This window comes from Parabacteroides hominis (assembly GCF_014287585.1).
Taxonomy (GTDB): Bacteria; Bacteroidota; Bacteroidia; order Bacteroidales; family Tannerellaceae; genus Parabacteroides; species Parabacteroides hominis.
Genome location: NZ_JACOOJ010000032.1, coordinates 1 through 55,799, shown reverse-complemented (window position 1 = coordinate 55,799; position 55,799 = coordinate 1). Strand labels below are relative to the sequence as shown.

At 50.5% G+C, this 55,799-nt stretch carries 61 protein-coding genes and 2 tRNA genes; 34 read left to right on the top strand and 29 right to left on the bottom strand.

Annotated elements, in window-relative coordinates; all coding sequences use genetic code 11:
* Positions 1–109 precede the first annotated feature (109 nt).
* Complete coding sequence (locus tag H8S65_RS21410; RefSeq protein WP_032595732.1) at positions 110–331, bottom strand: hypothetical protein; 222 nt, start codon at positions 329–331, stop codon at positions 110–112.
* A 146-nt stretch (positions 332–477) separates the two neighbouring features.
* Between H8S65_RS21410 and H8S65_RS15715 the strand changes: the two genes are divergently transcribed.
* The 19 genes from H8S65_RS15715 to H8S65_RS21330 all read left to right on the top strand — a co-directional run bounded on the left by H8S65_RS15715 (position 478) and on the right by H8S65_RS21330 (position 14,540).
* A complete protein-coding gene (locus H8S65_RS15715; protein WP_005643916.1) occupies positions 478–1,233 on the top strand; it encodes a ParA family protein in 756 nt (251 codons plus the stop codon).
* A gap of 5 nt (positions 1,234–1,238) precedes the next feature.
* Positions 1,239–1,688, top strand: coding sequence for a DUF3408 domain-containing protein (locus H8S65_RS15710; protein ID WP_004311202.1), 450 nt, complete (start codon positions 1,239–1,241; stop codon positions 1,686–1,688).
* Positions 1,685–2,074, top strand: a complete 390-nt coding sequence (locus H8S65_RS15705) for a DUF3408 domain-containing protein (RefSeq protein WP_299338276.1) — start codon at positions 1,685–1,687, stop codon at positions 2,072–2,074. Before H8S65_RS15710 ends, H8S65_RS15705 begins: the two co-directional genes overlap by 4 nt.
* The gene (locus tag H8S65_RS15700; RefSeq protein WP_032595736.1) at positions 2,071–2,811 is read left to right on the top strand and encodes a hypothetical protein; all 741 of its coding nucleotides are present in this window, start codon (positions 2,071–2,073) and stop codon (positions 2,809–2,811) included. The genes H8S65_RS15705 and H8S65_RS15700 overlap by 4 nt, the downstream gene beginning before the upstream one ends.
* A gap of 201 nt (positions 2,812–3,012) precedes the next feature.
* Positions 3,013–3,324: a DUF4134 domain-containing protein gene (locus H8S65_RS15695; protein ID WP_004311205.1), complete on the top strand. Its 312-nt coding sequence runs from the start codon at positions 3,013–3,015 to the stop codon at positions 3,322–3,324.
* A 10-nt stretch (positions 3,325–3,334) separates the two neighbouring features.
* Entirely contained in the window at positions 3,335–3,667 is a 333-nt protein-coding gene (locus tag H8S65_RS15690) for a DUF4133 domain-containing protein (protein WP_004311206.1), read from the top strand.
* Positions 3,664–6,168 (top strand): TraG family conjugative transposon ATPase, encoded by a 2,505-nt coding sequence (locus H8S65_RS15685; protein WP_186930820.1) that lies wholly within the window; start codon positions 3,664–3,666, stop codon positions 6,166–6,168. The genes H8S65_RS15690 and H8S65_RS15685 overlap by 4 nt, the downstream gene beginning before the upstream one ends.
* A 40-nt stretch (positions 6,169–6,208) precedes the next feature.
* Entirely contained in the window at positions 6,209–6,589 is a 381-nt protein-coding gene (locus H8S65_RS15680) for a DUF3876 domain-containing protein (protein WP_004291516.1), read from the top strand.
* 23 nt (positions 6,590–6,612) lie between these two features.
* The gene (locus H8S65_RS15675; protein ID WP_004304283.1) at positions 6,613–7,242 is read left to right on the top strand and encodes a DUF4141 domain-containing protein; all 630 of its coding nucleotides are present in this window, start codon (positions 6,613–6,615) and stop codon (positions 7,240–7,242) included.
* A gap of 3 nt (positions 7,243–7,245) precedes the next feature.
* Positions 7,246–8,250, top strand: a complete 1,005-nt coding sequence (traJ, locus tag H8S65_RS15670) for a conjugative transposon protein TraJ (RefSeq protein WP_004291518.1) — start codon at positions 7,246–7,248, stop codon at positions 8,248–8,250.
* A gap of 31 nt (positions 8,251–8,281) precedes the next feature.
* Positions 8,282–8,905 carry a conjugative transposon protein TraK gene (gene traK, locus H8S65_RS15665; RefSeq protein ID WP_004291519.1) on the top strand — a complete coding sequence of 208 codons (624 nt, stop codon included), beginning with the start codon at positions 8,282–8,284 and terminating at the stop codon, positions 8,903–8,905.
* Positions 8,906–8,932: 27 nt separating this feature from the next.
* Positions 8,933–9,220 carry a TraL conjugative transposon family protein gene (locus tag H8S65_RS15660; protein WP_018697145.1) on the top strand — a complete coding sequence of 96 codons (288 nt, stop codon included), beginning with the start codon at positions 8,933–8,935 and terminating at the stop codon, positions 9,218–9,220.
* Positions 9,201–10,553, top strand: a complete 1,353-nt coding sequence (gene traM, locus H8S65_RS15655; RefSeq protein ID WP_004291521.1) for a conjugative transposon protein TraM — start codon at positions 9,201–9,203, stop codon at positions 10,551–10,553. Before H8S65_RS15660 ends, traM begins: the two co-directional genes overlap by 20 nt.
* A 34-nt stretch (positions 10,554–10,587) precedes the next feature.
* Complete coding sequence (gene traN / locus H8S65_RS15650) at positions 10,588–11,574, top strand: conjugative transposon protein TraN (RefSeq protein ID WP_004291522.1); 987 nt, start codon at positions 10,588–10,590, stop codon at positions 11,572–11,574.
* A 2-nt stretch (positions 11,575–11,576) separates the two neighbouring features.
* Entirely contained in the window at positions 11,577–12,152 is a 576-nt protein-coding gene (locus tag H8S65_RS15645) for a conjugal transfer protein TraO (RefSeq protein ID WP_004291523.1), read from the top strand.
* 7 nt (positions 12,153–12,159) lie between these two features.
* On the top strand, positions 12,160–13,062 hold the full coding sequence (locus tag H8S65_RS15640) for a DUF8464 domain-containing protein (RefSeq protein ID WP_004291524.1): 903 nt from the start codon (positions 12,160–12,162) through the stop codon (positions 13,060–13,062).
* The gene (locus tag H8S65_RS15635; protein ID WP_004291525.1) at positions 13,059–13,562 is read left to right on the top strand and encodes a DUF3872 domain-containing protein; all 504 of its coding nucleotides are present in this window, start codon (positions 13,059–13,061) and stop codon (positions 13,560–13,562) included. The genes H8S65_RS15640 and H8S65_RS15635 overlap by 4 nt, the downstream gene beginning before the upstream one ends.
* Complete coding sequence (locus tag H8S65_RS15630; protein WP_004291526.1) at positions 13,559–14,086, top strand: glycoside hydrolase family protein; 528 nt, start codon at positions 13,559–13,561, stop codon at positions 14,084–14,086. Before H8S65_RS15635 ends, H8S65_RS15630 begins: the two co-directional genes overlap by 4 nt.
* 64 nt (positions 14,087–14,150) lie before the next feature.
* Positions 14,151–14,540 carry a hypothetical protein gene (locus H8S65_RS21330; RefSeq protein WP_004291527.1) on the top strand — a complete coding sequence of 130 codons (390 nt, stop codon included), beginning with the start codon at positions 14,151–14,153 and terminating at the stop codon, positions 14,538–14,540.
* 33 nt (positions 14,541–14,573) lie between these two features.
* Here the strand turns inward: H8S65_RS21330 and H8S65_RS15615 are convergent, their stop codons facing one another.
* From H8S65_RS15615 to H8S65_RS15575, 9 genes are all read right to left on the bottom strand, one after another.
* Complete coding sequence (locus H8S65_RS15615; protein WP_004304290.1) at positions 14,574–14,882, bottom strand: hypothetical protein; 309 nt, start codon at positions 14,880–14,882, stop codon at positions 14,574–14,576.
* A gap of 53 nt (positions 14,883–14,935) precedes the next feature.
* Positions 14,936–15,181: a DUF6956 domain-containing protein gene (locus H8S65_RS15610; RefSeq protein ID WP_004291529.1), complete on the bottom strand. Its 246-nt coding sequence runs from the start codon at positions 15,179–15,181 to the stop codon at positions 14,936–14,938.
* A complete protein-coding gene (locus tag H8S65_RS15605; RefSeq protein ID WP_004304291.1) occupies positions 15,178–15,411 on the bottom strand; it encodes a DUF3873 domain-containing protein in 234 nt (77 codons plus the stop codon). Before H8S65_RS15605 ends, H8S65_RS15610 begins: the two co-directional genes overlap by 4 nt.
* 19 nt (positions 15,412–15,430) lie before the next feature.
* A complete protein-coding gene (locus H8S65_RS15600) occupies positions 15,431–15,688 on the bottom strand; it encodes a DUF8466 domain-containing protein (protein ID WP_004291531.1) in 258 nt (85 codons plus the stop codon).
* A gap of 24 nt (positions 15,689–15,712) precedes the next feature.
* The gene (locus H8S65_RS15595) at positions 15,713–17,044 is read right to left on the bottom strand and encodes a PcfJ domain-containing protein (protein WP_004291532.1); all 1,332 of its coding nucleotides are present in this window, start codon (positions 17,042–17,044) and stop codon (positions 15,713–15,715) included.
* Positions 17,041–17,457 (bottom strand): PcfK-like family protein, encoded by a 417-nt coding sequence (locus tag H8S65_RS15590; protein ID WP_004291533.1) that lies wholly within the window; start codon positions 17,455–17,457, stop codon positions 17,041–17,043. The genes H8S65_RS15595 and H8S65_RS15590 overlap by 4 nt, the downstream gene beginning before the upstream one ends.
* 13 nt (positions 17,458–17,470) lie before the next feature.
* Positions 17,471–17,692: a hypothetical protein gene (locus tag H8S65_RS15585; RefSeq protein WP_004291534.1), complete on the bottom strand. Its 222-nt coding sequence runs from the start codon at positions 17,690–17,692 to the stop codon at positions 17,471–17,473.
* Between the two features lie 11 nt (positions 17,693–17,703).
* Positions 17,704–17,919: a hypothetical protein gene (locus H8S65_RS15580; protein WP_004291535.1), complete on the bottom strand. Its 216-nt coding sequence runs from the start codon at positions 17,917–17,919 to the stop codon at positions 17,704–17,706.
* Between the two features lie 161 nt (positions 17,920–18,080).
* Positions 18,081–18,467, bottom strand: a complete 387-nt coding sequence (locus H8S65_RS15575; RefSeq protein ID WP_009126113.1) for a hypothetical protein — start codon at positions 18,465–18,467, stop codon at positions 18,081–18,083.
* Between the two features lie 491 nt (positions 18,468–18,958).
* On the opposite strand from H8S65_RS15575, the gene H8S65_RS15570 reads away from it, so the two are divergent.
* From H8S65_RS15570 to H8S65_RS15560, 3 genes are all read left to right on the top strand, one after another.
* Entirely contained in the window at positions 18,959–19,123 is a 165-nt protein-coding gene (locus H8S65_RS15570; protein WP_186930819.1) for a hypothetical protein, read from the top strand.
* Positions 19,124–19,363: 240 nt separating this feature from the next.
* Complete coding sequence (locus tag H8S65_RS15565; RefSeq protein WP_186930818.1) at positions 19,364–20,170, top strand: DUF4469 domain-containing protein; 807 nt, start codon at positions 19,364–19,366, stop codon at positions 20,168–20,170.
* A gap of 200 nt (positions 20,171–20,370) precedes the next feature.
* Complete coding sequence (locus H8S65_RS15560; RefSeq protein ID WP_186930817.1) at positions 20,371–20,580, top strand: hypothetical protein; 210 nt, start codon at positions 20,371–20,373, stop codon at positions 20,578–20,580.
* A 217-nt stretch (positions 20,581–20,797) separates the two neighbouring features.
* Here H8S65_RS15560 and H8S65_RS15555 read toward each other — a convergent pair whose 3' ends face one another.
* The 4 genes from H8S65_RS15555 to H8S65_RS15540 all read right to left on the bottom strand — a co-directional run bounded on the left by H8S65_RS15555 (position 20,798) and on the right by H8S65_RS15540 (position 25,841).
* On the bottom strand, positions 20,798–22,252 hold the full coding sequence (locus H8S65_RS15555) for a TrkH family potassium uptake protein (protein ID WP_186930816.1): 1,455 nt from the start codon (positions 22,250–22,252) through the stop codon (positions 20,798–20,800).
* A 21-nt stretch (positions 22,253–22,273) separates the two neighbouring features.
* A complete protein-coding gene (gene trkA, locus H8S65_RS15550) occupies positions 22,274–23,611 on the bottom strand; it encodes a Trk system potassium transporter TrkA (RefSeq protein WP_186930815.1) in 1,338 nt (445 codons plus the stop codon).
* A gap of 29 nt (positions 23,612–23,640) precedes the next feature.
* Positions 23,641–25,548, bottom strand: coding sequence for a 1-deoxy-D-xylulose-5-phosphate synthase (gene dxs, locus H8S65_RS15545; RefSeq protein WP_186930814.1), 1,908 nt, complete (start codon positions 25,546–25,548; stop codon positions 23,641–23,643).
* A gap of 220 nt (positions 25,549–25,768) precedes the next feature.
* A tRNA-Phe gene (locus H8S65_RS15540) sits at positions 25,769–25,841 on the bottom strand.
* A gap of 186 nt (positions 25,842–26,027) precedes the next feature.
* Here H8S65_RS15540 and H8S65_RS15535 point away from each other — a divergent pair.
* Positions 26,028–26,101: transfer RNA gene (locus H8S65_RS15535), tRNA-Pro, on the top strand.
* 93 nt (positions 26,102–26,194) lie between these two features.
* Positions 26,195–26,842: a pentapeptide repeat-containing protein gene (locus tag H8S65_RS15530; protein ID WP_186930813.1), complete on the top strand. Its 648-nt coding sequence runs from the start codon at positions 26,195–26,197 to the stop codon at positions 26,840–26,842.
* 8 nt (positions 26,843–26,850) lie between these two features.
* On the opposite strand, the gene H8S65_RS15525 is transcribed toward H8S65_RS15530, so the two are convergent.
* The 4 genes from H8S65_RS15525 to H8S65_RS15510 all read right to left on the bottom strand — a co-directional run bounded on the left by H8S65_RS15525 (position 26,851) and on the right by H8S65_RS15510 (position 32,387).
* A complete protein-coding gene (locus tag H8S65_RS15525; protein ID WP_186930812.1) occupies positions 26,851–27,117 on the bottom strand; it encodes a GNAT family N-acetyltransferase in 267 nt (88 codons plus the stop codon).
* Between the two features lie 12 nt (positions 27,118–27,129).
* Positions 27,130–30,663 (bottom strand): hypothetical protein, encoded by a 3,534-nt coding sequence (locus H8S65_RS15520; RefSeq protein ID WP_186930811.1) that lies wholly within the window; start codon positions 30,661–30,663, stop codon positions 27,130–27,132.
* 183 nt (positions 30,664–30,846) lie between these two features.
* Entirely contained in the window at positions 30,847–31,692 is an 846-nt protein-coding gene (locus H8S65_RS15515; RefSeq protein ID WP_186930810.1) for a hypothetical protein, read from the bottom strand.
* 35 nt (positions 31,693–31,727) lie between these two features.
* Positions 31,728–32,387: an NAD(P)-dependent oxidoreductase gene (locus tag H8S65_RS15510; RefSeq protein WP_186930809.1), complete on the bottom strand. Its 660-nt coding sequence runs from the start codon at positions 32,385–32,387 to the stop codon at positions 31,728–31,730.
* A gap of 242 nt (positions 32,388–32,629) precedes the next feature.
* Between H8S65_RS15510 and H8S65_RS15505 the strand changes: the two genes are divergently transcribed.
* The 3 genes from H8S65_RS15505 (at position 32,630) to H8S65_RS15495 (ending at position 34,335) form a co-directional block, all read left to right on the top strand.
* Positions 32,630–32,998: a winged helix-turn-helix transcriptional regulator gene (locus H8S65_RS15505; RefSeq protein ID WP_186930808.1), complete on the top strand. Its 369-nt coding sequence runs from the start codon at positions 32,630–32,632 to the stop codon at positions 32,996–32,998.
* A 229-nt stretch (positions 32,999–33,227) separates the two neighbouring features.
* A complete protein-coding gene (locus H8S65_RS15500) occupies positions 33,228–33,692 on the top strand; it encodes a MaoC family dehydratase (protein ID WP_186930807.1) in 465 nt (154 codons plus the stop codon).
* 10 nt (positions 33,693–33,702) lie between these two features.
* Entirely contained in the window at positions 33,703–34,335 is a 633-nt protein-coding gene (locus H8S65_RS15495; RefSeq protein ID WP_186930806.1) for a hypothetical protein, read from the top strand.
* A gap of 40 nt (positions 34,336–34,375) precedes the next feature.
* Here the strand turns inward: H8S65_RS15495 and H8S65_RS15490 are convergent, their stop codons facing one another.
* Positions 34,376–34,975 (bottom strand): HU family DNA-binding protein, encoded by a 600-nt coding sequence (locus H8S65_RS15490; RefSeq protein ID WP_186930805.1) that lies wholly within the window; start codon positions 34,973–34,975, stop codon positions 34,376–34,378.
* Positions 34,976–35,271: 296 nt separating this feature from the next.
* On the opposite strand from H8S65_RS15490, the gene H8S65_RS15485 reads away from it, so the two are divergent.
* Positions 35,272–36,525, top strand: coding sequence for a S41 family peptidase (locus H8S65_RS15485; protein ID WP_186930804.1), 1,254 nt, complete (start codon positions 35,272–35,274; stop codon positions 36,523–36,525).
* Here H8S65_RS15485 and H8S65_RS15480 read toward each other — a convergent pair.
* The 7 genes from H8S65_RS15480 to H8S65_RS15450 form a co-directional block, all read right to left on the bottom strand.
* Complete coding sequence (locus tag H8S65_RS15480) at positions 36,520–37,284, bottom strand: TIGR03915 family putative DNA repair protein (RefSeq protein ID WP_186930803.1); 765 nt, start codon at positions 37,282–37,284, stop codon at positions 36,520–36,522. The two genes, H8S65_RS15485 and H8S65_RS15480, sit on opposite strands and share 6 nt — an antisense overlap.
* The gene (locus tag H8S65_RS15475) at positions 37,281–38,549 is read right to left on the bottom strand and encodes a putative DNA modification/repair radical SAM protein (RefSeq protein WP_186930802.1); all 1,269 of its coding nucleotides are present in this window, start codon (positions 38,547–38,549) and stop codon (positions 37,281–37,283) included. The genes H8S65_RS15480 and H8S65_RS15475 overlap by 4 nt, the downstream gene beginning before the upstream one ends.
* 56 nt (positions 38,550–38,605) lie before the next feature.
* The gene (fumC, locus tag H8S65_RS15470) at positions 38,606–40,018 is read right to left on the bottom strand and encodes a class II fumarate hydratase (RefSeq protein ID WP_186930801.1); all 1,413 of its coding nucleotides are present in this window, start codon (positions 40,016–40,018) and stop codon (positions 38,606–38,608) included.
* A 153-nt stretch (positions 40,019–40,171) separates the two neighbouring features.
* On the bottom strand, positions 40,172–40,441 hold the full coding sequence (locus tag H8S65_RS15465; RefSeq protein WP_186930800.1) for a hypothetical protein: 270 nt from the start codon (positions 40,439–40,441) through the stop codon (positions 40,172–40,174).
* A 242-nt stretch (positions 40,442–40,683) separates the two neighbouring features.
* Positions 40,684–41,541, bottom strand: a complete 858-nt coding sequence (locus H8S65_RS15460) for an AraC family transcriptional regulator (RefSeq protein ID WP_186930799.1) — start codon at positions 41,539–41,541, stop codon at positions 40,684–40,686.
* Between the two features lie 137 nt (positions 41,542–41,678).
* Entirely contained in the window at positions 41,679–42,710 is a 1,032-nt protein-coding gene (locus H8S65_RS15455; RefSeq protein WP_186930798.1) for an aminotransferase class I/II-fold pyridoxal phosphate-dependent enzyme, read from the bottom strand.
* 30 nt (positions 42,711–42,740) lie between these two features.
* Entirely contained in the window at positions 42,741–45,728 is a 2,988-nt protein-coding gene (locus tag H8S65_RS15450; protein ID WP_186930797.1) for a serine hydrolase domain-containing protein, read from the bottom strand.
* 193 nt (positions 45,729–45,921) lie between these two features.
* Here H8S65_RS15450 and H8S65_RS15445 point away from each other — a divergent pair, with 193 nt between their 5' ends.
* From H8S65_RS15445 to H8S65_RS15430, 4 genes are all read left to right on the top strand, one after another.
* Complete coding sequence (locus tag H8S65_RS15445; protein WP_255489246.1) at positions 45,922–46,677, top strand: NIPSNAP family protein; 756 nt, start codon at positions 45,922–45,924, stop codon at positions 46,675–46,677.
* A gap of 35 nt (positions 46,678–46,712) precedes the next feature.
* The gene (locus H8S65_RS15440; protein WP_186930795.1) at positions 46,713–47,948 is read left to right on the top strand and encodes a glucuronyl esterase domain-containing protein; all 1,236 of its coding nucleotides are present in this window, start codon (positions 46,713–46,715) and stop codon (positions 47,946–47,948) included.
* 136 nt (positions 47,949–48,084) lie between these two features.
* Positions 48,085–48,432: a 50S ribosomal protein L19 gene (gene rplS, locus H8S65_RS15435; protein ID WP_186930794.1), complete on the top strand. Its 348-nt coding sequence runs from the start codon at positions 48,085–48,087 to the stop codon at positions 48,430–48,432.
* 172 nt (positions 48,433–48,604) lie between these two features.
* Positions 48,605–49,654, top strand: coding sequence for a DUF2776 domain-containing protein (locus H8S65_RS15430; RefSeq protein ID WP_186930793.1), 1,050 nt, complete (start codon positions 48,605–48,607; stop codon positions 49,652–49,654).
* Positions 49,655–49,889: 235 nt separating this feature from the next.
* Here H8S65_RS15430 and bamG read toward each other — a convergent pair whose 3' ends face one another.
* Positions 49,890–51,101, bottom strand: coding sequence for a BamG family beta-barrel-assembly machinery protein (gene bamG, locus H8S65_RS15425; RefSeq protein WP_186930792.1), 1,212 nt, complete (start codon positions 51,099–51,101; stop codon positions 49,890–49,892).
* Complete coding sequence (locus H8S65_RS15420) at positions 51,088–52,404, bottom strand: DUF4270 family protein (RefSeq protein ID WP_186930791.1); 1,317 nt, start codon at positions 52,402–52,404, stop codon at positions 51,088–51,090. Before H8S65_RS15420 ends, bamG begins: the two co-directional genes overlap by 14 nt.
* A gap of 254 nt (positions 52,405–52,658) precedes the next feature.
* On the opposite strand from H8S65_RS15420, the gene H8S65_RS15415 reads away from it, so the two are divergent.
* Positions 52,659–53,660, top strand: a complete 1,002-nt coding sequence (locus tag H8S65_RS15415; protein ID WP_186930790.1) for a Kelch repeat-containing protein — start codon at positions 52,659–52,661, stop codon at positions 53,658–53,660.
* An 11-nt stretch (positions 53,661–53,671) separates the two neighbouring features.
* Positions 53,672–54,007 (top strand): DUF4907 domain-containing protein, encoded by a 336-nt coding sequence (locus H8S65_RS15410; RefSeq protein ID WP_255489245.1) that lies wholly within the window; start codon positions 53,672–53,674, stop codon positions 54,005–54,007.
* Between the two features lie 206 nt (positions 54,008–54,213).
* On the opposite strand, the gene eno is transcribed toward H8S65_RS15410, so the two are convergent.
* Positions 54,214–55,497: a phosphopyruvate hydratase gene (gene eno / locus H8S65_RS15405; protein ID WP_186930788.1), complete on the bottom strand. Its 1,284-nt coding sequence runs from the start codon at positions 55,495–55,497 to the stop codon at positions 54,214–54,216.
* Between the last annotated feature and the right edge of the window lie 302 nt (positions 55,498–55,799).

Below are 55,799 nucleotides of genomic sequence, written 5' to 3'. Positions count from 1 at the left end.
GGGATGATTCCTTTCAAACTCCGGGCTGCGCTACCTGCGGCGTACCCTGCCGTTCGGGTGCAAAGTTACGCCCTTAAGGCGATGTCCGACAGAGGCTTGACCCGGACAATCAGTGCCAACCGGCGCAACGTGCTGCCACTTGCCGGAGAAGTGATACAAGTTCCAAAATATCCTTGTTTATTTGCAGTGTGATTCGGATGTGGGACTGAAAATACACTCCTTCCGCCGGATGTTCGGACAGCAATCCGGGCATCAATCCAAACGGTTGAAAACAGGTGTATGTATTCAGATAGTTTTCCAAGCACACGTCCGTGCGGACGGATAAAAGCATGGACGGTTGGACAAACCGATGAATACCCGCAGGCACAGCCGGATTAAGGAGTGAATAAATAAATGAATGGGAGTGCGTGCGTACGTACTAATGACAATACGCTACCGCCACCGGACAGATGTATAACCAAATAAATTATCAAAAAAATGAAAGAAGCAACTTATGTGGCAATCTCCACGCAGAAAGGTGGAGCGGGTAAGACAACCCTGACAGTGCTTGTAGCAAGCTATCTGCACTATGTGAAAGGCTACAACGTAGCCGTGGTGGACTGCGATTTCCCGCAGTACAGTATCCATGACATGCGCAAGCGTGACATGAAAGCCGTCATGGAGGACGGGCATTACAAGGTGCTGGCGTATGAGCAGCTCAAACGACTGAAGAAGAACCCGTACACCATCAGATGCAGCCGTGCGGAAGATGCGGTAAAGACCGCCGAAAATCTGGTGGCAGCGCAGCCCGACCTCGATTTCGTGTTCTTCGACCTGCCGGGAACAATCAACAATGCCGATGTGGTGCAGACCATTTCCCAAATGGACTATATCTTCACGCCCATCATCGCCGACCGTGTGGTGATGGAGAGTTCCATCAAGTTCGCCACTGTCATCAACGAACAGATGATAAGCACGGGCAAGTCCGGCATCAAAGGGATTTACCTCGTGTGGAACATGGTGGACGGACGCGAAAAGACTGAACTTTACAAGGCATACGACAAGGTCTGTGCCGAGTTCGCCCTGCCCATTCTGGAAACACATCTACCGGACAGTAAGCGCTTCCGCAAGGAGACGGCGGCAGAACGCAAGGCGGTATTCCGCTCCACGGCGTTTCCGGCGGACAAAATACTGGTACGCGGCAGCAACCTCGACAAACTCGTCGATGAGATTCTCGGCATCATCAAAAACTGAACGGCATGGCAAAGAAAACAAGAATCGAGGACATCGACAGCGAAGCCGTAATCAACTCATTTCGACTGGACGATACAAGCATTCCGCCGGAAGCGAGAAGCACGGACGGGAACGCTCCTGTCCCACCTCCGAAAGAAGCGATACAAGAAGCCGTTTCTCCACCCGCCTCGCACTCCAAAGAGGAGCCGGAACGCAGGCGCAGGAACAGCAAGCCGGAAAAATTGGATTATGACACAGTATTCATATGCGGTTCCAATATCACGGCAAGGCTCGGCAAGCAGGTCTATATCCGCAAGGAGTACCACGACCGCATACAGAAGATGCTTCATGTAATCGGAGGCAACGAAGTGACTATCGCGGCATTTCTTGACAACGTGCTGACACACCATTTCACGCTGTTCCAAGACGAGATAGCCGAATCGTTCAAACGGCACATGGAATCCTATAATTTATAAACACTCAAAAACAACAAAGAAGTATGAAAAGAACAAATAAGAACCGTCAGGCTGAGTATCTGCAAACAGGAAAGAGTGAAAGAACCGCTGTCCGTGCAGCAAAGTGTGTAACCGACTACGGGCATGAAAATACCGACGTTGACTTCCGCAAGGATAAAGGCAGAGACAAACCGCTCTCGACTTTCCTGCAAGCATCGGAAATCAAAACGCGGCAATGTATATACATCAGCCGAGAAATTCATGAGAAAGTCGCTATCGTTACCAGTCGGATGGGAAACGGTTTGAGCATCGGCAAGTTTGTGGATAACATCCTCCGCGACCATTTCCGACAATACGGGCAGCAGTACATGGAACAGATTGAAAACGCCCAAAAAGTAAGATTATGACAAAGGCGTTTTTAATCGTATCGGTTGCTTGCAACGTGTGGTTTCTGTTTCTGCTGTTCTATGACCGCATCATGGACATGAAGCTCATCCGTTTCTTCAGACATATTGCCGGGCTGTGGCGGTCATTGGACAGTACGGTGGCAGAGCAAGGAAAGGATAAGGAAATACCTCACGCAGACACCTCGGACATCATTGGCAAGAGCCGTTTCAAGATGGCATCGACCCGGACAACCGCTGCCATACCGACGCAAGAAGCCGCCACTTCGGAAAAAGGCATTGAGCTGTCGGAGGAAGAGGCTACTTTTGACGACGGAAACACGGAAACCGTCTCACGCCCGACACAAGTACCGGAGGACAAACTCGATGAAACCTTCACGAGCATCCCGCCCTCGGAACTGGAGTACGGAGAAGATGAACCGGAGGATGAAGAACCAGACAAAAAGCAGGCTTCGGGAAGTAGCTTCGAGGATATTGACATGGCAGTACACACCATACGGAAGGAATCACCATCCGATGAGGAAATGCGACACGCCGGAAAGGTCATGACGGAACTGGACGGGACAGAGCTTTTCACAAGAATAACGGAACGCCTGACCGATGAAGCAATGAGCGAGAGGATTGCAAAGGCGATGGCAGTTTTCGTGGACACGGTGAACATGACCGTGACACAACAAAAGGAAAAGGTGTTCGTGATTCCCGACAACATCGAGGAGTTCGACTTCCGAAACTATGTATAACAACTAAAAAAGAATGGAAATGAAAACGTAAAATGACGACACCCACGCGCACGGCGGTACAAGGTACAGCCAACCCGCAACGGACAGCCCCAAGTCCGTAGAAACAAACGGGCAACCACTAAAACCAAAGTAAAGTAATCAAGTATCAACCGCCCGAAAAAGGACTATCCACCCTTTGGACGGCACAAAAAAGAACAGTTTATGAACAAGAACATCAGACAAAAGTTAATCATCGCTGCGGCACTTATGATTGCCGCAACCGCCTCCGCTTTCGCACAGGGAAACGGTCTGGCTGGCATCAACGAAGCCACCTCTATGGTGAGTTCGTATTTCGACCCCGGCACGAAATTAATCTACGCCATCGGCGCGGTAGTCGGGCTTATCGGTGGCGTGAAAGTGTACGGAAAATTCTCGTCCGGAGACCCGGACACCTCGAAGACCGCCGCCTCGTGGTTCGGGGCTTGTATCTTCTTGATTGTCGCCGCCACTATCCTGCGCTCATTCTTCCTTTAATAAACAATGTATGGCTGAATACCCGATAAACAAGGGTATCGGCCGTCCGGTCGAGTTCAAGGGTTTGAAGGCTCAGTACCTCTTCATCTTCTGCGGAGGTCTGCTGGCTCTCTTCGTCCTGTTCGTCATCCTCTATATGGTCGGCATCGACCAGTGGATATGTATCGGCTTCGGCGCGGCATCGTCTTCCGTCCTCGTATGGCAGACCTTCGCGCTGAACGCCCGGTACGGCGAACACGGGCTGATGAAATTGGGAGCGGCAAGGAGCCATCCCCGATACCTTATCAACCGACGGCGGATCACCCGATTACTCAAACGGCAACGAAAGGAAGAAACGACATGAGAAATACATCCAAAATGACAACACTGGAAAACAAGTTCCCCCTGCTGGCGGTGGAGCATGGCTGCATCATCTCCAAAGACGCCGACATCACGGTGGCTTTTGAGGTGGAACTGCCGGAGCTTTACACCGTGACGGGCGCAGAGTACGAGGCGATACACGGCTGCTGGTGCAAGGCTATCAAGGTGCTGCCGTACTTCTGCGTCGTGCATAAGCAGGATTGGTTCATCAAGGAGAAATATATGCCGGAGTTACAGAAGGACGACATGAGTTTCTTGAGCCGTTCCTTTGAACGCCACTTCAACGAGCGTCCGTACCTGAAACACTCCTGCTATCTCTACTTGACCAAGACGACGAAAGAACGTAACCGTATGCAGAGCAACTTCAGTACGCTGTGCCGGGGACATATCATCCCGAAGGAGCTGGACAAGGAAACCGCCGGGAAGTTCATGGAGGCCGCCGAACAGTTCGAGCGCATCATGAACGACAGCGGCTTTGTGAGGCTGCGCCGCCTCTCCACCGACGAGATTGTCGGGACGGAGAAGTCCGCCGGGCTGATAGAGCGTTACTTCTCGCTCATGCCCGAAGGCGACACGACCTTGCAGGACATCGACCTCTCGGCAAAAGAAATGCGTATCGGTGACAACCGCCTGTGCCTGCACACCCTCTCCGACGCGGAGGATATGCCAGGAAAGGTGGCTACCGACATCCGCTACGAGAAACTCTCCACCGACCGCTCGGACTGTCGCCTCTCCTTCGCCTCCCCCGTGGGGCTGCTGCTTTCCTGCAACCACATCTATAACCAGTATGTGATTATCGACAACAGCGAGGAAAATTTGCAGAAGTTCGAGAAGTCCGCAAGGAATATGCAGTCGCTATCCCGATACAGCCGGAGCAACAGCATCAACCGCGAGTGGATAGACCAGTACCTGAACGAAGCCCATTCCTACGGGCTGACCTCGGTACGGGCGCACTTCAACGTCATGGCGTGGAGCGATGACGCGGAGGAACTGAAGCATATCAAGAACGATGTGGGCAGCCAGCTGGCAAGCATGGAGTGCGTGCCGCACCACAATACCATCGACTGCCCGACGCTCTACTGGGCGGCGATGCCCGGCAACGCGGCGGACTTCCCGGCGGAAGAGAGTTTCCATACATTCATCGAGCAGGCGGTGTGCCTCTTCACGGAGGAAACCAACTACCGCAGTTCGCTCTCGCCCTTCGGCATCAAGATGGTGGACAGGCTTACGGGAAAACCGTTGCACCTCGACATCAGCGACCTGCCGATGAAGCGGGGTATCACGACCAACCGCAACAAGTTCGTGTTGGGTCCTTCGGGCAGCGGCAAATCCTTTTTTATGAACCACCTCGTGAGGCAATACTACGAGCAGGGTACGCACGTGGTGCTGGTGGACACGGGAAACTCCTATCAGGGCTTGTGCGAGATGATCCGGTGCAAGACAAACGGGGCGGACGGCGTGTACTTCACCTACACGGAGGAGAAACCGATTTCGTTCAACCCGTTCTACACCGATGATTACGTGTTCGACGTGGAGAAAAAGGACAGCATCAAGACATTGCTGCTGACGCTCTGGAAGTCGGAGGACGACAAAGTGACGAAGACGGAGAGCGGCGAACTGGGCAGTGCGGTGAACGCCTATATCGAGCGTATCAGGGCTGACCGGAGCATCGTCCCCTCGTTCAACACCTTCTACGAGTATATGCGCGACGACTACCGCCGCGAACTGGCGGAACGTGAGATAAAGGTGGAGAAGTCCGACTTCAACATCGACAATATGCTCACCACCATGCGGCAGTATTACCGGGACGGACGCTACGACTTCCTGCTCAACTCCACGGAGAACATCGACCTGCTCGGCAAGCGGTTCATCGTCTTCGAGATTGACAGTATAAAGGAAAATCGCGAGCTTTTCCCTGTGGTGACCATCATCATCATGGAAGCCTTCATCAACAAGATGCGGCGGCTGAAAGGCGTGCGGAAACAGCTTATCGTGGAAGAGGCTTGGAAGGCCCTCTCATCGGCGAACATGGCTGAATATCTGCGCTATATGTATAAGACGGTCAGAAAATATTACGGCGAGGCAATCGTGGTGACGCAGGAGGTGGACGACATTATCAGTTCTCCGGTGGTCAAAGAGAGCATTATCAACAACTCGGATTGTAAAATCCTGCTTGACCAAAGGAAATATATGAACAAGTTCGACCAGATACAGGCGTTGCTCGGACTGACGGAAAAGGAGAAGTCGCAGATACTCTCCATCAACATGGCGAACAACCCTTCACGGCTCTACAAGGAGGTGTGGATAGGCTTGGGCGGCACGCAGTCGGCGGTCTATGCCACGGAGGTCAGCGCGGAAGAGTATCTGGCGTACACCACCGAGGAAACGGAAAAAGTGGAGGTTTACCGTCTGGCGGAGAAGCTGGGCGACGACATCGAAGCCGCCATCCGGCAGCTTGCCGAAAGGCGGAGAAACAAGGAATAACTAAAAAACAGAATGTATCAACCAAAAAAGAAAAACGCGTATGAATTTACCAAAAGTGAAAATGCTGCAAGTCAGCAAGTGCCTTATCGGATTGGCGGTCATGATGCTGCAATCCTGCGACGTGGCCGACAACCGCCGCGACATGCTGTGCGGGAACTGGGAGAGCGTGGAGGGAAAACCTGACGTGCTTATCTACAAGGAGGGCGAAGCCTACAAAGTGACGGTGTTCCGTCGTAGCGGTCTGCGCCGCAAGCTCAAGCCGGAAACCTATCTCTTGCAGGAGGAGAACGGCAACCTGTTCATGAACACCGGCTTCCGCATCGACGTGTCCTACAACGAGGCCACGGATGTGCTGACTTTCTCGCCAAACGGGGACTATGTGCGGGTGAAGCCGCAGCCGGGACATCCGACCGAAGAATAACAACCACTAAAATCCAAAGTAACATGAGAACAAGAATAACAATGATTATCTGCCTGTGCCTGCTTTTCGCGGGCAGGGCAAGCGCACAGTGGGTCGTAAGCGATCCGGGCAATCTAGCGCAGGGCATCATCAATGCCTCCAAAAACATCATCCATACCTCCAAGACCGCCACGAACATGGTGAGCAACTTTCAGGAGACGGTGAAAATCTATCAGCAGGGCAAGAAGTATTACGATGCCCTCAAATCGGTGAACAATCTGGTCAAGGACGCCCGCAAGGTGCAGCAGACCATCCTGATGGTGGGCGACATCACAGACATCTATGTGAACAGTTTCCAACGGATGCTCCGTGACGGGAATTTCAGACCCGAAGAGCTTTCCGCAATCGCTTTCGGCTACACGAAACTGCTGGAGGAAAGCAACGAAGTGTTGACGGAACTCAGGAACGTGGTGAACATCACCACGCTCTCCATGACCGACAAGGAGCGCATGGACGTGGTGGAACGCTGCCACTCGAAGATGAAGCGTTACCGCAACCTCGTGAGCTACTACACGAACAAGAACATCTCCGTGAGTTACCTGCGTGCGAAAAAGAAGAACGACCTCGACCGCATCATGGGGCTGTACGGGAACATGAACGAAAGATACTGGTAGCCTATGAAGTTCGACAACCTTCATCAGATTTTACGTTCACTTTATGAGCAGATGATGCCGCTGTGTGGGGACATGGCTGGTGTGGCGAAAGGCATCGCCGGGCTGGGTGCGCTGTTCTACGTCGCCTACCGGGTATGGCAGTCGCTGGCGAGAGCTGAACCGATAGACGTATTCCCGATGCTCCGTCCTTTTGCCATCGGTCTGTGCATCATGTTCTTCCCGACTGTGGTGCTGGGCACGATAAACAGCATCCTCTCACCCGTCGTACAGGGCACGGCAAAGATGCTGGAGGCGGAAACGCTGGACATGAACCGATACCGGGAGCAGAAGGACAAACTGGAATACGAGGCGATGGTACGCAACCCCGAAACCGCCTACCTCGTGTCCAACGAGGAATTTGACAAGCAACTGGAGGAACTCGGCTGGTCGCCCTCCGACATGGTGACGATGGCGGGAATGTATATCGACCGGGGAATGTACAACATGAAGAAGAGCATCCGCGACTTCTTCCGCGAGATACTCGAACTGCTGTTCCAAGCCGCCGCCCTCGTGATAGACACCGTCCGCACCTTCTTTCTCGTGGTGCTGGCGATTCTCGGTCCGATAGCCTTCGCCCTGTCGGTATGGGACGGTTTCCAAAACACGCTCACGCAGTGGATATGCCGCTATATACAGGTCTATCTGTGGCTACCGGTATCGGACATGTTCAGCACCATACTGGCGAAGATACAGGTTCTGATGCTGCAAAACGACATCGAGCGGATGCAGGCAGACCCGAACTTCTCGCTGGATTCGAGCGACGGGGTGTATATCGTATTCCTCTGCATCGGCATCATCGGCTACTTTACCATTCCCACCGTTGCGGGCTGGATTATCCAAGCCGGAGGCATGGGCGGTTACGGTCGCAACGTGAACCAGATGGCGGGACGAGCCGGAAGCATGGCGGGCAGCGTGGCGGGTGCAGCCGCAGGAAACGCAGTCGGACGTGTCGGCAAATTGCTGAAATAATCAATGTGCAATCATAAATTGGAAAATATAAATGGAATTCAAATCACTTAGAAACATCGAATCGTCGTTCAGGCAGATACGCCTGTTCGGTATCGTCTTCCTCTCGCTGTGCGCCGTGGTGACGGTGTGGAGCGTGTGGAACTCCTACCGTTTCGCAGAGAAGCAACGGGAGAAAATCTATGTGCTGGACAACGGCAAGAGCCTGATGCTCGCCTTGTCTCAGGATTTGTCGCAGAACCGCCCGGCGGAGGCACGGGAACATGTGCGCCGTTTCCACGAGATGTTCTTCACGCTATCACCTGAAAAAAGCGCGATTGAACACAACGTGAAACGTGCCTTGCTGCTGGCGGACAAGAGCGTGTACCACTATTATTCGGACTTCGCGGAGAAGGGGTACTACAACCGCATCATCGCCGGGAACATCAACCAAGTGCTGAAGGTGGACAGCGTGGTGTGCGACTTCAACGCCTATCCCTACCGTGCCGTGACCTACGCCACACAGAAAATCATCCGGCAGAGCAACGTCACCGAGCGCAGCCTCGTGACCACCTGCCGCCTGCTGAACGCATCGCGGTCGGATGACAACCCGAACGGTTTTACCATCGAGGGTTTCACCATCATTGAGAACAAGGATTTACAGACTATCAAACGGTAACAGGACATGAAAAGTATCAGAAAATCAATGTGGGGCATGTATTGGAAACTCCACGACAAACGGAAACGCTTGGCGGCAAGTCTCAAAGGGTATCTGGACGGCTTGCCGCCGGAAACACGCCGCCGCATCGTGCTGGGGATGTTCGCCGCCTTCGCGGTGCTTGCCCTTTACACCTTCGGCAGAGCCGTCTATGACATCGGCAGGAACGACGGCTCACATATGGAAACGGGACACGCCGGACGGGTGGAACTGCCGACCCCGGCGGAAACAGGCAATCACTTAACACCTTATTTATATGGAACAGACAAAGAATGAACCGACGAAAGAGAACAAAGCTGCTCCCGAAACGGGGAAACCGAAAAAGGAGCGCGAACCGCTGACAGAGGCGCAACGGCTGAAACGGCAGAAGATGATCGTGCTGCCCGCTATGGTGTTGGTGTTCATCGGGGCGATGTGGCTGATATTCGCCCCGTCCTCCGGCAAGGAGCAACCGCCGGGAACGGACGGATACAACACCGAGATGCCCGACGCTGACAAGGCGAACCGGCAGATTATCGGCGACAAGCTGAAAGCCTACGAGCATGGGGAGATGGAAGAGCGTCAGGAGAGCCGCAACCGTGCCATCGGGCAGCTGGGCGACATGTTCGACCGCGAGATAGCGGGAACGGAGAACGGAGTGGACTTCGACCTCGCCAATCCGGGCGGCAAGGAAGAAAGGGCAAAGCCAGCCACGCCGCAGACCATCCAGTCCTCCGCAGCCGCCTACCGTGACCTGAACGCCACGCTCGGAAACTTCTACGACCAGCCGAAAAACGACAATGCGGAGATGGACGAATTGTTGGAGCGCATCGCATCGCTGGAGTCGGAACTGGAAAGCGAGAGGGGCAAGGCTTCCTCTATGGACGAGCAGGTGGCTCTTATGGAGAAGTCCTACGAGCTGGCGGCAAAGTACATGGGCGGTCAGAACGGAGGACAGCCATCGGCGGAACAGAGGGCAGAGCCAACTACCGTGCAGAAAGGGAAGAAGAACAAGGCAATGCCTATCAGACAGGTGGAGCATCAAGTAGTTTCTTCACTCTCACAGCCTATGAGTAACGCGGAGTTTGTCGCCGCCTTATCGCAGGAACGCAACCGGGGTTTCAACACGGCTGTCGGCACGGCGGAGGTATTGGACAGGAACACCATACCGGCGTGCGTGCATGGGGCGCAGAGCGTGACGGACGGGCAGACGGTAAGGCTGCGCCTGCTGGAGCCTATGGCGGTGGCAGGCAGGACAATACCCCGGGGTGCGGTGGTGGTCGGCACGGGCAAGATACAGGGTGAGCGGCTCGACATCGAGATTACCTCGCTGGAATACGACGGCACGATTATCCCCGTGGAGCTTGCGGTCTATGACACGGACGGACAGCCCGGCATCTTCATCCCGAACTCGATGGAGATGAACGCCGTCCGGGAGGTCGCCGCCAACATGGGCGGCTCGCTGGGAAGCAGCATCAACATCTCCACCAATGCCGGGGCGCAGCTCGCCTCCGACTTGGGCAAGGGGCTGATACAAGGCACGAGCCAGTACATCGCCAAAAAGATGCGAACCGTCAAGGTGCATCTGAAAGCCGGGTACAGGGTCATGCTTTACCAAGAAAAATATTGAAAACAATAAAAATTACCACTAAAATCCAAAAGTAATGAGAAAAGTAATCATCATGTTTGCCCTCGCTATGGGCATCATAACTGCCAACGCGCAGGAGAATGTAACCGTTGAAACGACCAACGGAAGTGAACAACCGACCTTGACGAAGGAGGTCTATCCGCAGAAGGAGGCGGACGGCGACCTATATCACGGGCTGTCACGCAAGCTGACCTTCGACCGCATGATACCGCCGCACGGTCTGGAAGTGACCTACGACAAGACCGTCCACGTCATTTTTCCGGCGGAGGTGCGCTATGTCGATTTAGGCTCGCCCGACCTGATTGCCGGGAAAGCCGACGGAGCGGAGAACATCATCCGTGTGAAGGCTACCGTAAGGAATTTTCCCAACGAAACGAATATGTCCGTCATCACGGAGGACGGCAGTTTCTACACCTTCAACGTGAAGTACGCCGCCGAACCGCTGTTGCTCAACGTGGAGATGTGCGACTTCATCCATGACGGCAGCACGGTGAACCGCCCGAACAACGCGCAGGAAATCTATCTGAAAGAGCTGGGCAGCGAAAGCCCGATGCTGGTGCGCCTTATCATGAAGTCCATCCACAAACAGAACAAGCGCGAGGTGAAGCATATCGGCTGCAAGCGTTTCGGCATCCAATACCTGTTGAAAGGCATCTACACGCACAACGGCTTGCTTTATTTCCACACGGAGATAAAGAACCAGAGCAACGTGCCTTTCGATGTGGACTACATCACTTGGAAAATCGTGGACAAGAAGGTTGCGAAGCGTACTGCCGTGCAGGAGCAGATTATTCTGCCGCTCCGCGCGCAGAACTACGCCACCCTCGTGCCGGGCAAAAAGAGCGAGCGCACGGTCTTCACGATGGCGAAGTTCACCATCCCCGATGACAAGTGCCTCGTGGTGGAATTGAACGAGAAGAACGGCGGCCGTCACCAGTCCTTCGTGATTGAGAACGAGGATTTGGTACGCGCGGGTACCATCAACGAACTTCAAGTACGCTGACCATGAGAAAGTACATCGCAATAATCATCGCGTCGCTTGCCCTTTTTACAGGGCAGGCGCACGCCCAGCGGTGTCTGCCGAAGATGCAGGGCATCGAGGTGAGGGCGGACATGGCGGACGGCTTCAATCTCGGCGGCAAGGACGGCGGGTACAGCTTCGGGGCGGCTCTCTCCACCTACACGAAGAAGGGGAACAAGTGGGTGTTCGGTGGCGAATACCTGTTGAAGAACAATCCCTACAAGGACACCAAGATACCCGTGGCGCAGTTCACGGCGGAGGGCGGCTATTACTTCAAGATACTGTCGGACGCCCGAAAGATTGTTTTCGTCTATGCCGGGGCTTCGGCTCTCGCCGGATATGAGGCGGTAAATTGGGGGAAGAAGGTGCTGCATGACGGCTCCACGCTGCACGACCGGGACGCCTTCATCTACGGCGGTGCGCTGACGCTCGATGTGGAGTGTTACGTGGCAGACCGTATCGCCCTGCTTGCCAACCTGCGGGAGCGTTGCCTTTGGGGTGGCGACACACGGAAGTTCCACACGCAGTTCGGGGTCGGTATCAAGTTCATCATCAACTGACACGGGCATGGAAAGGACGGAAATAGATGCTGTCAGAAGGATGCCGCTTGCGGATTTTCTCGCACGGCTGGGGCATGAGCCTGTCAGAAGGAGCGGTAACGAGCTGTGGTATCTTGCCCCGTACAGGGGCGAGCGCACATCCTCTTTCCGTGTGAACGTGGCGAAACAGCTCTGGTACGACTTCGGTTTGGGCAAGGGCGGCGACATCTTCACGCTTGCCGGGGAGTTTCTGCAAAGCGATGACTTCATGAAGCAAGCGAAGTTCATAGCGGAAGCCGCCAATATGACGGTTGCCGGATGGGAAAAGCCCGTCTATCTCTCGAAGCCGACCGAATCCGTTTTTGAGGATGTGGAGGTCGCTCCGCTGCTCCGCTCACTGCTGACGGAGTATTTAGAGGAACGGGGCATCCCTTACGCCATCGCATCCCGTCACTGCTGCCGCTTGAACTACGGTGTGCGTGGGAAACGGTATTTTGCCGTTGGCTTTCCGAACATGGCAGGTGGCTATGAAGTCAGAAGCCGATATTTCAAGGGTTGCATACCTCCGAAGTCTGTATCACTGGTAAAGGCGAATGACATCCCGGCTGACGAGTGCCTCGTGTTCGAGGGCTTCATGGACTTTCTCTCTGCCGTGACGCTTGGTGTAACCGGTAACGCTGACTGTCTTGTGCTGAACTCAGTCGCCAACGTGGAGAAGGCGGCGGGATTGCTGGACGGATACGGGCGCATCGGCTGCTTCCTCGACCGTGACGAAGCCGGACGGCGGACGCTTGCCGCACTTACCATGCGATACGGGGAACGTGTCACCGACCGTTCCTCCCTCTATGACGGTTGCAAGGACTTGAACGAGTACCTGCAACTGACAACGAAAAAACAGAAAAACAACCATCTAAAAATCGAAGAACAATGAACATACTGAACAACAGAAACAAGAGAACATCAATATTCAAGGCAGTGGCGTTATGCCTGATAGCCGCCATGTCATTCACCCTCGTGTCATGTGACGATGACATGGACATCCAGCAGTCCTATCCCTTCACGGTGGAGGTCATGCCCGTGCCGAACAAGGTAGTAAAGGGGCAGACAGTGGAAATCCGCTGTGAACTGAAAAAGGAGGGCGACTTTTCGGGTACGCTCTATACCATCCGCTATTTCCAGTTCGAGGGGGAAGGCTCGCTCAAAATGGATAACGGCATCACCTTCCTGCCTAACGACCGCTACCTGCTGGAGAACGAAAAATTCCGCCTGTACTACACGGCGGCGGGTGATGAGGCGCATAATTTCATCGTGGTGGTGGAGGATAACTTTAGCAACTCCTACGAACTGGAATTTGACTTCAACAACAGGAATGTAAAGGACGACGATCTTACCATCGTTCCCATCGGCAACTTCAGCCCCTTGTTGAAATGATGCGTGTATTCATGACAATGCTCTGTTCACTTCTGACGGTCTGTTCTGTGTCCGCGCAGATCAGCCGCCAAGAGGGAACGGACGGGCAGGCGGCAATCTACCGACTGCCGCTTATGGAACGTGCTTTTTTATGCTGCCGCTACTTTGAAGGCTGGCACTCAGAAAAACACTACCCATACGTCGGTTGGGGTCACAAACTTTTGCCAAACGAGAAGTATTCGGCACGAACCATGACAAAACGGGATGCGGATGAACTTTTGCGGAAAGACCTGCGCAAATTTGTCGCCATGTTCCGTAAATTCGGGGTTGATTCGATTTTGCTTGGCACGTTAGCTTACAATGTGGGACCGGCGAAGCTGTTAGGCAGCAAAACAATCCCCAAAAGCACCTTAATCAAGAAGCTGGAAGCTGGTGACAGGAACATCTACCGTGAGTATATAGCCTTCTGCAACTACAAAGGAAAACGCCACGCCATGCTGCTCAAACGGAGAAAGGCGGAGTTTGCGCTGTTGTATATCCCATAAAAGGACTGACAAAACTGGCAAAAGACGTGCCATATTTAACTTGGCACGTCTTTTGCTCTATCACTTGATAGATTATCGTAGGATTTTCTCGTTAATTGACATCGTTGAGCCATTTTTGCCTATCGGTTTCCAAATAACACTTCAAGTTGTAAGTGTTGTGAGAGCAATACAAAACATAGTTATTAACCATAAAAAGTATAGCGAAATTATGAAGAAAGTATTTAGGAAAATTCAGAAAGGAACAACAAAAATGATTGAACGTATCAAATCGTTGGGGGAAATGGAGACGAAGCAGAAATGTGTAGTTCAACGGTTCGAGATTATCATTCCCCTCCACCAAAAAATAACGACCCAATATATAGCCTCCGCAAGTTTTACTTGCGGATTTTTTAGTTATCGCAGATTGGACAAAGGTTTCTTTGCTACTTTCTTTGTCCGCCATCATGCTCACTGAAAGAAAGTAGGGCGGCTCTCGCCGCCCCGCCACTCAAAAGCGTGTGTAAAGTCCCGTCACCATCGTGAACATTTCCTCCAGCATATCAAAATAGATACCCTCGTGTACGGCAATGTCCTTTGTCTTGCACTCAAAGGTCTTTTTGCTGAACGTCCTGCGGTAGAAGCGCATATTGTAGAGGTCTGCCCCTTCGTCATAGATGATGTCAAGGCGGTTGGCACTTGTTTTGTTCCTTGCAAGGCTCATCCGTAAGCCGTTGCCCATATCTATGAAATCACGGCTACCTGTCATGGCGGTGAAGCGTTTTCCGCCTATCTGCTGTAATATCGTCTTGGCTATCATATCTTTTGTTTTTAGGGTTTTAAGTATTGGCGGTGCGGACACCGCCATCCCGTTCAAAATTCTCGCATTTCGGAAATGGGGGTCTGCCGTTGTAGCCACTCTTTCACACATTCCATATTGTACTCGCTCGTGATGACTGCCGTATGGCTGTCGGTGGCGGTGAAACGTGTGCTTTCGTAATCATCTATCCACCCCTTGAGGGTGTCCGTTCCCCACGCTCCGGTATCGTCAAAGATACCGTCCAATGCCGTGATAGGTTCGCTGAACTTGACTATCAGCGTTTGATAGGTCGTGTTCATAGTCTGTCCTCCTTTCCCTTCTTTGCGTTCAGCCACTTGTCCCGTGCGGCTCGGCACTCGTCCAACGTGGGTTTGACACAAGAGAACAATTCTCTGTCTATGGGGTGGCGGTAGTCGTACTGCACAAGTGTCCGCCTGCGTCTTCCGATACCCGATTGGAAACGCTCGTATTTCTCCGTACCTGCTTCCGCGCAGGTGCTTACTCCGTTGATGGTCATTCGTGTTGTCATAATGTTGCTTTTTAGATGGTTAAAAATGTACTGACAGAACTCTGTTCTTCATCACCATTTCGGGGTTGCTTGTGTAGCGTTGGTGCAGGTAGAAATGGTGTGAGCCGAAGCCGTAAAGGAAAAACTTGTCAAGTTCGTGCTTCTCGGCAAACTCCTTTACGCTCTTTCTCAATTCCCCCTCACTCGTTGTGAGAGTGAGGAGGTTCACAAATTCAAGGAACATCGTGGGGATTGCATCATCCCACACACAAATCATACTTTCAATTCTTACTTCCATATCAATGTTGTTTTAGGGGTTATGCTATGCCGCTTTCATCCGCTCACGGATAAGGTTGGCGTTCTTGTTCACAAGGTCTATGATGCGCTCGTGATATTCGGTGTCCTGGTTGTGCTTGCCGTGGCACTGCACCACTTCGAGGGTTCGCAAGTCCACCTCTACGGTTTCAATAATCTCATCGCCAATCCTTGCCGATAGTATGAGGGTGTCGGCTTTCTTGTAGTATCCACTGCCAAACACGCAGATGCCCTGCGTCTTGCCCTCGTTGTAATACTCGTCTATGCTTTCAAGCACCTTGACGATTATTTCCTCGTCCGTGATTACCAAGCCGAAGAATTTGGATTTGTTGGCGATGAAATCCTCCGCATCTTTCTTTCGTTGGAGTTGTCGCTGTTGCTCACGCTCACGCCTTTCAATCTCCCAACGGCGTTGCTCTGCGGCTCTTTCCTTCTCGTGTATGGCTTCAATTTTTCGGGTTGCGTTGTCGTGTGCCGCCATGAAATCTTCGGGACAGATGTTCTTCGGGTTACGGAGGTCTTGACCGAGTTTTTTGAGCATACGCAGATAGTCGCACCACATTGAGAGGTTGTCTATCTGATACTTGTGACGCTTGGCAATCAGATATGATGCCCAACATTCATCGGCAGTACGGGTATTGAAAAGAAAGTGTTTCATGACCTCAATCTCACCGCCTTTCATAAGGGTTTCAATTCTTGGGTCTGAAAGCAAGGCTTTGAAAAGACGCACGGGGGAGATGCCGTGGAAATCGCCCTTGAAGCCGTTACGTCTGAGTTGGGGCAATATCCTCATCTTTGGATATGCACAGCTTCTTGCCACCACATCATCGTATAGGCTGTTGTGCGGTCTTACCTCCATATCGCTGCCTAATGCCCACACATCGCAATAGCAGAAAAGGAAGCCACGGAGCAACGCCATGTCCGTAACCTTGCCGTCGGGTGAAATCCAACGCTGCACGACCTCGTGGCAGTAGAAACGCATCGGTTCGCCTTTCCTGCTCTCGCATCTGACCTGCGCCACGCGGATTACCTGATACCCTTTGCAGGTGGTTATCACGCTGAAATTCTGCGTTTCCTTGTAGATGCGTCTGCGTGTGTCCTGCACTTTGAGTTCGGCATGGCATTTGGGGCAGGTGCAGCCTTCAAGGGTGTCGCATAGTCCGCTGTCGCTGTGCCACTCGTGACCGCAGTCGGAACAGGTGATGTTCCCTTTCTTGGTGCGGTAGCCGATATGCTCAACGCAGTGGCGGTATGCCCAATCTATTTGTGTCGCTGATATGGGGCGAAGGTTGGCGGAAAGTCTTGCCACCTCTTTCTGTATCTTGGTCTTCGGTTTCATAAGCCTAAATCAAATAATGAGGGTTGGGGTTGGTTTTCTTTTCTCGCTGACGGTCTGTGGCGGTTCTGCAACTTGCGGAGTTCCTCCTCTTGGTATTTGCGGACAGCGTTCTGACGTGCCTCCGCCTTTTCCTCTGCCGTGAGTTTCACAACGTGGTTCACAACCACTTGGCAGTCCATCGGTTTGCCCACCTCTATCTCGTTTTCCTCATAGTAGTGGATGGCTTGCCCGAATATCTCTCCGTCCGTGAAACCGTTGCAACCGCTTTTCTGCACATAGTTCAGAATGTGGGTCACGCACTCGTCCATGTTCTTGGCAGGGTTGCGGTACTTCTTTGCAAATAGCGCATCTTCCTCCGCACGCTGTTCCAAGTACATATATATCGTTCTCTTGAAATGGTCTGTTCCTTTCATATCGCTGTCATTTTTAGATTATCTGTTTCAGTATCTCTCTCCAATAGGTCGGCTCTACCTCGCTGAGAAGGAAGTCCATGAAATCCCTCCGTGCGTCCTTGTTCAGTTCGTGGTACAATCTTCGGAAAGTTTCAAAATTGCCGTTGATGTACGTTTCCACCATATACACGAAGATGTTGTCCACCTCGTAATATCTGCACTGCTGCGCTGCCGTCTTGCTGTTTCTTTTTGCCATGTCGGTAAGGGTTAAAGGGTGAATAACCAAAGGATGAAGCCAAAGAAGGCAATGGTGGAAAGGATAGCCACGATTACACCTATCGCCACTCGGAACACTCCGTTTACAATCTCTCTGATGATGCCCCAAAGGATGCCGAACACCCCGAAGGCGGTGCGCATCATCAAGCCGCATATCGCCAACCCGATGTGTTGCGCCATTTGTCTGAAATTTGCCGTTGCCGTCATATCTTCGCTGTTTTTGATTTTTTTGTTTTTAATGCGGATTCAAGAGCTGAGGGAGTTGAGTTTCAAACTATCTTATCTGCCTCTCGTTTATCCGACATTTTTTTTATGCGTCTTTCTGTCGCATCGGTCGTTTTCGTTTCGGGTGCTTGAAAAGGTAGGGATTAGGGAATGCAAGGTTTTTCGGTCAAAATACTACCCGCAGGGCTGGAGATTTTTACCGAAAACAGGAGGCTTGACCTTGCTTTCCCGTCCAATCCCGGAATTACCTTTGCGCCCAGAACGAAAATGACTGACTGATGCGGCTTACTGAAAGGCGCAAAATGGAGGTAAACGAAAACAGAGGCAGATTGTGTAGAAAAAAACTTCAGGGGAAAATCCGTAAAAAAAAGAATCACCAAAAGGAAAAAGACATCACCGGAAGCGTGAAAAGGGCAAACCACAACAAAGGAAGTATGATTGTTTCCGATCCGACGGAACTTGTTCAGCCGGGTGGCAACAATCATTCTTCCCGGTTTGTCCGGCTGTGTGTGGGCGCCTGTTTCATTCATGGGGCAGGCTGACACACTCTGCATTCACTTTCCGCTTCCGGCAAAAGAGACAGCGAAAAAAGAAAAATCATTTGAAAACCCGTAAAAGCACCTCTTGGCATAGGCGCAAAAGAAAGGGGCATTGCTTCATCTGTCTAAACATCGTTTAGGCGTGAGGCAATGCCCTTTTCTCCAGCTATGCGGTAGTCGGCACACGTTTGTTCCAAACTCGTTTTGGGCAATGGTGTGCCGACGGACAATACCGCTTTTACGGAAAATTCTTATGAATGAGGGGATAAAAAACGGGAGTTTATATCAAAATCTCGAATTAAATAGCTACTTTTGCATACGAAGAGTTCTTTGAAGGTTACGCAACGCGCAGAAGGATAATGCAGTAGATAACTAACTAAATCGTAACCTATTACTATCAAGAGCAATTAACCTACGCTCATTTCCAATAAATTACACTCTTTTCGTAACTTCATAACGCAAAAATACATAAAAGCGTATATATGGAAAGGGGAAAAAGTTGCCCTATATCGCAAAAAGGGCAAAAACAGCAAAAACGCCATGCTCATTATCAGCTACTTACAAAGCCAGAACAGGTGGATAAAAACGAGGTGGCAAAAGTGATAAAACCTTGTGTTGATGAGGGTTTTGAGGCTGTTTTGAAATGACTAATGAAAACGTACGTTTTTTTTAGTCATTTGCAAAGGTAAGATTTTTAATATAAGATCAAAAACTTATTTATGAGTAAAATCACTATTAGACATTAATTTACAAGGATTATAAGCAAGTAAATATATTTTCTCATCTCCCTTGTATTTCCTCTGAAAAAATGACTAAAAAAAACGTACGTTTTCATTAGTCATTTTATCAAGTGAATGCATCAAGTATAAACATTAAAGCTAATCATTATGGCTAAAAAAGTAAAACCGGGCAAACTCAGAGGCAACACAGTCCCCAACAGCCTGACTGCCGATGAAAACGATTATACGCTCAATATAATCGGCGGCATGAGTTATTCTTTGGACGACCTGGCGCAACTCGTCGTAAACGGCGGGGTGACGACCGACTCCAAAGAGAAACTGATCGAAAACTTCCGCCTCATCGCCGAAAAAGGCGTAGAGATGGGGCTGCAAGGCAACAACATCAACTACGACTACTTCACCCTCCGCTTCGGCACGAAGGGCGTGTTCAACTCCGCAAACGAACCTTTCATGCGTCCAAAGCATGAGGTAACCGCCTCGATGGCAGTAGGGCCCGAAGTGCGCAAAGCGATGTTGGAAACAATGGTCGAAAACATGGGCCCCGCCCAGCACTTCGCCCAGATGGACACCATCATCAACACCGTAAACGGCGAAGTGAACAAGAGCGTCACCTCCGCACAGGTGCTCGAAGTGAAAGGCGTAAACCTCCCTCTCAAAGGCGACGACCCTTCGGTCGGCATCTACCTCCAGGAAGTAGGCGCTTCGGACGATACCCGCATCAAAGCCTCCATCATCCTCAACAACGAACCGAAACGCCTGATGTTTATGGTCCCGGCAGGACTTGTGATCGGGAAGATGTATCAGTTGGTGCATGTTACGCAGGCGGGAGCGGGAACAAGCTCTGCACAGCTATTGAAAACACCGCGTATCGAATTTAGCAGCAAGACGTTAAAATGCACAGACGGAACCCCTATGCCGAATGAAGGAGAAGAGGAACGTCCGGGTGAATTATAGATACCCTCCTATCTGTTCCCATAGATGGTATCCTATCTATTACCTTAGATAGGGTATCATCTAAGCCCGTAGATATGACCCTATCTATGGCAGTAGATAATATATCATCTAAAATAAAGCATATTTGATACACCCTCTCAGTTTATTAGGTCATTCCCGATTTATTGTATATAAGTATTAATTTATAACAAATTACAACTATGACAAAATTAAGTAACCTTTCATCCAAAGCCTACCAGTCAGCCATCCCCGGCAGACTGCGGAGAAGCCAAGCCTTGCCTAATGAAAGCAAGTGGAATCCCAACAAACCAACCCATGCTACCCAAGATGAATTCTGGGAACATATCCATGAGATCGAACGAGGCCCGTTCATCTCCGTTGAAGAATGTTTTAATAACATACGGGGATAAGACCCCGGCATAACATCCTCAACAGAGCCGTCAGGCTCTATTTCCGGCCTAAGCTGGTGAGCGTTAAGCGCAGAGACCGCAGTGAGCGCCCGGAGCATCTGCTGTTTGAGCGTAGCGAGTTTCAGATGCGACAGCGAACGGAGGGAACGGAGTAGCGAGGCAGGTTCGGCCTTGATCTTTTGGTTACTTTTGGATCAAGCCAAAAGTAACATACCGATTATTGTTTCCAGAACCCCGGCAACAGTATAGTCAGCACCGTGAATATCTCCAAACGGCCTACCATCATCAGGAAGGAGAGGAACCACTTCGATACGGTCGGCACTTCGGCATAATTGCCGACAGGGCCGAGACTTCCCAGGCCAGGCCCGACATTGCTGATAGAGGATACGGCAGCGCCTATTGTTTCTTCAAACCCCATCCCGTCGATCATCAGCACCATGCAACTGACAAAGATCAAGGCTATATAAGCAAAGGCAAAAGCCAGCACCCGGTGGACGACATCGCCGGATATGGCATGCCCGTTCATCCGCACCGGAATAATGGCATGCGGATGGGTCTGTTTCTTAAACTCATTGAAGAGGTTCTTGGTCAGGATCACAAAACGTCCCATCTTCAAGCCTCCGCAGGTAGAACCCGCGCAACCGCAGACAATCATAAGAACCAACGCCAGCAGCCAGAAGAAGGGACCCCAGGGGATATAATCGGTCGTTGCGAAACCGCAAGTGGTGACAAGCGTCACTACCTGGAAGATGGCCTCCCTGAAAGCCGTGCCGAAATCGTCCACGATGCCCTTATACATGATCCAGGCTGTCGACATCGCCGTAATAATCAGCACGAACCAGAAGAACCAGCGTGTTTCTTCATCCGTAAACAGCTTCTTGGGCTTGCCGTTAAAAAAGAAATAGATCAGGGTGATATTGGTCGCCCCGATAAACATAAAGATCGTAATTATATATTCGATATAAGCAGAGTCCCAGTAGGCTATACTGGCATTCTTCGTCGAATAGCCACCGGTAGAAATACAGGTGAGCGCATGATTGACAGAGTCGTACAGGTCCATCGGCCCCGCCCATAAAAGGCCGATAAGGATAATGGTCAGGAACAGGTAGACCCCCCACAGGCGCTTGGCAACCTGTGTGACACGCGGGCGGAAACGTTCGTGCGTGATCCCCGGAGTCTCGGCATTGAACATCTGGGTGGCTCCACCGCCGATAATAGGCATCAAGGCTACGGTAAACACGATCATCCCGATACCGCCCTGCCATTGCGTGAGGCTTCGCCAGAACAAGATCCCGTGCGGAAGCGCTTCGATATCGGCCAATATGGTAGAGCCTGTCGTCGTGAAACCGGACATTGTCTCGAAATAGGCATCCGTCACATTATCGATATACCCTCCTAAATAGAAAGGCAACATCCCCAAGAGGGAGAAAAGGGCCCAGGTCAAGGTAACGGTCAGCATCCCCTCACGCCGCCCGGCGGTATGCTCGTTGGCTCGTAGCCCGATCAACGTAAAAAGGACTCCCGTTCCGAACATAATGCCGCTCGATTGCAGCAGCGGATAGAAGTCGTCGCCTTTATACAAGAAAGCGACTGCCGTTGCTGCCAGCATAAACAATGTTTCGAGGATGAACATCATCCCTAACATCTTGATTATAAAACGTACGTTCAACATAAAGCAATTGACAATTGACCATTAATTAAAGTAGTCCTCTAACTTACGCATGGCCGTATCTAGACAGAACACCACGACGTGGTCGTATGCCTGGATATGTGTATCACCCTTGATCATCATAGGCTCGCCGTCACGAATCAATCCGCCCAGCGTTAAATCCTTCGGGAGGTTCAGGTCTTTTACCTGCTTGCGGGTAATCTTCGAATCGGGACGGGCTACAAGTTCCGCCACATCGGCATTGGCAAAGGTAAGGCATTTCACGTTCGACACGTCTGCATCCAGCAGAAACTGGTAGATATGGCTGGCGGCAATCAGTTTCTTATTGATAACCGAACCGATATCCATGCTTTCCGCCAAAGGGATATAATCGATATTCTCGATCTTGGCGATGGTCTTGAATACTCCGGCGCGTTTGGCGGCCAGGCAGGCCAGGATGTTCGTACTCGAATTATCCGTCAGCGCGATAAACGCCTGTGCGTCTTTGATCCCTTCCTGCATCAACAGGTCGGTATCGCGTCCGTCCCCGTTGATGATCAGGACATTTCCGGGGACGACCTCGGCTATGCGATGGCTCTTGTCTTTGTTTGTCTCGATTACTTTTACACGGATATTGTTCGGGAGATACTGGCAGGTACGGATCGCGATACGGCTGCCTCCCATAATGATGACTTTCTTCACTTCGGGGTCTCGCTTGCCGGCGTGTAGCCGGACATCTTCGATATGGCCTTTGGTCGTTGTGAAGAAAACGATATCGCCTGATTCTATACGGTCCGTACCACGGGGGATAATGGTCTCGTTCTGCCGTTTGATGGCAACGATATGATAGAGTTTCTGCTCGTTCAAGAGTTCGGACAGGTGCTTGTTCACAAGCCGGGAGTTATCGCGTATCTTCACGCCGATCAGGATCAGGGCGCCTCCGAACAACTCCCAGTATTGACGGGTCCACGGACGTTTGACAGCCGTCACGATCTCTTTGGCTGCCAGCATTTCCGGGTAGATCATGGAATCGATCCCCATCTTCTCGAACAGTTCCTTATTTTTAGGGAGCAGGTATTCGTAATTGTTGATACGTGTCAACGTCTTGCGTGCTCCTAATTTAGAAGCCAGAATACTGGCTGCCACATTGGTCGTTTCTTCCGGCGTGACACTGATAAACAGGTCCGCCTTCCTGATACCGGCTTCTTCCAGGTCCCGAATGGATGTCGGATTACCTACCATAGGAAGGATCTCCATGCTTGAATTCGTAAAATTCAAACGCTCCTCATTCGGATCCATCAGGATAATATCCTGTTTCTCCTGTGATAACATTTTTGCCAGGTGGGTTCCTACTTCACCGGCTCCGGCTATAATAATTTTCATTTTATATAGAGATTAATTATGAGGATATATTATCCTCCGATAACCATCTTTTTTATTTCTCCTGCAATACTTTTGGAATCCATGCCACATAGTTTATACAGTTCGGGAATCGATCCATGTTCCACAAACTCATCCGGCACACCGATCCGCTTCACCTGCGGAGTATAACCGTTATCAGCCATAAATTCCAGAACAGCACTGCCAAATCCGCCTCTGATCACGCCGTTTTCAACAGTTATGATACGGCTGAACCTTTTACCGACTTCGTGCAGCAGTTCTTCATCCATCGGTTTTAAATAAATCATATCGTAATGGGCAATCGATATGCCGTCACCCTCAACCTCCTTTATAGCCTTTATCACTTCGTTGCCGATAGGGCCGAGCGACAAGATTGCAATATCATCTCCATCACGGAGCTTCTTACCTTTCCCGATCGGCAGGACATGCATCTTATTCCTCCAATCCGCCATCTCTCCCTTACCGCGCGGATAACGGATCACAAACGGACCGTCGCTTTCCTTATACCCGGTGTACATCAGGTTCCGCAAATCCAGTTCGTTCAAAGGGGACGAAATAACTAAGTTCGGGACCGGACGCAGATAAGCAAGGTCGAACACCCCGTGATGCGTCGCCCCGTCTTCGCCAACCAGACCGGCACGGTCCAGGCAGATCACCATATGAAGATTCTGGAGGGCGACATCGTGTATCACCATATCGTATGCCCGCTGCATAAAAGAAGAGTAGACATTACAGAAAGGGATCATCCCCTCTTTGGCAAGTCCGGCAGAGAAAGTCACCGAATGCCCTTCGGCAATCCCGACATCAAACGCCCGCTTCGGGAACGCTTTCATCATATAAGTCATGGAACAACCCGTCGGCATGGCAGGAGTGATTCCTACGATCCGTTCGTCCTGTTCGGCCAATTCGACAAGGGTATGCCCGAAGACATCCTGATAAAGTTGAGGTTCGTTCAGCTTGTGGACAATGATCCGCTCTCCTGTTTCCTTATTGAACAGTCCCGGTGCATGCCATTCTGTCGCCGACTTTTCTGCCGGCTTGAATCCTTTGCCTTTCTTTGTCTTGATATGTAACAGCTTCGGGCCTTCCATATCTTTTATATCGTTCAGCACCTTGATCATATAATCGACATCATGCCCGTCGATCGGGCCGAAGTAACGGATGCTGAATCCCTCAAACAGATTATGTTGTTGCGTGAGCAATGCTTTCAAACTATTGTTGAAGCGAAGGATGTTTCCCCGGCGGTCATTATTGATCAGCTTCATTTTGCGCAGTCCGCGGTACACATCATAGCGCATTTTATTGTACGTCTGGCTGGTTGTGATATCCACCAAATACTGGCTCAACCCACCGACTGCATGATCTATTGCCATATCGTTATCATTAAGAATGATAAGCAGATTGTTCGGATTGGCCGAAGCATTATTCAGACCTTCGAACGCCAAACCGCCCGTCATGGCTCCATCGCCGATCACAGCGATCACGTGCCTGTCCTTTTCCCCTTTCAGGGCAGAAGCGACCGACATTCCCATAGCCGCCGAAATGGAATTTGAAGCATGTCCGGCAACAAACGCGTCATAGGTACTTTCCTGGGGATTAGGGAAACCGCTTATTCCTTTGAATTTTCGAAGCGTATGAAAGGCCTCCCGACGTCCGGTCAGTATTTTATGGCCATACGCCTGATGCCCCACATCCCATACAATACGGTCGTAGGGAGTATTAAAAACATAGTGTAGTGCAACCGTCAGCTCTACCGTACCGAGACTTGCCCCAAGATGTCCGGGGTTCTCTGATAGTACATCTATTATATATTGACGCAACTCTGCACATACCTCTCCCAATTTATCGGGGGACAACTTGCGCAGATCCTCCGGGTAATCAATGGAATTTAATATGTGTTCATCCTTGCATTCTGTCATAACCGCTATAATTTTGTGGCAAATGTAAAGAATTAACGGGAGATAAAATAGTTTTAGTATGTCATTCTTTAGCAGTATGACACAATTAAACCGCTTCTTCCCTCTTTCCTTATAATCAAATTTAATCCTATTTTGCTTTTCCGTAGTAACGTGAACAAACTCATTTGCTATAAAAACAAAACAAGCAGCTACAAATAATTGTAACTGCTTGTTTTTCAGGTGGTGCCACCAGGAATCGAACCGGGGACACAAGGATTTTCAGTCCTTTGCTCTACCAACTGAGCTATGGCACCGTTGTTTTGTTTAACGGGTGCAAAGGTAAACATTATTTGTTATACTCCAAATGTTTCAATGGAAAATATTCAAAGAAATTGTATTTTAAAGAAGAGATAGAAAAAAATCACGTTCCACATGAAAAAAAACAGCAAAACTATTTGCGGTTTAAAAATTAGTTGTACCTTTGCAGCCGTAATCAAAAACGGGATGTAGCACAGTTGGCTAGCGCGCCACGTTCGGGACGTGGAGGTCGGAAGTTCGAGTCTTCTCATCCCGACTACAAAAAGAGGGTATATCGAAAGATATGTCCTCTTTTCTTTTTTTATTCATAATATATACTTTTACTTTCCATTCATAAAATAGATAGCATATGAAAATTACACAACCTCGTTTGGCAAGCGCTCTTCATGAAGACATAGACATACAGACAGCGTTAGAAAAGAATGATGAAGATCTGATCGAGTACTCTTTCAAAGGGCTGCGTATTGAAGGGATAAAGAAAAGTAATCTCTCGGTGCAATCCTGCCTTTTCTCCAACTGTAGCTTTGGAACGTGTAGCATCCGGAAATCCCAATTCAGCGATGCCATTTTCAAGAACTGCGATCTATCGAATGTAAATCTTTCAGGGTGCGGCTTCCACCGGGTGGAGTTTACCGGTTGCAAGTTGATGGGCACCAATATGGCAGACGGGATATTCAATCATATCACATTCGAAGAATGCCGGGGAGAATATATGAACCTTTCGATGAGCAAAATGCGATATATACAATTCATCAACTCTAACCTGCGGGGAGCCGGAATAGAAGGTTGCCAACTTACGAATGTTGCATTCGACGCCTGCAACCTGATGGAAGCAGAGTTTTATCGCACTGCCCTGAAAGGAATCGATCTGTCGAACTCGGAAATATCCGGTATCCGCATCACAAACCTCGCCAATAGCGAATTACGGGGATCTTCCGTCTCTTCCTTGCAGGCATTGGAACTGATTCGTATGCTGGGGGTAGAGATCAAAGGCTGAACACGCCGTTACCCGGCATAGTCAGGATGCCGATGCAACCAGGCCACTGCATATCGGCAGGTTGCCAACGGTTTCATGCCGTTTTCGAGAGCATAATCATAAGCGTATTTCACTAAAGCGGCAGCAATCCCCCGCCCTTCGATGGCAGGAGGAACAAGGGTGTGAATAATATCCAGCTTGTCTCCGGACAAACGATACTGTACAAAAGCCGTTACGCCATCCACCTGCGTTTCAAAACGTTTCTTATCCGGATAATGAGTGATAATGTAATCCATATTCTTAATCATTTATCGTTCGAATTCTAATAACAAAGCATCCTCTTTTCGATCTTCCGGAACGGATTTCCCGGAAACGTCCTTTTTGCCCCGGAAGAAGTTCTTCACTTTCGTAAAGAAAGTCATAACTCCTTTGGCTGCATCCTGCTTCTTTTTGGAAACGCCGACCGATTCAATCAACGGCGGTCTTAATATCTGCCACAAATAATTGAAAGTGGAATGATAAGGATCCCTTATTATTGAAACACTCGAATGGCGCGGTTTGTTAAAACCTTTCTTTGTTTTATCCGGATTATCATGTTTTAATATACGGTTGACCAGGCTGGTCAGAAACTTCTTATCCGTCAGTTCCCCTCCTTTCTCCTTCAGCAAAGCGGCTTTCAAGTCATTATACAGAAAAAGCATCTCCACGGTAGCTCCTTTGCTGGTGGCCTCCGTACTGAATGTCATCCCCTGGACTCGTCCGCTCTGGACTTCCGCCGAGGACAAAGGAATAAGCAACTCGTTCAACGCCGTCAGGTCGAAACTGTCCAGGCGGGCATTCAGCAGGAAACGATCATTCAGCGAATCGACCGGCAACTGCCAGGTAGCAGTAAAGGTCCCCTTCCCCATCAACTTGCCATCAGCATCCAGCACGATATATTGATCCGGACGGGAAACAATATTCGTAAAGCCGGTAAACGTACCGTTCATATCCGTAAAAAACAGCTTGCCGGGCGTCGTTCCCTTCTTCGCCAGTTCTTCATAAACGACAGAAAAGTTTTTCACTCCCACTCTTTGGAAATCCAGTTTCACCGGAGCTTTCTGAAGCCCGCTATAAATCATCGGGACAATATGCGGAGAAACCGGTATTTTCTTATTCTTCAGATTCTGCAACACGGGATCCGAGATCTGCACATCGGCTATCCGGAGTACTTTCTCCGAAAAATAAGAAGGCAGGTCGATGCCTGTCAAAGAAACCCGTCCGACGCTCACGTCAAACCAATCTTTATGATGCGGCTGCAAATAGGCAAATTGCATCTTAGGATAAGGAGATACAAGACGGATGCGGTCGATAACCGCACTCGACTCAGTCAGATCCACCCCGCCCACCTTTAAAGTATAGAAACCGTTATCCAGAGGGAAAGCCAGGTTACGGGTTGAAAAACGGATATCATCTAATTTATAGGTACGAAGACGAGTATCGACAGCCAAGCCTTTTACAAACAGATTCGTGGTATCTAACTTCTGCTGTTGCAAAGAATCGTTTTTCCCCAAATAAGCATAATGAATATTGGCATCCGTCAGACTAAAGCGCCCCAAAGAGATTTGTCCGGCGACTTTTCCCAGTGCCGTATATAAATCAGCAGGTTCGACCTTCGCTTTATGAGGTAAGGTATCGGAAACATGGCCGGGATAAATATCGGCAACCGGGCTTTCCAGACGAATCTCATCCAACCTCAGCAACGTACTGTCCCACGCAATCCCCTCCAATGCCAGACATTTCAACGAAGCAGACACTCCGCTTCCGTCCGGCTTGAACACCCGGATAGCGGGAGAATCTATCCCGAACGAGGTTAAACGTATATTCCGGTCCGGCCTTTCAGGTATCCGATTCAGCCCGCTTATACGAAGTCCCGGCGAAGAAAACCGGATATATGTCTTTGCCGCCTTCCCAGCCGTATCTGTTGGGAGCAGCTTGATGTCTTGCAATTCCAGGGTTCCTTTCACGGTCGAAAACTGTCCTTTCCGCACCGAAAGACGGTATTCTTTCCCCGGCAAATAGTTATCGAACCGGCTAAAGCTAAACCCCATATTTCCATAGTCGAAGAACAGCCCGCTCCCCTCCCCCGTCTGCCGGTTCACCAAAATACCGGTTGCAAAGAAATTAAAGTCGTTCAGCTTATAAGTAACCGGATCGGGCACGCTTTTATCATCGACCGTCACATACGCATGGTTCAGGCTCACCCGTTTAACAGAGAGATAACGAAGGAAGGGATTCAGGATCGCCTCCACATCGACACGGCTGTTTGCCGACTTCGCCTCTTTCTTACTAAAGGAGGGAGCCACCACATAACGCAGATTCGGACGATCGATTTTCAGCAACCGGGCACTGATCCCCTTGTCGTATGACAAACCACGGATTCCAACCGTATCAATGCTTCCCGCCATATAATCGTTTCGTCCGCGAACCGATAAGGGACGCAGCCGGATTTGCTCCAGGTTGAAATCCCCGCTTTCCGTGTCCAACGCCATGCGCTTCACCGTAAACCGGTGATTGCGGGCCGCCATCAGCCCTTCTATACCGGTCGCTTCGAACGAGAAAGCACGCGAATACCAAAAGCCGTGCCGGACTTCCGATACGGAATCCACCTGAAAATCGTAAGCATGGAAATCAAAGTTTGCCAACTTATACACCTCAACCGTATCTTTCACGGCAAAGGAATATTGCAGTTTCGCCTTCTCAATCCCGATCGTCCTGATAGAGACAGCATGCAAGACCGGTGATATCAAGTCATAAAGAGACAGGGAACCGACTAAAGAATCCGCCTCCATTTCATTCAGACTTTTCTTCTTCACTTTCCCGCCAGGCGGCTGGCTTTCCCCCGCCAGATTAAAGGCTTGTATATCCGAAGAAACAATATCGAACGAACGTGCCGACAAGTAGTTCAGCGCATTTTCACGACGAAACTGTATTCCTTTCACTTCAATGGCCCTGATCAACGCGTTCAGGTAGCTGTCGGGCCGCTGTTTCCGTTCCTCCCACAATTCACCTTGGGGCGTAAGCGTAATATTGGAGATGGAGATAATGGAATCTTCCGTACTCAGCAGAATCCTGTCCGTCTGCAAGCGAAAGTCATTATTGGTCAATAGCGTCTGCGACCGGTTGGTAATGAAATCGAAATTGTCGCAATAGAGCAACTTCCCGCTTTCGGACGAATCCTCATCCAAACGGAAACCATACGCATGGAAACTGACATCGTTCAAGGCATAGACAATCGGCGAAACAGGATTTTCCACGGAATAGGAAACGCTGGCGTTCTCCAGGTTCAGCACGCGGACGCTCAATACATTAATGTAAGGAGAGATTACCTCGTACAAAGTCTTCGTCTCCGCCTCTTTTCCCGCTTTCACCTCCGCCCGCGTCGAATAGTAAGGGTTAAACACCTGTATCTCCGGATTCCTGATTTCAAACGAATCGAAATGCAACTGCTTGTAACTCCATCGCCAGGTAAGGTTCAATCCTTTAAAGTCGATCATACCGACCTCGGCCGTCACATAGGTAGACGGCAGGCTGTCTTTTCTTTCCCAATCCCGGAAAACCGCCGGGTCGGGATATAGCTTTACTCCCTCAAGCATCAATTCACCTTTGAAGAAACTGATGGAAAGGTTATCGAAAGAAAGCATATAGAAGCCATCCGTAGCCTCGGCTGTCCGATGGATCAGTTCTTTCCGGAGATACCGTTCGAGGCGTTTCGTCAGATGAAGATTAAGCAGGAATATAGCGGCGGTCAGCACTATCGCGATCCCCAACGTGTACCCAATGACTTTTTTTGTCTTCCCCATAAGACTTAAATAAGATTGCAACTTAACTCTATCTATATAAAATCAACAAAATAAACAGAGTTAAGTTGCAGGCACAGCTATTTAGGGGATAATCTTATCCAGCCGCTTATCTATACAGGTGCTGACATCCGTCGTTCTTGTTCTCGTCGCGATTCGTCCTCATTTTGAAAAACAGCATCCGCTTCAATTATAAAGATTTGCAGCCGTAGCGTTCAGATTCCGTTCTTCCGGTAAACCTGAGAATGAATCTTTCATTCCTGCGACGAACTCTTCTTTGCTTGTTGCTGTGTCCAACAGTTTTTTCATCCGTTCCAAATACGTGATTTGAAAATCTACGACATCCATGCGCCCGGCAACACCATGACTGCCTACGACCAATTCACAACCGGAATTTTTGATTCCCTTTAAATAGTCCAACTGCTTGTCGATCGTTTCCCTATCCCTGATTCCACGTATATGTGAAATTGTCGGTGCGGAATGCGTATAGAATACCTTGTCCGCAATGATGATATCCGCAGCAGGAAAAGCGGATGTCGAAGGTGCTGGAACAAACTGGAGATCAATACCAGCCCATGTCTGTTTGGAGTCGGCTGGAATTACACCGGTTTCCGCATGTGGACGTGTATCCATTTTCCCGCCGAATCGTTCTGCAAAACCTTTCATCATCTTTTGGGCCATCTCTCCTTTTTCAAATTCAGGCATTCCTTCGATCATGACAACCAACGAGGAATCCCATGCGTTCAAACCACCGGAATGATAAGAAGAAACAACTTTGACAACCGGTTTGCCTAACGTTTTCAGATAGTTGCCGAAATCCTTTATCGAATTGAAAAAAGATTGCTGTTCCAATACAATCAATCCGTCTTTTCCTTCGATTATGAACGAAACGTCTCCCATCTCTTCTGCGGAGGCATACGAGTGAAGCGTCATATCCGTATATTTATACACTTCGATTTTACCCTGGTACTGTGCAAATGAATTGCATACAAATCCCATTACAATCACAAAAACAAAGACAATCTTTTTCATTTCCGGTAATTTTTTATTTTTATTACGAACTAATTTTAATAAGCCGCCGTGAAGCGCTCCTGATGATGGTTCTCCTGTTCCAGTTCGTCGATCATCGCAACTGCATAGTCTTCCACCGAGATAAAGCTCTCGCCTTTTTCATCGAAAAGCATCTCGTCCTTGCCGAGCCGATATTTGCCGGTACGTAGGCCCGGCCCCATATTACCGAGATTCCCGGCGGGAGAAAAGAAAACCCAGTCGATGTCTTTTTCTTGAGTCAGCGTGTCGAGATAAAACTCTCCCAGGGACTTCACGCCCGGCAACCATGCTTCGGGAAGAGTCCCCGTATCGATCAGACGTACACCCGGTTTCACAAAAAGAGTCCCTGCACCACCAACGATAAGCAATCTTTTCACGCCCGCACGCTTCACTCCTTCGACGATCTTAGGATAGTTTTCTAATGTCTCTTCATACTGGCGGGGATTGCCCCAACCGGGATTGTACGCACTGATAACAGCGTCCTTGCCTGCGGCCAGTCCGGCCAAAATCTCCGGGTCGGTGGCATCTGCCATGATGACGGTTAGATTCGTGTTGCTTACCGTAATCTTTTCGGGATTCAGTACAACGGCAGTTACCTTATGCCCTCGATTCAATGCCTCGTTCAAAATTGCTGAACCTACGAATCCGCTTGCTCCGATTAAAACTACATTTTTCATGCTCGTAAAATATTGATATTAAACATTAGTTTCCAAAAGATTCTTTATCTCTTTTGGATTGCAAATATAAAACAGGAAAAGTGCTTTGTCAAGTAGGCACTTAATATGCAAATAGTTACCTATGAGTAACGATTGTTGAATATAAGGTATTTGAAAGACGATTTTTTTTAATTTTTTTCCATACTTGCAGATTCTAAGAGATTAGGTTACCTTTGTGTACTAATATTAGATAATAACAAGTTATGGACAGAACAATGATTTTGGATGCCTATGACCCGCAATGCCCGATACGTAATATTCTGGCACGGATGAGCGACAAATGGTCCCTTTTGGTCATTTACACACTAACGCAAACTGATAAAATGCGTTTCAGAGACTTGCGCCATGCAATTCCCGATATTTCGCAAAAAATGCTTACGGTCACACTTCGCACGCTCGAAGAGGACGGATTCGTTAAGCGGACGATATATCCCGAAGTACCGCCACGTGTGGAGTATGCTTTGACAGAACGGGCCGTATCCTTGTTTCCTCATATCAATTCATTGATAATATGGGCAAAAGAGAACATGGACAATATCATCAGCGACAGGAAGAAAGACAAGATAAAATAGTCTTTAAGCACATCTAACAGTCAGATATCCGATGCCACGCGTTTTTGTTGCGGCGGGTGATAATCCGCAAACTTCCATCGAAAAAGGTTTGCAGACAGTCGGTCGTGAATTTGTTTATTCCAGGATTTTTTGCGAAAATTGCATAGTCAACTTGTACTTGCTGATAAAAGCATATCATAGTGACCTGATAGAAAGCGTGTAAGATCATAATTAACTAAACAAGAGAATAATGGAAAAAGTAATTATCAACTCGTATGAAGACTTTGAAAAGCTGATAGGCCAGCAAATCGGTATTTCCGATTATGTAGAACTGACGCAGGAGCGCATCAACCTTTTTGCCGATGCGACATTGGATCACCAGTGGATTCACGTGGACCCCGAACGCGCCAAAGTGGAAAGCCCGTTCCATAGCACGATTGCGCACGGCTACCTGACCTTATCGCTTCTTCCGCATCTGTGGGGCCAGATCATCGAGGTGAACAACCTGAAGATGATGATTAATTACGGCATGGACAAGATGAAATTCGGGCAACCCGTATTGACCGGACAAAGCATCCGCCTGATCGCCAAGCTACAGACTTTAACGAATCTGCGCGGCGTGGCCAAGGCTGAGATCAAGTTCGCCATCGAAATCAAGGATCAACCGAAGAAGGCATTGGAAGGCGTTGCGATCTTCCTGTATTACTTCAACTAAGGACAGAAATATGAATAAATTGAATCTTGCGGCAATCGCTTTATGTGCCGGCATTATTTTTGCTTGTTCGCCAAAGGCTTCGATGGTTAAAGGAGTTGTCTGCGATGCAACCATGAATACGTTGACAGTCGTTTCCGAAGAAGGCGACACACTTTCTTTCAGCACGTTGGATGCGGAAAGGGTCGTAACGGACGGTATCTTGCTCGATGATACGGCTACCGTATATTATGGCGGAAAATATAAGACGGGGATGAACGCACAAAAGATTGTGGTTGTCCCCGGAAGGAGAAACATGGTTGGCGGCGACCGGGACGAGCATGGTTGTATCGGTTCGGCCGGCTACCAATGGAGCGAAGTGCAGCAAGATTGCATCCGTGTATTCGAAAAGGGCATCCGGATGAAAGCTGTCGACGGCGACCAGTCTGCTTTTATCGTTTTCAGTCCGGATTCCACCCAAGTCGAACTGTTCTTCTCTTCGGGAGATAAAAACGAGATACTGGATAGGCGCTCACTCCCATCCGGCGGATATGCCTGGAACGTAGAGGACGACGACACAAAGAATGTACGCCTCATAGACGGAGAGTGGACTATCAGCCAACGGGGTAAGACAATCTATTCGCAGGAAGAGGTCCCAAACAAGTAAAGACATCTACAGGTGAGCTGTGCCGGAGTACAAAAGTACACTACTGTTTTGCCAGTCCGTACTGTGCATTCGAACGATATCCTAAGCGCACGATCTTTCCCTCCTTGCGCAGCTCATCCAGATCTTTCAAAGCCATATATTTGGAACAGCCGTTCAGACCGCGGCAGTATGAAGATGAAATCGTTTCATTCTGTTGCAGATATCTCAGGATATTCGCTTTCCGCTTGTCGGAAGGAAGAACTTTCAGGCGGCTTCCCCCGTCAGAACGTTCTATTTCCATATATTTCAGGCCGGAACGCAACTCCTTGGAGCAGCGAAATACGACCTTGCTAAAGCGCACATGCTTCGGCTTAATATCTTTCTCTTCCGTCAACGGCGGGCATTTCAAGGAAACGGAAAACGTACCGATCCCTTCCAACTCGACAACCGCACCGTATTTCAGATGAAACGCCAACCGCCTCTTCAGCGCTTCCAGCATGCCTTTCACATCGGCGGTATTGAAGGAACAGGCATCCGATATATCTTCGGCCAGTTCTTCCGTATGAATGATCCGCTGGTTGACCAGACGGGCATGCAAGGTGGCTTTCTCTTCTTCACCTTCTTTGCCCGGATTTTTAAACAAACTGTAATGTGCTCCCATGTGCTTCGTTTTTTAGGATTATCAGCATTCTAATTTCATTTTCCCCGCTCCTATTCTCAATAACCCCCCTTGTAATCTTTGTCCGAGCCGGGTCGAACAGTTATCCGACGGAGGTGGAACAGCTATTCGACGTGGCTCGAACAACTGTCCGACCCTCGTCGAACAAAGATTACAAGGCACTAAAGATACAATATAATTACGGTAATTATACTTTTTCAGGCACTTAATTGAAATTAAGATTGCAGAAAAGTTTACAATCTCCTACATTTGTCCCGAATCACATAAAAGCAAACCCAATGAAAGTACCCAAGCTCATCAGCCGGACACTGGCGGCAATTGTTTTACTCGCCGGACTGGCTTTTGTCGGACTGGCTATCTATGCCAAATACTTCCACTCTTCCGAGGTGGAAATAGAAATACATTATATGACTGAACTACCGCTTCCGTCCGACCGGTTTGCGGATGATTTTGCAGAGATCAGCAAGATTGTGAAAGAGAACTATTCCTTTTACGAATCCAAGCATATCGACATAGATGCCCTTTCCGCCTCCTACGCCGAACGGATCGGCACGCTATCCACCGGAGAAGAGTACGGGAAAGCGTTGTTGGAATACTTCGCAGCTTTACATATCGGACATGCCAATGTTTTCTTTAAAGAGTATCGGTTCGGAGCTTTCCCGGTTCACATCGGCGACTCGCTTTTCGTGGATAAACCGGACACCTACCTGCAACGGTCAGGCTTCAACGACAAAGACCGGATCATCGCCGTCGACGGTATACCGGCCAAGGAGTGGATGGACCGGAACGAGAAATACATATCGGCTTCGACACCGCAATACAAACGTCTTTTTACTGCCCGTACCCTTTTCAAAAGCTATACGGATACAGACAGGACGTACACGGTTTGCCGGGGAACCGACACGCTCGACCTGCAACTCGCCTTGCCGCCGCAAGGAAGCATCCGGACTGGCGACCGACGGAAAACATCCTGGAAAATCCTGAACGACAGTATCGGATATCTGGAAATCAACTCCATGACGGACGGTGTGATGGAGAGCTTCGTAGAAGATTATCCGCAGGTGAAACATCTGCCCTACCTGATAGTCGACGTTCGCCGGAACGGAGGAGGCAACAGCGGCTACGGGCGGGATCTTTGCCGTTACCTGATACGCGAGGAACAGCCTCATTGCCTTGACAACCTGCCGATGATCCCGATGGAAGATGCTTACCAAGGAAAGATCATTCTGCTGACAAGCGCCTTCACGTTCTCGGCCGCCGAAAGTTTCGTTCTGGACATGAAGGAAAGCGGAAACGCTATCCTGATCGGCGAACCGACAGCCGGTGACACGGGCAACCGCCCCCGGACATTCAAAACTTCACACGGAACCAGCTTCCGCATCCCGACCAATCCACCCGCCTTCTCCCCGAAGGGCTTTCCGCTGGAAGGAGTAGGGATCGCTCCCGATTATCTCGTCAAACAGACGGTTTCGGACTATATGGAGGGAAAGGACACGCAGTTGGAGTTTGCTTTGCAATATATCCGGCTATAACTTCTCCGGCATATACTTCCAGAAGCGGGCAGGCATGTGCTGGCGGTGGAGCTTGGGGTTGAGACGTTCTTTGATGGCGATGGATTTGAAGTAGGTTTTCCACATCTGCTGGAAAAGTTTCTCGTCGGCATCCATCAGCTCCTCGCTGAGCAGGCCGGAAAGCAGATGGGCTTCTTTCTCTTCGAAGCGGACTTCGGTAGCCTCTTTCAGGTCGTAATAGTAACCGTACTCGCGTTTCAGGTCGTAGAGCAGCCAGCACTGGTCGGCAAAACGGTCTTTCAGGTGAGGCAAAGTGAGAGGAAGTACATTATATATAGGTTTGACGGCGGCAAAGAAAGTGCCGTCCGCCGCTTTCTGGAAACGGAGGAACTGCATGACACGCAGGCGTTCGTTCGTCACCTTCTTCCATATCTTGGAGACTTCGAGGACATCGGGATCGCCGAAGTTCAGCTCGATCGTACGCGGAGCATCTATCGCCTTGCGGATATAGCGGAAGAGCAGCACGTCCACTTCCGGCAATTCAGACAGCCAGGTGACGGTGATCACAGACAAAGCCGTAGCGGAAAGTTTCTTCTGCAATCCTTTCCATACACGGTCCACCTTGGCGTCGTCCGTGCAGATCGTCACCGCTTCATCATAAAACAAGGGGAAAGGTTCTCCCTCCGCTAACAGCAGGTCGGGAAAGCTGCGGCGCGAATAAGCGTCAAAGACAGCGGTCAGCAGTCCTTCAAAGGTCTTATCATACACAAAAACAGTCATGATTCTTCCCTGAATTGGAGGATAAGCTGGCGGTCGTCCGTCTTCTTCCGCCCCGCTTTCCGGGTGAGGATTTGACGGACAGCCTCAGGCGACACTTCGTTGATCGTGCGGACAGGCAGTTCGTGGCAGGTGATGAAATACTGGGCTTTCTTCATCACGACACCGATCTTCTTCAACTGTTCCGTCCCTAAGCGGGAATAGCGTCGGGAGACGACGATCAGCTTCGCCGACTTCACCCCGATGCCGGGCACGCGAAGGAGCATCTCGTAATCCGCCTTGTTGATATCGACCGGGAACTGTTCCGGATGGCGCAACGCCCAGCCGAGCTTCGGATCGACTTCCAGATCGAGGTCGGGATAGGCATCGTTCACAATCTCGTCCACTTTGAACTGGTAGAAACGCAGAAGCCAGTCCGCCTGATACAGGCGGTTCTCGCGCACCAGCGGCGGTTGCTTCAAGGCCGGTAGCCGGTTATCGTATTCATTGACGGGGATGAAGCCGGAATAGTAGACACGTTTCATCGTCGGACGCTGGTAGAGGGCGGACGAGAGGCGAAGGATATCCTTATCCGAATCGGGCGTCGCCCCGACAATCATCTGCGTGCTCTGTCCGGCGGGGACAAAACGCGGGGCGTGGCGAAAACGTTTCCGCTCTTCGGCACTCTGCAAAACGCCTTGCTGGATGAAACGCATCGGCTGGAAGACGCTCTTAAAGTCTTTTTCGGGCGCAAGTATCTGGAGGCTCTTCTCGTTCGGTATCTCGATGTTCACGCTCATACGGTCGGCATAGAGCCCGGCTTCGTTCACCAATTCCTGGCTGGCTCCGGGAATGCTTTTCAGATGGATATAGCCGTTGAAGCGGTGCACAGTCCGGAGGTCTTTTACCACCCTGACGAGGCGTTCCATCGTGTAATCGGCATTGCGCACGACACCGGAACTGAGGAAAAGCCCTTCGATATAGTTGCGGCGGTAAAACTCGATCGTGAGGTTCACCAGTTCCGTCACCGTCAATGTGGCACGGGGAATGTCGTTGCTGCGGCGATTGATGCAGTAGGCGCAGTCAAAGATGCAATAGTTCGTCAGCATGATCTTCAGGAGCGAAATGCAGCGGCCATCCTCGGCAAAACTGTGGCAAATGCCCCACCCCGCCGCACTTCCGATCCCGCCGCTCTTATTCTTGCGCGACGTTCCGCTGGAAGCGCATGAGACATCATACTTAGCCGATTCGGCCAGTACCTTCAACTTCTCAAGCACTTTTTCATCCATAATTATACCGGGATTTCCAGACAAAAATAAGAATAATCTTTTAAGTATTCAGTCTTTTAGTCCGGGAATATCTCCAATTTGCCGACCATCTTGGCAGGATCCACCCACTCGTCGAACTCCTCGGCGGTGAGCACCCCCAACTCGATAGCGGCCTGCTTCAATGTCTTATTTTCACTGAAGGCTTTCTGCGCAATGGAAGCTGCTTTATAATAACCGATCTTCGGATTCAGAGCTGTGACAAGCATCAGCGAATCGTCCAGATGTTTCTTTATATTTCCCATCACCGGCTCGATACCGACGGCGCAACGGTCGTTGAAGTTCTGACAACCCTCGCCTATCAGGCGGGCACTATGCAGGAAGTTATAGATAATCATCGGCTTGAATACATTCAGTTCGAACTGTCCGTTAGCTCCCCCGACCGAGATCGCCACATCATTGCCCATCACCTGGGCAGCAATCATCGTCAAGGCTTCGCACTGCGTCGGGTTGACCTTGCCCGGCATGATGGAAGAGCCCGGCTCATTCTCCGGCAAATGGATCTCGCCGATGCCTGCACGCGGACCGGAACTCAACATACGGATATCGTTCGCAATCTTCATCAGGCTGACGGCAACCAACTTCAAAGCGCCATGCACTTCGACAATGGCATCGTGCGTGGCAAGCGCTTCGAATTTATTCGGGGCCTGAACGAAAGGCTGGCCTGTCATCTCCGAAACGCGTTTCGACACACATTCGTCAAAGTTGGGCGGAGTGTTGATGCCCGTTCCGACAGCCGTTCCACCGATCGCCAGTTCGGCAAGATGCGGCAAGGCGTTCTTTATCGCGCGGATTCCATGCTCCAACTGGGAGGCATAGCCACTGAACTCCTGCCCCAACGTCAGCGGGGTGGCATCCATAAAGTGCGTACGCCCGATCTTGACGATCGGCATGAAGTCCCGGCTTTTCTTCTGAAGCGTCTTAAGCAGCTTTTCAAGTCCGGGGAGGGTGACCTCTTTTACCATGATATAGGCAGCGATATGCATGGCGGTCGGAAACGTGTCGTTGGAGGACTGCGACTTGTTCACATCGTCGTTCGGCAGCAAAACCTTCTCCTTATCCGTCAGCTTACCGCCGTTCAGGACCTGGGCCCGGTTGGCGATTACTTCATTCACATTCATATTGGTCTGCGTGCCGCTTCCGGTCTGCCAGACCACCAACGGGAACTGGTCGTCGAGCTTGCCCGCCAGTATCTCATCGCAGACACGCCCGATCAGGTCGCATTTCCCGGCCGACAAGACACCCGCCTCCTTATTCGCCAGGGCGGCCGCCTTTTTCAGATAAGCAAACCCGCGTATCACCTCTTTGGGCATACGGTTAATATCTCGGGCAATCTTGAAATTGTCCACGCTGCGTTGTGTCTGTGCACCATAATAGGCATCGATGGGGACTTTCACTTCCCCCATCGTGTCTTTTTCTATCCGATATTCCATAAAAAGCAAATTTTAAATGTATTCTCTATATAAAACCGGAGGAAGATTGAATTGTTTATACCGTTTCCTCAGATACAGCATATACACACGGTCGCCATCCGGAAAATCGTACCCTGTATATGTGTATAGGTTTGAATGATTTACGGGATTAAATTATTCCAGTCGATATCTTTCCGCCCATTCCAAGACAGCCGGACTCTTCACATTCACTCCGAACTCCTGCGCTTTCATTAATATCCGGTGGGCCAAAAGCGGTTTTTCCTTTTCAGAAGCATACCTGAAATAGGCTTCCGCCGCCCGGACATGGGTGGCATCGGGGATGGGAAACTCACGGGTTTCAGGAATACCGAAATCCGAAGAAGGGAGCATGTCCCGTTCTTCGGTTGTCAGTTTGTCACTAAGGTGTCTGCTTGTTGTTACCATAATCGTCTGCGTTTAATAAAGATGTAGGGTAAACAACCGAACAGGCAAAAGGTTTACAGATCGGAATACAGGCCGAGGTGGTTGCCTTCGCTATCCGGGAAGAAAGCCATTTTCTCCTCATCGCATTCGAATACGCTGAGTTTAAGATTCAACACTGCTTCGTAAAACCGGACCGACCGACTGGCCGCAAAGCAACGCGCAATCCTGTACGCGTTCCGCCCATTCCAAAGAAGAAAGGACGACTACTGTACCGGAATACAGATTTCCGTCAGCAGATTTTCAGGCTTCGTATTGCGCGGATCGTTCAGATAGCGTTCGTAGCCCGGCTCGTCGCGGAGTGTACAGCCCATTTCCGGCAATTTCTTTGCATAGATCGTATCGTAAACAGCCTGCAGGCATTCGTACGGTCCTTCATAAATGAAGGACGCATAGCGACCGGCCGGAATCTGCTTGGCTCCGACCTCGCCTTTCGGCTGAACGGGTGCGGTCATGATCATACAGACATCCGTACGCAGTTTATCTTCTGATGTCACCTTCGGATCGTCGTGGTAGATGCAAAGCGGACAAGGATCGGTTACCGGCAGGTTATGCTCGCGGGCAAAGGCATAGAGCCTCATCCAGGTTCCACCATAATCGTTCAGGCGGTAATCACCCGTCAGACGGATATAAATCACATTGCGAACGGGGATTTCTTTTATCTCGGCCTCCAGCTGCAAGTCGGGCCATATCTTTTCTGGTCTCATAATCGTGTACTCTTTATTGTTTCTATATTCGTTAGGTGAAATAGAATAGAACTGCCTGAAAGCCTTCGACAATGAAGAAGGTGCACCATACCCGATGCGGTAAGCGATATCCCCGACGGACATATCCGTGTAGCGAAGCAGGTGAGCTGCAGTCTCGATCCGTTTCCGCACAATGAACGCCCCTAACGGCTCTCCTAAAAACGCGCTCATCACCCGGTGGAAATGATACGGGGACAAATGCGACATCTCGGCCAGCAGGTTCAGGTCGATATCATCCCCCAAGTGATTATTGATATACTCGATCACCAGGTTCACCCGTTTCAGGTATTCTTCTCTTGTCGTTGTTCGTTGTTGCATGTTCTTTATTCTGTTTTACTTCGCAAAGGTAACGTCCCTCCCGCCTGATAACTTTTCCAATCTTGCTAACTTACTAAGATTTCCCATATCTCCATGACCGAGGGACATATCCCAACAAGATATCGTTTTGAGCCGCGTCAAGGTAAAGTGGAGAGCCATTCCCGTACCGCACCGACGAGTATCCGGTTCTCGGCTGTTGTCTGCGTTGATATACGGATATAGGTTTCATCCAGACTGCGGAAATTGGAGGCGTCGCGGATCAGCAGGCCGTGACGATCCCACAAATACTGTTTCAACGCAGCGGCTGTTCCTTTTTTCAGGCGTACCAGGAAGAAAGTCACGGATGTCGGCAACGCTTCGAGGTCACCCAACTCATTCAGCCGGTCGATCAGGCAGGCAGTCTCGCGCCTCCATTCACGTACGGGCAGGATATATTGCTCCGGATGTGTCAGGATATATTTGCCGGCCTCCACAGCGATTGCGTTGACAGACCAGGGAATGATGTACCGGTTTATCTGCTCGGCCTTTTCCGGAGAAGCGATCAGGTAGCCGATGCGGAGTCCCGGTATATTATGCGCTTTCGAGATCGATTGGATCAGGATCAGGTTCGGATGAAGGCGGACATCCGAGGGTTTCAGCAACTCTTCCGTCGTAAAGGCGACGTATGCCTGGTCGATGATAAAGACCGTCTGCCGGTTCGCCTCGATCAGTGCTAACAGTTCCGCCCGGCGGATCAGTTTGCCGTCCGGATTGTTCGGGTTACAGATCCAGCAGAAGTCCTGCCCTTCCAGCGAAAGGCCGGACAGGTCGCACGAGGTCGGGAAGAAGCTGACCTCATGCCCGTACAGGCGGCAAGCATCTTCATATTCAGCAAAAGAGGGAACGGCAATAGCCGATTTCGCCCCTTTCCATGTTTGTGCCAGCAGATAGAAAGCCGTGATGGAGCCGTTCGTAACCACTATATTCTCCTCCTCCACCTCATAGCAGCGGGCAAGTAATCTTTTCAGGGAAGAAGCATCCGGTTCCGGATAACGCGTGAGTTCATAAAACTGTCTGTCCAGGTGTTCCCTGAGTGTGCGGAGATCGGCCCCGTGCCATACATTTGAACTGAAATTTATCTTTACCTCTTTCTGCGAATTATAGTGATCGTCACCGTGTCCGAATAGCATGAGAAATAATTAAGAATTTAAAATTAAGAATTATCGATTGTCAATCGCTTTATAGATCGCGTCCTGTATGCGTGTACGGATCTCCAGCGAACTCAACTTGTTGTTGGCCCGCGTCGGGTTCACACGATTAGACAGGAAGATATACAGCAGGTTGTTATCCGGGTCCACCCAGAAGCAAGTGCCGGTAAAACCGGTATGCCCATAGACGGAGGCAGGAGCCAGGCTGCCGCAGGGAGATGCTTTGCCCCCGCCGGTTACCGGCTTGTCGAAACCTAAGCCGCGGCGGCAGGTCGGGCTTTTGCTTTGGGTGAAGAGGCGGCTGGTCTCTTTAGACAAATATTCTTCGCCGCCATAGCTTCCCTGGTTCAGATAGAGTTGCAGCACTTTCGCCAGGTCGTCGGCATTGGAGAAAAGCCCGGCATTGCCCGAAACGCCGCCCTGGAAAGCGGCCGCCTCGTCGTGCACATAGCCGCGCAGCAGTTGGCGGCGGATGAAACCGTCGTACTCGGTCGGGACGATCTGCAACGTATCGAGGATATGCAACGGATTGTAGGTCGTATGCCAGGCTCCGAGCTTGCTGAAGAACGTGTCATGCAGAAGGCGGTCCATCGGCTGCCGCATCTGCTTCTCCACCATCATCTTCAACAGGATGAAATTGATGCAGCTATATTTGTACTTGCCGCGCACACCGAGGCGCGAATCTTTGATCTCCTGGATAATGGTGTCTTTAAAAGAGTCGTGCAGATACATGTTGCGGGCCACTTCGGTCGTAAAGCCCGGTTTCCTGTCAATAGAAACCAAACCGGGCAGAAAAGAGAAGTCGTTGCGCACATACGTCCGGGCATCGAAACGGACCGGATGCGCCTGGTTCTTTGCATTGCTGTACAGGCTGCCTTTGTAGCTGTCCCTGTCGATCGCGTTCAGATAGAAATTGATCGTCGGCGTCAGGCCGGACTGATGGTAGAGGAGGTCTCTGATGACCAAGTTCTTTTTGTCCGAGCCCTTCAGTTCGGGGATAAAATCGGATATCTTATTGTTCAGCGTGAACTTCTTGTCGTCATAGGCTTTCATTACGGCCAGCAAGGTTCCCGCCGCTTTGGAGGAAGAAGCCAGGTCATAGACGGAGTTTTCGTCAACAGCCTGTTTCTTGTCGTAGTCGAAATAGCCGAATGATTTGTCGTAGATAATCATGCCATCTTTGGCTACGAGCACCTGGCAACCGGGAAAAGCCTTCTGCTCCAGGCCGTCTTCCACGATTGAGGCGATCACGTCCAAGCGTTCGGGGCTTGCACCCACTTCTTCCGGCTCGTGATAACCGAGACGTGTCTTTTCGGTAAACACGCCCGTCCCCGCCGTGTACAGGGTGGGAATGGAAACCGGCAGCTTTCCTTTGACCGCAATACCGCCGAAGATGGCTTGCGCGGCATATTTCTGAGCAAGCGGCGTACCCTCGTAGGCCATTACGACCGCTTTGGCTTTCAGGATGGAAGGTTTATATTCTTTACAAAAATAGGGCAGGGTGAAAAAGGCATAGACCAGTTCCTTCCTGGCTGCCAACTGGCGCAGAGCCAGGCTTTCCGGAATGCGGACCGTATGTACGCCGCAAATGATCACATCGTATTTCTCTAATTTCTTATATACGCTCTGCACCTGGGCTGCCGTCGCATTCCGGCTGATGCTGAAACAAGCGATCGAGTCGTAGCGCCCCAACATCTTCTGAAACTCGTTTCCTACCCCGTCGCCGATAGACAGGGCTGCGATCTTTTTCTTATCGAGCTGCTTCAACGGGATGATGTCGCCCTCGTTCTTCAGCAGGGTGATCGCTTCTTCATTCAACTTGGCTGCCAACCATGCGGCATGGGGAGAGTTCAGGCGTTCGGACAAACCTTTCGTCTCGACCGGGCGATAATCGTTCAGCCCTGCGATATATTTATATTGCAGGATCTTGATGATCTTCGCTTCTATCTCTTCCCTGTCCAAAATACCCTCTTCCAAGGCCTCCTTCACGGCTGCGAAGTCGTTAATCGGCGCAGCCGGAGCCAAAAGGATGTCATTGCCCGCCAATAGCGCCATTACGGAGGGGTTATCGGATTTACGGGTAGTAGCGCCTTTCATCGCCAAAGCGTCGGTAAAGCACAGTCCCCGGAATCCGAGCTCTTTTTGCAGCAGGTCGGTGACGACGGCACGGGACATGGAGACCGGCTTATTGCGCGCCTTGTCCAACGCCGGGACATACAGGTGTCCGGTCATCACGCCGGCATAGCCGTCATAGATGTAACGTTTGAAAGGCAGCAGCTCCACACTGTCCAGGCGTGCCCGGTCATGATGAACGGCAGGCAGCGTATAATGGGAATCTTCGGCGGTATCGCCATGTCCGGGGAAATGCTTGGCGACGGACAGGATGCCCTGCCCTTCCAGTCCGCGGGCATACGCCAGCCCTTTGTCGGCCACCGCCTGCGGATTCTCGCCGAAGGAGCGGAGGCCGATCACCGGGTTGTCGGTATTGCTGTTCACATCCATATCGGGTGCGAAATTGATGTGGATTCCCATCTCCTTGCACTGGCGGGCTACTTCCTTGCCGTATTCGGTTATCAGGTCGTTATCTTCGATCGCCCCCAACATCATATTCTTCGGGAAACGGGTCGTACCGGAGAGGCGCATGGAAAGTCCCCATTCGCCGTCCAGCGACACGAGCATCGGGACGCGGGAGGCTTTTTGCAGGCGGTTCGTCACCTCGGCCTGCGTGACCGGATCGCCTTTATGGAAAAGGATGCCGCCGATCTTTATCTCATTGACATAGCGCATCAGGCGTTGCATGTTGCGCGTGTCGGATTTCGGGTTGGCGATGACCATAAAGAGTTGCCCGACACGTTCGTCGTAGCTCATCGCATCGAAGACGGAGTCCACCCAATGATTCATTTTCGTTTTGTCCACTGCCCGGTAAAGGTTCGGCGTCGTCTGTGCGACAGCGGAAAGAACGGTAACACAACTAAATAAAAAGATATATATTTTCTTCATCTTCATCTCAAATTAAACATATCCGGGACCAACGGTTTGACAAGTCAATGATGATTTACCGGCAAAAGTTACAATTCCCTACAATATTGCACATCAAATGTACGGAAATTACCCTGATATTTCCTACCTTTGAAGTGTTTACTAACTTATTTTTTAATCTAAATTCTATAGAACCATGCAAAGAAGGCACTTTATGAAGTTAACAGGCCTGTTAGCTACACTCCCGGCAATCAAGGGAATAGCGGCTACCTCCGAAAAAGCGGCTTTTTCCGGGAAGCAAATATACGAATGGCGCATTTACACGTTAGAAGGAGACGGCAACGGCCTGGACGACTTCTTCCGCGATACACTGATCCCGGCCTATAACCGGAAGAATATCAAAGCCGGCGCTTTCGCCCCCTACAAGAAAGAGGAAAAAGAACGTCGCCTGCTGCTCTTTGTCTATCCTGATATGACTACTTATTATAAGGTAAAGCGAGAGATCTGGGACGACGCGGCATTCAGGAAAGCGGCACAGCCTTATTTCGACAAGACGGCTCCCAATCCGGCTTACTTCAATTTCGAAAGTTTCCTGTGCGAGGCTTTCGACAAAGTACCTTCCCTTCTGAAGCCGGACAAGAACCGGACGCTGTTCGAACTCAGGACGTACCACAGCCCCAACGAAGAGGCCAACCAACGGAAGGTCGCGATGTTCAATAAAGACGAGATAGATGTTTTCGACAAGGTCGGCATCAACTCCGTCTGCTACGGGGAAGTGCTGGCCGGCCCGATCATGCCGGCGGTGATGTACCTCACCTGGTACAAGGACGAACCGACACGCAATGCCGCCTGGGACAAATTCCGGACACATCCGGACTGGCAGCGGATCAAGAACCTGCCGGAATATGCCTATACGGCCACCCGGAACACCAGCCTGTTCCTCTCGCCGTTATCTTATTCGCAGATGTGAGAGAATTAAGAATTAAAAATTAAGAATTGATTGTTATGAGACGAGCTATATATTTTCTGTGCCTTTGGGCTTGTAGCCTGTTGGCGGGGCATGCCCAGGAAGCCGATGAAGCGAACTACGACGAAAGCAAGATACCGCCTTACACCCTGCCCGCCCTGTTAAAGACGGCAAACGGCCGGGAAGTGACAACCGTGCAGCAATGGGAACAGACCAGACGCCCGGAACTGCTGTCCATCTTTACCGAACAAGTATATGGGAAGATGCCGGCGGACAAGGTGGATGTGTCCTACAAAAAGTTGGACGACAACCACAGTGCCGTCAACGGCAGCGCCACCCGCAAACAGATCGAAATCACATTCAGCCATAACGGTGTGGAACGGAAAGCCCTGCTGCTGATGTACCTGCCGAACCATGTCAAAACAAAAGCCCCTGTATTCCTGCATTTCAACTTCCAGGGGAACCAGACAATTTCTTCGGACCCGGACATCATCCCGTCGCAACACTCCGATCGCCCACGCGGAAACCAGGCATCGCGCTGGCCGGTGGAAAAGATCATCGATGCCGGTTACGGGCTTGCCACCGTCCACTACTTCGACTTCTTCCCCGACAGCAAGGACAGGTATGCGGAAAGTATTCTCGCCCTCTTCGGCTATCAATCGGAAGGAGACATCCCGGCGGACGGCGGACAGGCGATCGCCGCCTGGGCATGGGGCTACAGCCGGGTAATGGATTACCTCGAAACGGACTGGCAGGTCGATGCCTCCAAAATCATCCTGATGGGACATTCCCGCCTGGGCAAAACCTCCCTTTGGGCTGGCGCGACCGATCCGCGTTTTGCAATCGTCGTCTCCAACGAATCCGGATGTGGCGGAGCAGCCCTGTCCAGACGGCAAGTGGGCGAAACGGTCAACCGGATCAACCACGTTTTCCCACACTGGTTCTGCAAGAACTTCCGCCAGTATAACAAGAAAGAGGACGAATTGCCGATCGACCAGCACGAACTCTTGGCCCTTATCGCTCCCCGCCCCCTTTATGTGGCAAGCGCCGAAGAAGACCGCTGGTCCGACCCGAAAGGTGAATTTCTTTCAACCGCATACGCCGGAGAGGTCTACAAGCTCTACGGAATGAAAGGGCTGGAAACGACCACGATGCCGGCAGTCAACACGCCGATCATGAACCGTGTCGCCTACCACAACCGTACAGGCGTGCACGATGTGACGGATTTCGACTGGGAGAACTATATCGAGTTCGCCGATAAGTGGCTGAAGTAAAATTTATTTCAGGCTCCTGCTTGCGTATCAAATAATTATTTTGTTCCTTTGCATCCGCTTTACGTAATCTCTGTCGGGACAAGTAGCCCGTTACATTGCGTTTCATTAATAATTACAATTAAAAAGCTTAAAAACAATGGATTTTATTAAGATTGTAAACGAAGCGTTTGCTACGAAGAAGGAATTTCCTGCATTCAAGAGTGGTGACACTATTACAGTAGCTTACCGTATCAAAGAAGGTAACAAAGAACGTATCCAGCAGTACAGAGGTGTCGTAATCCGCATCTCAGGTCATGGTGACAAAAAACGCTTCACAGTGCGTAAGATGTCTGAGAACGTAGGTGTAGAACGTATTTTCCCGATCGAATCTCCGTTTATCGAAAGCATCACTGTTAACAAGTATGGTAAAGTGCGCCGCGCTAAATTGTATTACCTGCGTGCTCTTACCGGTAAGAAAGCAAGAATCAAAGAAAGAAGAGTGTAATCTCTGTGGTTCTATTGCCATACGAAAAAGCCGTCCGATTCATTTCGGGCGGCTTTTTTGTTTGATAGGCATCGGATCTCCGTCTACACCTAAAAGTATTTATAAAATGTAAAGAGCAGGAACAAAGCTCAGACAGGCGTTGTTTGTCTGGAAACTCAAAAAAAATGTTCCTATGAATTACGGCATTAGCGTTCTGTTCAGGGCAATACCTTTACTTATGGCCCTGTTTTGTTTTGGTTATGGCTGGTTCGTCACCTTTTATGGGACAGATCCGAACCGGTATGTGGCGGGACCTGTGATATTCTCGCTGGGTATGATATGCATCGCGCTGTTCTCGACGGCGGCCACCATCATACGGCAGATCATCGGGACGTTCGGGCAGGTCAGTAAATATGTGCTTCCGGGAATCGGCTACCTTTCGGCTGTCCTGACTGTCATTGGCGGCGTGCATATCCTGCATTCTTCGCCGGATTCAGCCTCGTTCGTTGCGGGACATGTGGTCTGCGGCGTAGGGTTTATTACGGCTTGTGTCGCAACGACCGCCACTTCTTCCACCCGTTTCACCATGATTACCGAAAATGCCAGAAAAAGCGACCACAACGTACCGCCGAAAGCCTTCACCCGCACGCAAGGGCTGATGCTGATCGCCGTTGCCGCCATCCTCTCGTTGACCGCCTGGATATGGGCATTCGTGCTGTTGGCTAAAAGCGGTGCACATCCGAAGTATTTTGTTGCCGGACATGTGATGATCGGGCTTGCTTCGATCTGCACCTGCCTGATTACGTTGGTTGCCACCATCGCCCGGCAGATACGGAACATTTTCTCGCCGGCCGAACGCAAGATATGGCCGGTATTGGTCATTGTCATGGGAAGCCTCTGCATCATCTGGGGATTGATCCTGATATGGGGGACTGCCGACATGTCGCTCGGTTCGACCGGCTACATCATGATCGGCTTAGGCTTGGTTTGCTACAGTATTTCCAGCAAGGTGATCCTGCTGTCGAAGATCTGGCGGCATGAGTTCAAGCTATCGAACCGCATTCCGCTGATTCCGATCTTCACGGCGTTGAGTTGCCTGTTCCTTGCGGCTTTCCTGTTCGAGATGGGCTCCGTCCACGGATACTATTTCGTGCCGGCACGCGTGTTGGCGGGATTGGGAGGCATCTGTTTCACGCTCTTCTCCATCGTCAGCATCCTGGAGAGCGGGACTTCTTCACATTAGGACAGACCGGGGCTTAACAGAAAGATCCGTATCTTTTATCCTTTTCCATTCAATTCATTAGAAACCGGGAGGCATCCCACAAATCGTCCGCTGGCTGGCGGACGATCGTTCACTGGCTGGCGGACTATCGTTCACTGGCCGGCGGACGATCGTTCACTGGGCGGCGGACAATCTATGGACTGTAAAGAAGGGGCGAATATAATAGGGAGAAAGAGCTAACGGATCAAGACAAATTTTATAATTTGACCTTATAGAACAGTTCGCTCAACGTATAGGTGACGGTAAAGCCCGTTATCCCGCGCTTCAGCATCTTGCCGTCCAGATCGACACGGTCGTAGAAGAAAGAGGTGTGAAGCCGGCCGTTCATCAGCGGGAAGCCCAGGCCGGCACTGACGCGCCAGGAGAGGCCCGATTGTCCCCTGACCTGCATGTAATAAGGGGATGACAGCCCGACGCCGGCTTTATAGTCCATCCGTTTCCAGATACTCGAAGAACCGTAGCCATCCGGGAAATAGCAAACGCCGGCACGCAATTCATGAGAGTCATGGAACGTGACGCGGCTGTCCGCCGAAGTCAGCGAACCGTATTGCCGGAACAAATAGTCGAACGCATACGTCATTTTCTTATACTCGACGGAAGCGCCGCCACCGATGTACCGGGGAAGCTGCTGGCTGACACGCTTCATGTTGGTCGTGCTGCTGGTTGAATTGTCGACCAACGTCCGGGTCTTTTGCATCCGGATCGTCTGGGGCAAACCATATACGGCTCCCAGTGTCAGGTTCAGTTCACGGCTGAGGCGGCGGGAATATTGCACGCCGAAATCGGCGGAGAAAGACTGCCCGGATAGTTTCTGGGAAACAGACATCGTGCTCTGTGCCTCCGTTTGTGTCATATTCCCGAAAATATATCCCAGGTTGACCCCGACCGACAAAGCGGGCAACAGCTGAAAGGCATTCGAAAAATAGACCTTCGACAAACCACCGTCGCCGGAGAAGGAGCTCGTATAATAGGAACCGGGAGAACCTTCCAGCTCCTGCGTGCTCTGGAAATAATAACCGACCGAGCTGTAAGGCGTCAGTCCCACCGCCATATACCAGCGGGGCATGATGCGCCCGGCCATAGCAAAACGCGAGAAGTTACCGGTAAAGGCTTGGTTATCGTCCCCCTTCGAGCGGTAGGACTCCCATTTGGCAAAGGCGGACGCTTCGGCAAACAAGCGGCACGTATCGAGCCCGGCCAGCCCGGCAGGGTTATCCGTATTGATAAGCATTTTTCCGCGCATGCCGATCGCAACGCCTCCCATGCCCGCATTGGCCCCGTGCAAACCGGCCATGATCTCTCCCACGCCGAACATGGAATAGGGAGAAGAAGTCATCACATTCTGCGTCACAGCTGAAAAAGGAAGCAGGGACAGGCAAAACAGCCATCCGTATTTAATAGCTCTCATAAACTTTATAGGTTAGTTGTAAGACAATGGGAGACTTCCCTTCCTGGTCGCTGAAAGTAAGATTACGGAACGTCTGGATGTAGGTGTCTTCATTGAAGACAAGTTGCAGGTTATGTTTATACTTACCAAAAGCTCCTAACTCTTCCTGCAGGAAGGTACTGATATCGAAATAGTAATAAGTATTCTCGACAAAGCTGTCGTCCTTGACCAGCGTTCCGCCCTGGACTTCGGTGCCCAGGTAATCGGTAACGGCATCCGTCACGACATTGTTCTCATCTATGATATAAAGAAAAAGGCTGTCGGGCAAGGGGTTGAACTCAGACCAAGTGCCCGGCTCCGGATAAATCTTCAGATAGGCGGATTCGATCGAAACGCGTTCACCCTGCTGCAATATCTCGTTCAGATGCGGAAACCCAAGACGGCTGTACCAGCCGATCCCCGCGAACAGGACGCCCCGGCTATCCAACCCGGAGGAAGCGACTTCGACATTCTTCGCCGGAAGGCCTTCCATAGCCGTTCCCGTGCGGTCGTGGTCGACATGATAGAACTGTGTCTCGGTTTTAGGATTGATCACGCACTCGGCTTCCCTGGCTACCGCATCTTCAATGCTATAACGCAGAATCAGGGCGGAAGCCGTATCGCCCACGCCGAACGAAACGATGTTCCGGCATACACCGGGATCGGGAACGACGACCAAGCCTTTGAAATAATCCTCAAAACGGTCACCCGACAGCGCGTCGTCCCGCTTGTGCAAGCGGGTGAGCATATCCTCTCCCAGCTCGTCCGGCAGACGGATCTCCAACCGCTCGCTATCACCCGGCTTCGGCTTGAAGGTGCAGGCCGCAATCGGTTCCGGATCGTAGGCAAAAGAGGAATTGTTGTACAGGTAATCGTTGTCGTTCAGGATCACCTTCTCCAACAGGCGGTGTATGGTGAGACGCATCGGCTGCGTCGTGTCACCGATCGAATAGCCCGCGTAAGACAAGGCCAGTACAAGAGAATCCAGCCGGACCGCTTCGTCAGCCTCCGTGCTATAGGTCGGAACCGAATAAGGCAGGTAGGCGCAGGCAGAGACAGTCCCCCAAAGCGAATGGGCGTATTTGCCGACAAGGGCAAGCCCCTGCCCGTTCGTTTCCAACGAGTCGATTATGGTAGAAGCGACCGTCACGGTACAACTATCGACACTGATGTTACGGAAAGCGCTGTCGACCAGGTTATCTCCGTAGCTGTTCCCCTCATCGTAGCAGGAAAAGAGAGAACCGCACAGCAGGAGCAGCCAAAAAGGAATCAGAATTTTATTCATACATATTATTATATTTCCGGTTTGCAAAGAACTCCAATCCCGCTTTGCCATGCAAGAATAACCTGCCAACGGCCTATTTCTCTCAACCAAAGACAAATGTTGCCCTGCCAACGTCTTTTCAAAGGCAAAAAGAGCTTTTACCACCCTGATCCGTCCGTTTACCGGATAAGAAAGCCCGTTTACCGATTTAATTTGCAGGAAAAGGGAAAGCCCCGTTTTTTTGCATCCGAAAACAATAAAGAACACGTTTAAGAATGACACACAAAAGTTTATTTGCTCTCTTGATAGCATTATTTCCCGTCATCGCGACTTCCTGTAGCGACGACGACGATGAAGATCTGATCGGCCACTGGGTCCGCACTTCCGACTTCGACGGGCTCGCCCGTGGAGAAGCCTCCTGCTTTTCCATCGGCAACAAAGGATACTTGGTCGGAGGATATACCGGTAAAACCCGCCTGAACGATTTATGGGAATACGATATGACAACGGATGCCTGGACACAAAAATCCAGCTTTCCCGGAACGGCCCGCAGCAACGGAACGGCTTTTGCCATTGACAACAAAGGCTATTTCGGGACAGGCTATGACGGGACGAACAACCTGAACGACTTCTGGGAATACGATCCGGCCTCGAACGCTTGGACACAAAAGGCGAACTTTCCGGGTTCGGGACGTTACGACGCCGTTTCATTCGGAGTTTCAGGAAAAGGATATATCGGCGCGGGGAATGACGGAAACTATCTGAAAGATTTCTATTCTTTCAATCCGTCGAGCAACGCATGGACACAGATCGTCAGCATCGGAGGCAGCAAGCGGCAGGGGGCATCCAGCTTCGTGATAGACAATATCGCCTATGTTTGCGGAGGCATCAACAACGGCGAATATGTCGACGACTTCTGGAAATTCGATCCGGCGACTGGCCAATGGACGCAGCTTCGCGACATCGCCAACACTTCGGACGAAGACTATGACGACGATTACAGCATTGTACGCAAGAATGCCAACACCTTCGTTATCGACGGCGCGGCATACCTGACCTGCGGGGAAAGCGGAGGTGTCCGCAGCGACACCTGGAAATACTATCCTTCCACCGACCTGTGGGAGCAGGTGCACGACTTCAAAGGGTCGGCACGTACAGTAGCAGTCTCTTTCTCCAACGGGACGAGAGGCTATATAGCAACGGGCAAAAGCGGAACCTACTGGTTCGACGACATCTGGGAACTGCATCCTTACGATTATGATCCAGATGACGATTGATGATGAACGCGATGATGAGAAAAAGGAGGATGGCTCCCGGTAGCCTGATCATACTGCTGCCGTTGTTACTGATTCTTTTTTGTTTTCGTTTCCGGGAAATGGGGTCCCGGAACGAGATGCAACCGGAGTTGCAAACGTTTCAATTGGGGGATGGCTGGGGTTACAAGGTGCTGATGAACAAGAAAGTGATGATTTACCAGCCCACCATTCCCGCAATTGATTCGCTCCGCCCCTTTCCTTCGGAAGCCAGTGCCCGACGTATCGGCAGCCTGGTGGTGGAAAGGATCAAGAAGAACCAATGCTTTTCAATAACAACAGATGATATTATACATCCACTCTCTGATTAGGTAAAGATTTTTTTGACACATGAAGGGAAAGGCTGGCCAGTGATGGTCGGCCTTTTTTAAACATAGCACAAGGCTGCCTGCACAGGCAGCAAACAAGCCAGCGAAAAAGAGGTGATCTTCAGGAAAGGCGCCTGAATTGCAAAAAAAAGGAGACTGCCCAGCCGGACAATCTCCTTTCACTTACATCTAAATCATTAACGTGATTTTTACTTCTTGTAAGTCTTATATCCATAAACAGCCAAGTCGCCCAACTCTTCTTCGATGCGGAGCAACTGGTTGTATTTGGCCATACGGTCGGAGCGGCTCAACGAACCGGTCTTGATCTGTCCGCTGTTGGTAGCCACGGCGATGTCGGCGATCGTAGCATCTTCCGTTTCGCCGGAGCGGTGGGAAGTGACGGAGGTGTAGCCGTTGCGGTGCGCCATTTCGATCGCATCCAGTGTTTCGGACAAGGTTCCGATCTGGTTCACCTTGATCAGGATGGAGTTGGCGCAGCCTTCTTCGATCCCCTTCTTCAGGAATTCGACGTTTGTCACGAACAGGTCGTCGCCTACCAACTGGCACTTGCTGCCCAGGGCGACAGTCAGCAGTTTCCAGCCAGCCCAGTCGTTTTCGTCCATCCCATCCTCGATCGAGTCGATCGGGTATTTGGCAACCAGCCCGGAGAGGTACTCCACCTGCTGCTGGGCGTTGCGCTTGGCGCCTTTGGCTCCTTCGAACTTCGTATAATCGTATATGCCATCGTGATAGAATTCGGAGGCGGCGCAGTCCATAGCGATCGTCACGTCCTTGCCCGGTTCGTATCCGGCAGCTTTGATGGCAGCCATGATCGAGTTAAGGGCGTCTTCCGTCCCGTCCAATGCAGGAGCGAAACCGCCTTCGTCACCGACAGCCGTGCTCAGGCCGCGATCGTGCAACACCTTCTTCAGGGCATGGAAGACTTCGGCCCCCATACGCAAACCTTCACGGAAGCAGCAAGCGCCAACCGGACGGATCATAAATTCCTGGAAAGCGATCGGAGCATCGGAATGCGAACCGCCATTGATAATATTCATCATCGGAACAGGCAATACATACGCATTCGTTCCGCCGATATAACGGTAAAGAGGCTGGTCCAGATAGCTTGCAGCCGCCTTGGCCACAGCCAGCGAAACGCCCAGCATGGCGTTGGCGCCGAGGTTGGATTTGGTCTTCGTGCCGTCCAAGGCAATCAGCTTATGGTCGATCTCGCGCTGGTTCAGGGCACTCATACCGAGAAGAGCGGGAGCAATTACGTTATTGACATTATCGACAGCTTTCAGAACGCCTTTGCCACCATAGCGTTTCTTGTTGCCATCACGAAGTTCGATTGCTTCGTTTTCACCGGTAGAAGCTCCGGAAGGAACAGCTGCACGGCCAAAAGCGCCGGAAGCCAAATGTACATCTACTTCAACAGTCGGGTTACCACGTGAATCAAGGATTTCTCGTCCTACTACTTTTACAATTTCCATACTTCTAATATTTGAGTTTTATCTTTCGTACAAATATAACAACAGAGGGCGGGGCTTTGTTGGAAAAAGAAGATCGAATTTATCTATCACGTCATTTACACAAATGACAATTAGAAGGCTATTCCCGCTATTTGCAATCAGAACAATACGTTAAAAAATATTACCCGCCAGTGTAAATCCTTTGGGTCTTGTTCACATTTGCTGTATGGCTGCTTTTAGTGTATTTGATTAATAAAAGAGCACAGCTTAAAAAATAAAAGTCTATATTATAAGTGCAAACAAAAAATATGGACAAAATCATT

Excerpts from the sequence above, each read along its gene's own strand:
- H8S65_RS21410 (WP_032595732.1), bottom strand. The coding sequence starts at position 331 with ATGCTTTTATCCGTCCGCACGGACGTGTGCTTGGAAAACTATCTGAAT.
- H8S65_RS15715 (WP_005643916.1), top strand. The coding sequence starts at position 478 with ATGAAAGAAGCAACTTATGTGGCAATCTCCACGCAGAAAGGTGGAGCG.
- H8S65_RS15710 (WP_004311202.1), top strand. The coding sequence starts at position 1,239 with ATGGCAAAGAAAACAAGAATCGAGGACATCGACAGCGAAGCCGTAATC.
- H8S65_RS15700 (WP_032595736.1), top strand. The coding sequence starts at position 2,071 with ATGACAAAGGCGTTTTTAATCGTATCGGTTGCTTGCAACGTGTGGTTT.
- H8S65_RS15695 (WP_004311205.1), top strand. The coding sequence starts at position 3,013 with ATGAACAAGAACATCAGACAAAAGTTAATCATCGCTGCGGCACTTATG.
- H8S65_RS15690 (WP_004311206.1), top strand. The coding sequence starts at position 3,335 with ATGGCTGAATACCCGATAAACAAGGGTATCGGCCGTCCGGTCGAGTTC.
- H8S65_RS15685 (WP_186930820.1), top strand. The coding sequence starts at position 3,664 with ATGAGAAATACATCCAAAATGACAACACTGGAAAACAAGTTCCCCCTG.
- H8S65_RS15680 (WP_004291516.1), top strand. The coding sequence starts at position 6,209 with ATGAATTTACCAAAAGTGAAAATGCTGCAAGTCAGCAAGTGCCTTATC.
- H8S65_RS15675 (WP_004304283.1), top strand. The coding sequence starts at position 6,613 with ATGAGAACAAGAATAACAATGATTATCTGCCTGTGCCTGCTTTTCGCG.
- traJ (WP_004291518.1), top strand. The coding sequence starts at position 7,246 with ATGAAGTTCGACAACCTTCATCAGATTTTACGTTCACTTTATGAGCAG.
- traK (WP_004291519.1), top strand. The coding sequence starts at position 8,282 with ATGGAATTCAAATCACTTAGAAACATCGAATCGTCGTTCAGGCAGATA.
- H8S65_RS15660 (WP_018697145.1), top strand. The coding sequence starts at position 8,933 with ATGTGGGGCATGTATTGGAAACTCCACGACAAACGGAAACGCTTGGCG.
- traM (WP_004291521.1), top strand. The coding sequence starts at position 9,201 with ATGGAACAGACAAAGAATGAACCGACGAAAGAGAACAAAGCTGCTCCC.
- traN (WP_004291522.1), top strand. The coding sequence starts at position 10,588 with ATGAGAAAAGTAATCATCATGTTTGCCCTCGCTATGGGCATCATAACT.
- H8S65_RS15645 (WP_004291523.1), top strand. The coding sequence starts at position 11,577 with ATGAGAAAGTACATCGCAATAATCATCGCGTCGCTTGCCCTTTTTACA.
- H8S65_RS15640 (WP_004291524.1), top strand. The coding sequence starts at position 12,160 with ATGGAAAGGACGGAAATAGATGCTGTCAGAAGGATGCCGCTTGCGGAT.
- H8S65_RS15635 (WP_004291525.1), top strand. The coding sequence starts at position 13,059 with ATGAACATACTGAACAACAGAAACAAGAGAACATCAATATTCAAGGCA.
- H8S65_RS15630 (WP_004291526.1), top strand. The coding sequence starts at position 13,559 with ATGATGCGTGTATTCATGACAATGCTCTGTTCACTTCTGACGGTCTGT.
- H8S65_RS15615 (WP_004304290.1), bottom strand. The coding sequence starts at position 14,882 with ATGATAGCCAAGACGATATTACAGCAGATAGGCGGAAAACGCTTCACC.
- H8S65_RS15610 (WP_004291529.1), bottom strand. The coding sequence starts at position 15,181 with ATGAACACGACCTATCAAACGCTGATAGTCAAGTTCAGCGAACCTATC.
- H8S65_RS15605 (WP_004304291.1), bottom strand. The coding sequence starts at position 15,411 with ATGACAACACGAATGACCATCAACGGAGTAAGCACCTGCGCGGAAGCA.
- H8S65_RS15600 (WP_004291531.1), bottom strand. The coding sequence starts at position 15,688 with ATGGAAGTAAGAATTGAAAGTATGATTTGTGTGTGGGATGATGCAATC.
- H8S65_RS15595 (WP_004291532.1), bottom strand. The coding sequence starts at position 17,044 with ATGAAACCGAAGACCAAGATACAGAAAGAGGTGGCAAGACTTTCCGCC.
- H8S65_RS15590 (WP_004291533.1), bottom strand. The coding sequence starts at position 17,457 with ATGAAAGGAACAGACCATTTCAAGAGAACGATATATATGTACTTGGAA.
- H8S65_RS15585 (WP_004291534.1), bottom strand. The coding sequence starts at position 17,692 with ATGGCAAAAAGAAACAGCAAGACGGCAGCGCAGCAGTGCAGATATTAC.
- H8S65_RS15580 (WP_004291535.1), bottom strand. The coding sequence starts at position 17,919 with ATGACGGCAACGGCAAATTTCAGACAAATGGCGCAACACATCGGGTTG.
- H8S65_RS15575 (WP_009126113.1), bottom strand. The coding sequence starts at position 18,467 with ATGAATGAAACAGGCGCCCACACACAGCCGGACAAACCGGGAAGAATG.
- H8S65_RS15570 (WP_186930819.1), top strand. The coding sequence starts at position 18,959 with ATGGAAAGGGGAAAAAGTTGCCCTATATCGCAAAAAGGGCAAAAACAG.
- H8S65_RS15565 (WP_186930818.1), top strand. The coding sequence starts at position 19,364 with ATGGCTAAAAAAGTAAAACCGGGCAAACTCAGAGGCAACACAGTCCCC.
- H8S65_RS15560 (WP_186930817.1), top strand. The coding sequence starts at position 20,371 with ATGACAAAATTAAGTAACCTTTCATCCAAAGCCTACCAGTCAGCCATC.
- H8S65_RS15555 (WP_186930816.1), bottom strand. The coding sequence starts at position 22,252 with ATGTTGAACGTACGTTTTATAATCAAGATGTTAGGGATGATGTTCATC.
- trkA (WP_186930815.1), bottom strand. The coding sequence starts at position 23,611 with ATGAAAATTATTATAGCCGGAGCCGGTGAAGTAGGAACCCACCTGGCA.
- dxs (WP_186930814.1), bottom strand. The coding sequence starts at position 25,548 with ATGACAGAATGCAAGGATGAACACATATTAAATTCCATTGATTACCCG.
- H8S65_RS15530 (WP_186930813.1), top strand. The coding sequence starts at position 26,195 with ATGAAAATTACACAACCTCGTTTGGCAAGCGCTCTTCATGAAGACATA.
- H8S65_RS15525 (WP_186930812.1), bottom strand. The coding sequence starts at position 27,117 with ATGGATTACATTATCACTCATTATCCGGATAAGAAACGTTTTGAAACG.
- H8S65_RS15520 (WP_186930811.1), bottom strand. The coding sequence starts at position 30,663 with ATGGGGAAGACAAAAAAAGTCATTGGGTACACGTTGGGGATCGCGATA.
- H8S65_RS15515 (WP_186930810.1), bottom strand. The coding sequence starts at position 31,692 with ATGAAAAAGATTGTCTTTGTTTTTGTGATTGTAATGGGATTTGTATGC.
- H8S65_RS15510 (WP_186930809.1), bottom strand. The coding sequence starts at position 32,387 with ATGAAAAATGTAGTTTTAATCGGAGCAAGCGGATTCGTAGGTTCAGCA.
- H8S65_RS15505 (WP_186930808.1), top strand. The coding sequence starts at position 32,630 with ATGGACAGAACAATGATTTTGGATGCCTATGACCCGCAATGCCCGATA.
- H8S65_RS15500 (WP_186930807.1), top strand. The coding sequence starts at position 33,228 with ATGGAAAAAGTAATTATCAACTCGTATGAAGACTTTGAAAAGCTGATA.
- H8S65_RS15495 (WP_186930806.1), top strand. The coding sequence starts at position 33,703 with ATGAATAAATTGAATCTTGCGGCAATCGCTTTATGTGCCGGCATTATT.
- H8S65_RS15490 (WP_186930805.1), bottom strand. The coding sequence starts at position 34,975 with ATGGGAGCACATTACAGTTTGTTTAAAAATCCGGGCAAAGAAGGTGAA.
- H8S65_RS15485 (WP_186930804.1), top strand. The coding sequence starts at position 35,272 with ATGAAAGTACCCAAGCTCATCAGCCGGACACTGGCGGCAATTGTTTTA.
- H8S65_RS15480 (WP_186930803.1), bottom strand. The coding sequence starts at position 37,284 with ATGACTGTTTTTGTGTATGATAAGACCTTTGAAGGACTGCTGACCGCT.
- H8S65_RS15475 (WP_186930802.1), bottom strand. The coding sequence starts at position 38,549 with ATGGATGAAAAAGTGCTTGAGAAGTTGAAGGTACTGGCCGAATCGGCT.
- fumC (WP_186930801.1), bottom strand. The coding sequence starts at position 40,018 with ATGGAATATCGGATAGAAAAAGACACGATGGGGGAAGTGAAAGTCCCC.
- H8S65_RS15465 (WP_186930800.1), bottom strand. The coding sequence starts at position 40,441 with ATGGTAACAACAAGCAGACACCTTAGTGACAAACTGACAACCGAAGAA.
- H8S65_RS15460 (WP_186930799.1), bottom strand. The coding sequence starts at position 41,541 with ATGCAACAACGAACAACGACAAGAGAAGAATACCTGAAACGGGTGAAC.
- H8S65_RS15455 (WP_186930798.1), bottom strand. The coding sequence starts at position 42,710 with ATGCTATTCGGACACGGTGACGATCACTATAATTCGCAGAAAGAGGTA.
- H8S65_RS15450 (WP_186930797.1), bottom strand. The coding sequence starts at position 45,728 with ATGAAGAAAATATATATCTTTTTATTTAGTTGTGTTACCGTTCTTTCC.
- H8S65_RS15445 (WP_255489246.1), top strand. The coding sequence starts at position 45,922 with ATGAAGTTAACAGGCCTGTTAGCTACACTCCCGGCAATCAAGGGAATA.
- H8S65_RS15440 (WP_186930795.1), top strand. The coding sequence starts at position 46,713 with ATGAGACGAGCTATATATTTTCTGTGCCTTTGGGCTTGTAGCCTGTTG.
- rplS (WP_186930794.1), top strand. The coding sequence starts at position 48,085 with ATGGATTTTATTAAGATTGTAAACGAAGCGTTTGCTACGAAGAAGGAA.
- H8S65_RS15430 (WP_186930793.1), top strand. The coding sequence starts at position 48,605 with ATGAATTACGGCATTAGCGTTCTGTTCAGGGCAATACCTTTACTTATG.
- bamG (WP_186930792.1), bottom strand. The coding sequence starts at position 51,101 with ATGAGAGCTATTAAATACGGATGGCTGTTTTGCCTGTCCCTGCTTCCT.
- H8S65_RS15420 (WP_186930791.1), bottom strand. The coding sequence starts at position 52,404 with ATGAATAAAATTCTGATTCCTTTTTGGCTGCTCCTGCTGTGCGGTTCT.
- H8S65_RS15415 (WP_186930790.1), top strand. The coding sequence starts at position 52,659 with ATGACACACAAAAGTTTATTTGCTCTCTTGATAGCATTATTTCCCGTC.
- H8S65_RS15410 (WP_255489245.1), top strand. The coding sequence starts at position 53,672 with ATGATGAGAAAAAGGAGGATGGCTCCCGGTAGCCTGATCATACTGCTG.
- eno (WP_186930788.1), bottom strand. The coding sequence starts at position 55,497 with ATGGAAATTGTAAAAGTAGTAGGACGAGAAATCCTTGATTCACGTGGT.